General features: G+C 70.7%; 38 protein-coding genes and 1 pseudogene. 14 read left to right on the forward strand and 25 right to left on the reverse strand.

From position 1 onward, the window contains the following. Nucleotides 1–1,030, forward strand: a 1,030-nt coding sequence (locus GWI24_RS06265) for a LacI family DNA-binding transcriptional regulator (protein WP_247615966.1), incomplete at its 5' end; no start/stop codon positions are given. A gap of 409 nt (nucleotides 1,031–1,439) precedes the next feature. Here the strand turns inward: GWI24_RS06265 and prcA are convergent. The 5 genes from prcA to arc form a co-directional block, all read right to left on the reverse strand. Further along, the gene (gene prcA, locus GWI24_RS06270) at nucleotides 1,440–2,207 is read right to left on the reverse strand and encodes a proteasome subunit alpha (protein ID WP_210944907.1); all 768 of its coding nucleotides are present in this window, start codon (nucleotides 2,205–2,207) and stop codon (nucleotides 1,440–1,442) included. A gap of 54 nt (nucleotides 2,208–2,261) precedes the next feature. Next, entirely contained in the window at nucleotides 2,262–3,107 is an 846-nt protein-coding gene (gene prcB, locus GWI24_RS06275; protein WP_210944908.1) for a proteasome subunit beta, read from the reverse strand. Nucleotides 3,108–3,216: 109 nt separating this feature from the next. After that, complete coding sequence (locus GWI24_RS06280; RefSeq protein WP_059148607.1) at nucleotides 3,217–3,435, reverse strand: ubiquitin-like protein Pup; 219 nt, start codon at nucleotides 3,433–3,435, stop codon at nucleotides 3,217–3,219. A 135-nt stretch (nucleotides 3,436–3,570) separates the two neighbouring features. After that, the gene (gene dop / locus GWI24_RS06285) at nucleotides 3,571–5,082 is read right to left on the reverse strand and encodes a depupylase/deamidase Dop (protein ID WP_210944909.1); all 1,512 of its coding nucleotides are present in this window, start codon (nucleotides 5,080–5,082) and stop codon (nucleotides 3,571–3,573) included. A 259-nt stretch (nucleotides 5,083–5,341) separates the two neighbouring features. Next, nucleotides 5,342–7,108, reverse strand: coding sequence for a proteasome ATPase (gene arc, locus GWI24_RS06290; RefSeq protein ID WP_121824000.1), 1,767 nt, complete (start codon nucleotides 7,106–7,108; stop codon nucleotides 5,342–5,344). 224 nt (nucleotides 7,109–7,332) lie between these two features. Between arc and GWI24_RS06295 the strand changes: the two genes are divergently transcribed. Next, complete coding sequence (locus GWI24_RS06295; protein ID WP_210944910.1) at nucleotides 7,333–7,656, forward strand: ferredoxin; 324 nt, start codon at nucleotides 7,333–7,335, stop codon at nucleotides 7,654–7,656. Nucleotides 7,657–7,674: 18 nt separating this feature from the next. Here the strand turns inward: GWI24_RS06295 and GWI24_RS06300 are convergent, their stop codons facing one another. The 3 genes from GWI24_RS06300 to GWI24_RS06310 form a co-directional block, all read right to left on the reverse strand. Further along, nucleotides 7,675–8,271: a hypothetical protein gene (locus GWI24_RS06300; protein ID WP_308343521.1), complete on the reverse strand. Its 597-nt coding sequence runs from the start codon at nucleotides 8,269–8,271 to the stop codon at nucleotides 7,675–7,677. Between the two features lie 175 nt (nucleotides 8,272–8,446). Next, the gene (locus GWI24_RS06305; protein ID WP_210944912.1) at nucleotides 8,447–9,466 is read right to left on the reverse strand and encodes a tRNA (adenine-N1)-methyltransferase; all 1,020 of its coding nucleotides are present in this window, start codon (nucleotides 9,464–9,466) and stop codon (nucleotides 8,447–8,449) included. Between the two features lie 49 nt (nucleotides 9,467–9,515). After that, on the reverse strand, nucleotides 9,516–10,766 hold the full coding sequence (locus GWI24_RS06310; RefSeq protein ID WP_210944937.1) for a site-2 protease family protein: 1,251 nt from the start codon (nucleotides 10,764–10,766) through the stop codon (nucleotides 9,516–9,518). Between the two features lie 84 nt (nucleotides 10,767–10,850). On the opposite strand from GWI24_RS06310, the gene GWI24_RS06315 reads away from it, so the two are divergent. Next, a complete protein-coding gene (locus GWI24_RS06315) occupies nucleotides 10,851–11,783 on the forward strand; it encodes a RecB family exonuclease (RefSeq protein WP_210944936.1) in 933 nt (310 codons plus the stop codon). 80 nt (nucleotides 11,784–11,863) lie between these two features. Further along, complete coding sequence (locus GWI24_RS06320; RefSeq protein ID WP_009719179.1) at nucleotides 11,864–12,535, forward strand: response regulator transcription factor; 672 nt, start codon at nucleotides 11,864–11,866, stop codon at nucleotides 12,533–12,535. A 65-nt stretch (nucleotides 12,536–12,600) separates the two neighbouring features. Here the strand turns inward: GWI24_RS06320 and GWI24_RS06325 are convergent, their stop codons facing one another. The 4 genes from GWI24_RS06325 to metH form a co-directional block, all read right to left on the reverse strand. Further along, complete coding sequence (locus GWI24_RS06325; RefSeq protein ID WP_210944913.1) at nucleotides 12,601–14,196, reverse strand: ABC transporter substrate-binding protein; 1,596 nt, start codon at nucleotides 14,194–14,196, stop codon at nucleotides 12,601–12,603. Between the two features lie 52 nt (nucleotides 14,197–14,248). Next, the gene (locus tag GWI24_RS06330) at nucleotides 14,249–15,847 is read right to left on the reverse strand and encodes an ABC transporter substrate-binding protein (protein ID WP_210944914.1); all 1,599 of its coding nucleotides are present in this window, start codon (nucleotides 15,845–15,847) and stop codon (nucleotides 14,249–14,251) included. A gap of 338 nt (nucleotides 15,848–16,185) precedes the next feature. Next, nucleotides 16,186–16,887 (reverse strand): HAD family phosphatase, encoded by a 702-nt coding sequence (locus GWI24_RS06335; protein WP_210944915.1) that lies wholly within the window; start codon nucleotides 16,885–16,887, stop codon nucleotides 16,186–16,188. Nucleotides 16,888–17,045: 158 nt separating this feature from the next. Beyond that, on the reverse strand, nucleotides 17,046–20,549 hold the full coding sequence (gene metH / locus GWI24_RS06340; RefSeq protein WP_210944916.1) for a methionine synthase: 3,504 nt from the start codon (nucleotides 20,547–20,549) through the stop codon (nucleotides 17,046–17,048). A gap of 237 nt (nucleotides 20,550–20,786) precedes the next feature. Between metH and GWI24_RS06345 the strand changes: the two genes are divergently transcribed. The 6 genes from GWI24_RS06345 (at nucleotide 20,787) to GWI24_RS06370 (ending at nucleotide 27,432) form a co-directional block, all read left to right on the forward strand. Next, nucleotides 20,787–21,551 carry an IclR family transcriptional regulator gene (locus GWI24_RS06345; RefSeq protein WP_210944917.1) on the forward strand — a complete coding sequence of 255 codons (765 nt, stop codon included), beginning with the start codon at nucleotides 20,787–20,789 and terminating at the stop codon, nucleotides 21,549–21,551. A gap of 275 nt (nucleotides 21,552–21,826) precedes the next feature. After that, complete coding sequence (locus tag GWI24_RS06350; RefSeq protein WP_210944918.1) at nucleotides 21,827–22,624, forward strand: MIP/aquaporin family protein; 798 nt, start codon at nucleotides 21,827–21,829, stop codon at nucleotides 22,622–22,624. A gap of 33 nt (nucleotides 22,625–22,657) precedes the next feature. After that, nucleotides 22,658–24,205, forward strand: coding sequence for a glycerol kinase GlpK (gene glpK / locus GWI24_RS06355; protein ID WP_210944919.1), 1,548 nt, complete (start codon nucleotides 22,658–22,660; stop codon nucleotides 24,203–24,205). Between the two features lie 3 nt (nucleotides 24,206–24,208). Next, nucleotides 24,209–25,822, forward strand: a complete 1,614-nt coding sequence (locus GWI24_RS06360; protein WP_210944920.1) for a glycerol-3-phosphate dehydrogenase/oxidase — start codon at nucleotides 24,209–24,211, stop codon at nucleotides 25,820–25,822. A 320-nt stretch (nucleotides 25,823–26,142) separates the two neighbouring features. Beyond that, nucleotides 26,143–26,613: a hypothetical protein gene (locus GWI24_RS06365; protein WP_210944921.1), complete on the forward strand. Its 471-nt coding sequence runs from the start codon at nucleotides 26,143–26,145 to the stop codon at nucleotides 26,611–26,613. A 147-nt stretch (nucleotides 26,614–26,760) separates the two neighbouring features. Next, on the forward strand, nucleotides 26,761–27,432 hold the full coding sequence (locus GWI24_RS06370) for a FadR/GntR family transcriptional regulator (protein WP_044577825.1): 672 nt from the start codon (nucleotides 26,761–26,763) through the stop codon (nucleotides 27,430–27,432). A 275-nt stretch (nucleotides 27,433–27,707) separates the two neighbouring features. Here the strand turns inward: GWI24_RS06370 and GWI24_RS06375 are convergent, their stop codons facing one another. From GWI24_RS06375 to GWI24_RS06405, 7 genes are all read right to left on the reverse strand, one after another. Beyond that, nucleotides 27,708–28,559: an amidohydrolase gene (locus GWI24_RS06375; RefSeq protein WP_210944938.1), complete on the reverse strand. Its 852-nt coding sequence runs from the start codon at nucleotides 28,557–28,559 to the stop codon at nucleotides 27,708–27,710. Nucleotides 28,560–28,583: 24 nt separating this feature from the next. Next, nucleotides 28,584–29,591 (reverse strand): aldo/keto reductase, encoded by a 1,008-nt coding sequence (locus GWI24_RS06380; protein WP_210944922.1) that lies wholly within the window; start codon nucleotides 29,589–29,591, stop codon nucleotides 28,584–28,586. Between the two features lie 16 nt (nucleotides 29,592–29,607). Further along, a complete protein-coding gene (locus GWI24_RS06385) occupies nucleotides 29,608–30,642 on the reverse strand; it encodes an ABC transporter permease (RefSeq protein ID WP_191065113.1) in 1,035 nt (344 codons plus the stop codon). Next, entirely contained in the window at nucleotides 30,639–32,225 is a 1,587-nt protein-coding gene (locus GWI24_RS06390; RefSeq protein WP_210944923.1) for a sugar ABC transporter ATP-binding protein, read from the reverse strand. The genes GWI24_RS06385 and GWI24_RS06390 overlap by 4 nt, the downstream gene beginning before the upstream one ends. Before the next feature lie 2 nt (nucleotides 32,226–32,227). Continuing rightward, nucleotides 32,228–33,262: a sugar ABC transporter substrate-binding protein gene (locus GWI24_RS06395; RefSeq protein ID WP_044577818.1), complete on the reverse strand. Its 1,035-nt coding sequence runs from the start codon at nucleotides 33,260–33,262 to the stop codon at nucleotides 32,228–32,230. A 148-nt stretch (nucleotides 33,263–33,410) separates the two neighbouring features. Then, nucleotides 33,411–34,187: an SDR family NAD(P)-dependent oxidoreductase gene (locus tag GWI24_RS06400; protein ID WP_210944924.1), complete on the reverse strand. Its 777-nt coding sequence runs from the start codon at nucleotides 34,185–34,187 to the stop codon at nucleotides 33,411–33,413. Then, nucleotides 34,184–35,608 carry an enolase C-terminal domain-like protein gene (locus GWI24_RS06405; RefSeq protein ID WP_374103275.1) on the reverse strand — a complete coding sequence of 475 codons (1,425 nt, stop codon included), beginning with the start codon at nucleotides 35,606–35,608 and terminating at the stop codon, nucleotides 34,184–34,186. The genes GWI24_RS06400 and GWI24_RS06405 overlap by 4 nt, the downstream gene beginning before the upstream one ends. 218 nt (nucleotides 35,609–35,826) lie before the next feature. Between GWI24_RS06405 and GWI24_RS06410 the strand changes: the two genes are divergently transcribed. Next, nucleotides 35,827–37,020, forward strand: coding sequence for a PAC2 family protein (locus GWI24_RS06410; RefSeq protein WP_210944926.1), 1,194 nt, complete (start codon nucleotides 35,827–35,829; stop codon nucleotides 37,018–37,020). A 178-nt stretch (nucleotides 37,021–37,198) separates the two neighbouring features. Here the strand turns inward: GWI24_RS06410 and mshC are convergent, their stop codons facing one another. The 4 genes from mshC to GWI24_RS06430 form a co-directional block, all read right to left on the reverse strand. Then, nucleotides 37,199–38,428: a cysteine--1-D-myo-inosityl 2-amino-2-deoxy-alpha-D-glucopyranoside ligase gene (gene mshC / locus GWI24_RS06415; RefSeq protein WP_210944927.1), complete on the reverse strand. Its 1,230-nt coding sequence runs from the start codon at nucleotides 38,426–38,428 to the stop codon at nucleotides 37,199–37,201. A 219-nt stretch (nucleotides 38,429–38,647) separates the two neighbouring features. Then, nucleotides 38,648–39,538, reverse strand: coding sequence for an SCO1664 family protein (locus GWI24_RS06420; protein ID WP_210944928.1), 891 nt, complete (start codon nucleotides 39,536–39,538; stop codon nucleotides 38,648–38,650). Beyond that, nucleotides 39,502–40,092 (reverse strand): DUF3090 domain-containing protein, encoded by a 591-nt coding sequence (locus tag GWI24_RS06425; protein WP_210944929.1) that lies wholly within the window; start codon nucleotides 40,090–40,092, stop codon nucleotides 39,502–39,504. Before GWI24_RS06425 ends, GWI24_RS06420 begins: the two co-directional genes overlap by 37 nt. Nucleotides 40,093–40,215: 123 nt before the next feature. Next, nucleotides 40,216–40,911: a histidine phosphatase family protein gene (locus tag GWI24_RS06430; RefSeq protein WP_210944930.1), complete on the reverse strand. Its 696-nt coding sequence runs from the start codon at nucleotides 40,909–40,911 to the stop codon at nucleotides 40,216–40,218. A 96-nt stretch (nucleotides 40,912–41,007) separates the two neighbouring features. On the opposite strand from GWI24_RS06430, the gene corA reads away from it, so the two are divergent. After that, a complete protein-coding gene (gene corA / locus GWI24_RS06435; RefSeq protein WP_210944931.1) occupies nucleotides 41,008–42,000 on the forward strand; it encodes a magnesium/cobalt transporter CorA in 993 nt (330 codons plus the stop codon). Nucleotides 42,001–42,072: 72 nt separating this feature from the next. On the opposite strand, the gene GWI24_RS06440 is transcribed toward corA, so the two are convergent. Both GWI24_RS06440 and GWI24_RS06445 read right to left on the reverse strand, forming a co-directional pair. After that, nucleotides 42,073–42,879, reverse strand: a complete 807-nt coding sequence (locus GWI24_RS06440; protein ID WP_210944932.1) for a ferritin-like domain-containing protein — start codon at nucleotides 42,877–42,879, stop codon at nucleotides 42,073–42,075. A gap of 354 nt (nucleotides 42,880–43,233) precedes the next feature. Next, nucleotides 43,234–44,283, reverse strand: coding sequence for an LLM class F420-dependent oxidoreductase (locus tag GWI24_RS06445; protein WP_210944933.1), 1,050 nt, complete (start codon nucleotides 44,281–44,283; stop codon nucleotides 43,234–43,236). A 127-nt stretch (nucleotides 44,284–44,410) separates the two neighbouring features. Between GWI24_RS06445 and GWI24_RS06450 the strand changes: the two genes are divergently transcribed. Next, nucleotides 44,411–45,391 (forward strand): aldo/keto reductase, encoded by a 981-nt coding sequence (locus GWI24_RS06450; RefSeq protein ID WP_210944934.1) that lies wholly within the window; start codon nucleotides 44,411–44,413, stop codon nucleotides 45,389–45,391. Next, a pseudogene (locus tag GWI24_RS06455) lies at nucleotides 45,388–45,797 on the forward strand (hypothetical protein); the annotation flags it as partial. The gene GWI24_RS06450 and the pseudogene GWI24_RS06455, both read left to right, overlap by 4 nt.

The following is a 45,797-nucleotide window of genomic DNA, read 5'->3' on the forward strand; positions in this document are numbered from 1 at the left end:
CGGGGCGCCCGCGGGACGGCCCGCGGCGGGACGGGCGACGAGCCGGGACGTGGCGCGCGCGGCGGGCGTGTCCCAGGCGACCGTGTCCCTGGTGCTCGGGGAGAAGTGGCCCGGACGGGTCTCCGAGCGCACCGTGGAGACCGTGCGCGCCGCCGCGCGGGATCTCGGCTACCGCCCCAATCTCGCGGCCCGCAGCCTCCGCCTGGGCCGCACCAGGACCGTGCTGCTGGTGGTGCCCGCCCTCACGACCGAGTTCTTCGCCCGCGTCTACACCGGCGCCGAGCGGGTCGCCGCCGACCACGGCTTCGGGGTGGTGCTCTATCCGTCCCCCGAGGGTGTGGGCCCGGCCCGGGACCCGTTCGACTCGGCGCGCGCCTCCCTGGACGGGGTGATCGCCTCCTCCATGGCGGCCGACGCGCTGGTCGCGGTGCGCGGCGGCGGACTGCCGCTGGTGATGCTCGACAGCGACCCGGACGACCCTGCCGCGACGGCCACGGTGAACCTCGACATCGCGGACGGAGCGCGGCAGGTGGCGGAGCATCTGCTGGGGCTCGGACACCGCCGGGTGGCCCATCTCGCGGCGGCGGTGGGCTCCTGGACCTTCCGGGTCCGCGCCCGGGCACTGGCGGAGGCGGTGGACGGGGTGCCAGGCGCCGCGCTGAGCGCCGAACCGGCGGGGTTGAGCGTCGAGGAGGGCCGCCGGGCCGCCGAGCGCGTCCTGGCCCGCCCCGGGCCCCGGCCGACCGCGCTCGTCTGCGACGACGACATCCTGGCCGCGGGCGCCTGCAAGGCGGCCCGGCGGCTGGGGCTGCGGATCCCGGACGACATCTCGGTGACCGGCTTCGACGATCTGGCCCTGGCCACGGCGGTGGAGCCGGAGCTGACCACGGTCCGGCTGCCGGCGGAGGCGGTGGGCGCGGCCGGTATGCGGGCCCTGATGACGCTCCTGGACGGCGGGACGCCCCAAGACACCATGCTCCCCGTCGACCTGATCCCCCGGGGCTCCACGGCCCCTCCCCCGCCGTCCTGACCCGGCGTCGGGACCACCGCCGTGCACCGTCGCGGGCCGGACCGGCCCCGCGGCCCGCTTCAGGCACGACCGCACGCCGGGGCGCCGCGCCCGACCGGCGACGCCCCGCCCCGGGACACTCCCCGCCGGTCCGCCGGGCGCCCGGCGGACCGGCCGGGCCAGGTGTGCGCCCGCGCGGGGACCAGGTGTGCGCCCGCGCGGGGACCAGGTCGGCCGTGCGGCCCAGTTGAGGCCACCGCGCACCGGGCGCCGCGCCCCACCGGCCACGCCCCGCCGGGCCGGGTTGTGCGCGCCCGCCGCGCACCGGCCGTGAGTGGCCCGCATGTGCCTCTCGCGGCCCCATAACGCCCACCGCCGCCCCGGTGGCCCGGGGCGGCGGTGGCGATGAGACGAAACGGCGGCGGGTGGGTCAGTCCTCGGACTCCGAGGAGGACTCCTCCGAGGACTCGGCCGGCGCCTCCGCGTCGGATCCGCCCTCTCCGGGCTCCAGGAGCCGGGAGAGCTGGCCGCCCAGGACGCGCTTGAACTTGCGCTTCTGGGGGCGGGTGCGGTCCAGGACCGCGACCTCCAGCTGCTCGGCGGTGAGGCTGCGCTCCCCGCCGTTGTTGTCACGGGAGAGCGAGTCGACGGCCAGCTTGAGGGCCTCGGCCAGGGTCATACCGTCCCGGTGGCGCTGGTCGAGGTAGCTGCTGATCTGGTCGGCGTTGCCACCGACGGCGACCGAGCCGTGCTCGTCCACGATGGAGCCGTCGTGCGGAAGCCGGTAGATCTGGTCGTCCTCGGGGCCCTCCCCGACCTCGGCGACGATCAGCTCGACCTCGTACGGCTTCTCGGCGGCGCTGGAGAAGATCGTGCCCAGGGTCTGGGCGTAGACATTCGCCAGCCCGCGGGCCGTGACATCCTCGCGGTCATAGGTATAGCCACGCAGATCGGCGTAACGGACACCGCCGATGCGTAGATTCTCGAATTCGTTGTACTTACCGACCGCCGCGAAGGCGATCCGGTCATAGATCTCGCTGACCTTGTGCAGCGCGCGGGACGGGTTCTCCGCAACGAAGACGATGCCGTCGGCGTACTGCAGCACGACCACGCTGCGGCCGCGCGCGATGCCCTTACGGGCGTATTCCGCGCGGTCGGCCATAGCCTGCTGAGGAGAAACATAGAACGGCGTCGTCACCGGCTGTCCGTCCCTTCTGTCATTGGCGAATGCATTCCGGTTGGACCGTCCTGATCAGAGCAGGGCGGCGCGGGGGCCGTCCGGCTCTTCGAGGCGCCGTTCATGGATGGCGCGGGCGAGTTCGGACACCTCGTCCTCGCTGAACCTCTTGAAACCGTCCTCGGTGAGGGAGGTGACGATCGGATAAATGCGGCGGGCGAGATCCGGCCCTCCGGTGGCCGAATCATCGTCGGCGGCGTCATAGAGCGCCTGGAGCACGGCCGTGGCGGCCTGCTCCTCGGTCGAATCCTCGCGATAGAGCTTCTTGAGCGCGCCCCGGGCGAACATCGAGCCCGAGCCGGTGGCGGCGAAGCCGCGCTCCTCCGAACGCCCCCCGGTCACGTCGTAGGAGAAGATTCGGCCCTTCCCCCGGTCGACGTCCCACCCCGCGAAGAGCGGGACCACGGCAAGGCCCTGCATCGCCATGCCGAGGTTGCCGCGGATCATGGTCGACAGCCTGTTCGCCTTGCCCTCGAGCGAGAGCACGGTGCCCTCGACCTTCTCGAAGTGCTCCAGCTCCAGCTGGAAGAGCTTGACCATCTCCACCGCGATACCGGCGGTCCCCGCGATCCCGACCGCCGAGAACTCATCGGCGGGGAAGACCTTCTCGATGTCACGCTGCGCGATGACATTGCCCATGGTGGCGCGGCGGTCACCGGCGAGCACGACGCCGCCGGAGAAGGTCACCGCCACGATGGTGGTGCCGTGGGGGGCCTCGATGGCGCCCTGCACCGGGGGCAGCGGACGGTTCCCCGGAAGCAGCTCGGGCGAGTGCTCGCCCAGGAAGTCCATGAACGACGAGGAGCCGGGCGTCAGGAAGGCAGCCGGCAGACGCCCTGTGCTACGAGTGTTGGCTTCCACACGTTTCCTTCCACCAGATCTTGAAATGATGCACGGACCATACCCCTGGCCATGGAAGTCATCCGTCCTGCGTCCCCACCGCGGGGACGCAGGACGGAGAAGACGCGCCTTACTGCCCGCCCTTCTGGACGAAAGACCTCACGAAGTCCTCCGCGTTCTCCTCGAGCACGTCGTCGATCTCGTCCAGCACGGAGTCGACGTCGTCCGAGAGCTTCTCCTGCCGCTCCTTGAGGTCCTCCGCGGCCTGTGCGTCCTGCGCCTGCTCCTCGACCTCTTCGGTCGAGCGCGACGCCTTCTGCTGACCGCCGCCGGTGTCCTTGGTCGCCATTTCCCTCACCCCGCTCGGTTCGCCCGCTGATTCGATCGGTCTCAAGATCAGACCCTACAAGCAGGGTCCGACATCGGCCTCCCACTCGCTACAACGCACAGAGGCCACCTCGATGATTCCCGGCCCAAGGGCATTTCAGCCTCCGGACAGCACCCGGACCAGGTCCTCGGCCGTGCGGCAGCGGTCCAGCAACTCCTTGACGTGGTTGCGGGTGCCGCGCAGCGGCTCCAGGGTGGGAACCCGTTGCAGAGAGTCACGGCCCGGCAGGTCGAAGATCACCGAGTCCCAGGAGGCCGCGGCCACGTCGTCCGCGTACTGCTCAAGGCAGCGGCCGCGGAAGTAGGCGCGGGTGTCCTCCGGGGGCTTGTTCTGGGCGCGTGCGATGTCCTGGTCGTCCAGCAGCCGCTTCATCTTGCCGCGGGCCACCAGCCGGTTGTACAGGCCCTTGTCCGGGCGTACGTCGGCGTACTGCAGGTCCACCAGATGGAGCCGGGCCGCGTCCCACTCCAGGGCGTCGCGGCGGCGGTAGCCCTCGAGCAGCTCCCGCTTGGCGATCCAGTCCAGCTCGCCGGACAGGCTCATGGGGTCGCGCTCCAGCCGGTTCAGCACGTCCTCCCAGCGGGCCAGGACGTCCCGGGTCTGCTCGTCGGCGTCCGCCCCGTAGCGGTCCTCGACGTACTTGCGGGCGAGCTCGAAGTACTCCATCTGGAGCTGCACCGCGGTGAGCGTACGGCCGCTGCGCAGCGTGACGAGACGGCGCAGCGTCGGGTCGTGCGAGACCTGGTGCAGGGTGCGCACCGGCTGGTCCACCGCGAGGTCCACGGCGATAAAGCCGTCCTCGATCATCGACAGCACCAGGGCGGTGGTGCCCAGCTTGAGGTACGTCGACAGCTCGGAGAGGTTGGCGTCGCCGATGATCACGTGGAGTCGGCGGTACTTCTCGGCGTCGGCGTGCGGCTCGTCGCGGGTGTTGATGATCGGGCGCTTGAGCGTGGTCTCCAGGCCGACCTCGACCTCGAAGTAGTCCGCCCGCTGGCTGATCTGGAAGCCGTGCTCATGGCCGTCCTGGCCGACGCCGACGCGCCCCGCGCCCGTGACGACCTGGCGGGAGACGAAGAAGGGCGTCAGGTGGCGCACGATGTCCGAGAAGGCGGTCTCCCGCTTCATCAGGTAGTTCTCATGCGTGCCGTAGGAGGCGCCCTTGTTGTCGGTGTTGTTCTTGTAGAGGTGGATGGGCTGGCCGCCGGGCAGCTCGGCGGCGCGCACCGCGGCCTCGGCCATGATGCGCTCGCCGGCCTTGTCCCAGAGCACCGCGTCCCGGGGGTTGGTGACCTCGGGGGCGGAGTACTCGGGGTGGGCATGGTCCACATAGAGCCGCGCGCCATTGGTGAGGATCACATTGGCCAGGCCGATGTCCTCGTCCGTGAGCTGGCTGGTGTCGGCGGACTCGCGTGCGAGGTCGAATCCGCGGGCGTCCCGCAGCGGGTTCTCCTCCTCGAAGTCCCAGCGGGCGCGGCGCGCCCGGTGCATCGCCGCCGCGTAGGCGTTGACGACCTGGGATGAGGTGAGCATGGCATTGGCGTTCGGGTGCCCCGGGACGGAGATCCCGTACTCCGTCTCGATTCCCATTACGCGCCGTACGGTCATGCGGCCCTCCTTGCCCGGCGCCGCCCCCGGCTGGGATCGGCGCTCAAGTACCGCTGCGCTCCCGGTCCATCTGCGGCCCCCGATCCACCGTGCCGCGATACTGCGGTACCGAAGAGCCTAGAACGGCCAAGCGGTGCTGCGGAGATCATTACAGTCATTGCTCCGGTCGGGCTCGTAGGACTCATACGAAGAATGCGGTCCGAAAAGCGCATCCGGCTGCGGATGCCCCGTCCAGGACATCCGCAGCCGGACCGCGGTGTTACAGGTACTGACCGGTGTTCGCCACCGTGTCGATGGAGCGTCCGGTGTCCGCGCCCTGCTTGCCGGTGACCAGGGTGCGGATGTAGACGATCCGCTCGCCCTTCTTACCGGAGATCCGGGCCCAGTCGTCCGGGTTCGTGGTGTTGGGCAGGTCCTCGTTCTCCTTGAACTCGTCCACGCAGGCGGCGAGCAGATGGGAGACGCGAAGGCCCTTCTGGTTGTGGTCCAGGAAATCCTTGATCGCCATCTTCTTGGCGCGGTCCACAATGTTCTGGATCATGGCGCCGGAGTTGAAGTCCTTGAAGTAGAGGACTTCCTTGTCGCCATTGGCGTAGGTGACCTCCAGGAAGCGGTTCTCCTCGGACTCGGTGTACATCTGCTCGACCACCGACTGGATCATCCCGCCGATCGCGGCCTTCGGCGACCCGCCGTGCTCGGAGAGGTCGTCGCCGTGGATCGGCAGGGACTCCGTCAGGTACTTCGAGAAGATGTCCTTGGCGGCCTCGGCGTCCGGACGCTCGATCTTGATCTTCACATCGAGACGGCCGGGGCGCAGGATCGCAGGGTCGATCATGTCCTCGCGGTTGGAGGCACCGATGACGATCACGTTCTCCAGGCCCTCCACACCGTCGATCTCGGAGAGCAGCTGGGGGACGATGGTGTTCTCCACGTCCGAGCTGACCCCGGAGCCACGGGTGCGGAAGAGGGAGTCCATCTCGTCGAAGAAGACGATGACGGGCGTGCCCTCGCTGGCCTTCTCCCGAGCCCGCTGGAAGACCAGCCGGATGTGCCGCTCCGTCTCACCGACGTACTTGTTGAGCAGCTCGGGACCCTTGATGTTGAGGAAGAAGCTCTTCCCCGCGGGCTTGCCGGTCACCTCGGCGACCTTCTTGGCAAGGGAGTTGGCCACGGCCTTGGCGATCAGCGTCTTACCGCAACCGGGCGGGCCGTACAGCAGCACACCCTTGGGCGGCCGCAGTTCGTGCTCCTTGAAGAGGTCGGGGTAGAGATACGGGAGCTCGACCGCGTCGCGGATCAGCTCGATCTGGTTTCCCAGACCGCCGATCTTGTTGTAGTCGATGTCCGGCACCTCTTCGAGGACGAGCTCCTCGACCTCGCTCTTCGGTACCACCTCGTAGACATAGCCGGACCGGGGCTCGAGCAGCAGGGCGTCACCGGGCCGGATGGTGGTGCTCAGCAGCGGCTCCGCCAGCCGCACCACCCGCTCCTCGTCGGTGTGCCCGATCACCAGGGCGCGCTCGCCGTCCTCAAGGACTTCCTTGAGGGTGACGATGTCCCCGGCGCGCTCGAACTCCATGGCCTCGACCACATTGAGCGCCTCGTTGAGCATGACCTCCTGGCCGCGCCTGAGGTCGTCGAGCTCGACGCTTGGGCTGACATTCACCCGGAGTTTACGGCCTCCGGTAAAGATGTCCGCCGTACCGTCCTCGTTCGCCTGCAGAAAGGCTCCGAAACCGGCCGGCGGCTGTGCGAGCCGGTCGACCTCCTCCTTGAGGGCCACGATCTGGTCGCGGGCCTCACGGAGTGTGTTCGCGAGCCGCTCGTTCTGTGCGGAGACTCCCGCCAGATTGGTCTGCAGCTCGACGATCCGCTCTTCGAGAATCCTCGTATGACGCGGAGAGTCGGCGAGCTTGCGGCGCAGGACGGCGATTTCCTGCTCGAGATAGGCAACCTGGCCGGCAGGGTCGTCAGACCCCCGCCCCGGCCGGATGCCGCGGTTGATGTCGTCGTCGTGGGCTGCCACGGTCCTCACCTCCTCCAAGGGGAGCTGGACGCTTCCTGACCCTACCTGGGCCGGTGCGGGTTGAAACCCCTAGATCACAAACCCGGTCGGCGTGTGTCCGATCTTCACCCTTGCGCACTCCCTCACGCCAGGTGAATACCCACCCAACAACATCGGAAAGCGAGCGGTTGTATCGTCGACACGGTCAACACCCGTCAGGGTTGGCGATATTTAGACAATGTTGAATGGCGTATCGAAGGAACAGGAGGGGGCACACTGTGCGGAACGAGGAGCTCGGCGGTCTTGAGGTCTGGATCGACCAGGATCTGTGCACCGGGGACGGCATCTGCGCCCAGTACGCTCCCGAGGTCTTCGAACTCGACATCGACGGTCTAGCTTACGTCAAGAGCGCCGACGATGAGCTGTTGCAGGAGAAGGGCGCGACCACCGCGGTCCCCCTGGCCCTGCTCACCGAGGTCAGGGATTCCGCCAAGGAGTGCCCCGGCGACTGCATCCATGTACGTCGCGTCACGGACCGGGTCGAGGTCTACGGACCCGACGCGGAGTGACACACCGTGAGTAACCGCTCACACACTCCCCGGGACCGGCAGCGCCTTCAGTACGAACTTTCCGTCCCGCCAGTGCCAGTTGACCTTGCGCTGCAGATCCGGACAACACCGCGGGACCTTGGCCGACGAGTATCCCAGCAACGTGGCCGAAACCGTCTTTCCGCGCACCGCGAAATCGCTGATGCTCATCCCTTCCTTCGGATCCACGAAGGTGGCCACCACACGGGGCGCGGCGCCCGCCTGGCCGGTCGGCTGGGAGAGCACATAGACGCCGCTGGGCGGGGTACCGAAAGCGGTCTGGCAGCGCACCACGGCGACGGTCTCGGGCCGTCCGTCCCCGTCCAGGTCCGCAGAGCCCCGGTCGACGACGTCGGGCCGGGCTCGTCCGCAGTTCATCGGATAGTCCGCGGCGCGGGGGTCGGGGGCCTTGGCAGCCGGAAGCCTCCCGGTGCCCGGCGCGGAGGCGGTGGTGGACGTGGTGGACGTGGTGGCCTTGGCGTCCGAGGGCTGGAAGAACGACCCTCCGGCGATGACGGCGGCCACGGCGGCCGCGGTCGCCACCCAGTGCACCGGACGGGGTTGGGTGTGCGCGAGATCCGGGCCCAGAGGCTGCACGCGGGATGACTCCATGTGAGGGGCTGAGGCGGGAGATGACCCGCATCGTGCCACATCTCACAGGGGCGCGGCCACCGCCCTCACACGGGGAATTCGGTGGCCGCGCCGAGTCGTTGTGGCGCCGGTTTCCGTCGGACGGGCCTCAGGTGGCCGCCGGACGGGTCCCGGACGGCCGTCAGGCGTCGCCGGAGGGGGCGTCCTGGCCGCCGGAGGGGCGCCTGTCGCCTCCTGGGGCGTCCGTGGCACCGGTGTCCTTGGCCGTGCCGGTGTCCTTGGCAGCACCGGTGTCCTTGGCAGTGCCGGTGTCCTTGGCGGTGCCCCAGCCCACGTAGTCCTCGCCGTAGGCGCCCTTGGCGGGCCTGCGGCGGCGCATCGGGGGCTCCACACCGTCCGCGAGCCGGCGGGCGGTGAGCAGGAAGCCGGTGTGGCCGATCATGCGGTGGTCGGGCCGTACCGCAAGGCCCTCCACGTGCCAGGTGCGCACCATGGTCTCCCAGGCCGACGGCTCGTTGAAGGTGCCGTGCTCGCGGATGGCCTCCACGGTGCGGGCGAGCTGGGTGGTGGTGGCGACGTACGCGCACAGGATGCCGCCGGGGACGAGCGCCTTGGACACCGGCTCCAGGCACTCCCAGGGGGCGAGCATGTCCAGGATCACGCGGTCCACGTCGGTGTCGCTGAGGTTGTCCTGGAGGTCGCCGACGGTGAGCCGCCAGGCGGGGTGCGGGGCGCCGAAGTAGCGCTCGACGTTCTGGGCGGCGATCTCGGCGAAGTCGGCCCGGCGCTCGTAGGAGTGCAGCATGCCCTGGTCGCCGATGGCCCGCAGCAGGAAGGTCGAGAGCGAGCCGGAGCCGACGCCCGCCTCGACGACACGTGCGCCGGGGAAGATGTCGGCCATCGCCAGGATCTGCCCCGCGTCCTTGGGGTAGACCACGGCGGCACCGCGTGGCATGGACAGGACATAGTCGGGGAGCAGGGGGCGCAGCGCGAGATACGCGACGTTTCCCGTGGTGCGCACGACGGTTCCCTCGGGGGCGCCGATCAGCTCGTCATGGGGGAAGGATCCCTTGTGGGTGTGGAAGTTCTTCCCGGACTCGAGCGTGAAGGTGTAGTGGCGTCCCTTGGGGTCGGTGAGCTGGACCTGGTCCCCGACCTGGAAGGGCCCGCGACGGCGGGCGGCACCGGTCGGTTCGGACATGTGAACAGCCTACCGGGCACTTCGCCGTGCCCTGACCACTCCCGGGGCCTCAGGAGGGGCCCGAGGGGGTCCTGGCCATGGCCGCCACGAAGGCGCGCTCGACATCGGCCGTGGAGAGCACCCCGTAGACCTCGCCGGTCTCCTCGACCACCAGGTACTCGGTGGCGGGGGTGGCGCGCAGGGTGTCCAGCAGCTCCTCGCCGGTGAGCTCGGCGGAGACCCGCATACCGTCCTTGAGATCCTGGGCGAGACCGCTGACCGCGACCCAGGGGCGGCGGTGCTCGGGGACGCCCACGATGGCCGCCTCGCGCACCACGGCGGTCGGGGCGCCGTGGCCGTCCACCACGACCAGGGCCCGGGCCCCGGCCTCGTTCGCCCGGCGCAGCGCCTCGGAGAGCGGGGTGTCGGCCGCCACGGGGACGGCGCGCCGGGTGAGCGTACGGGCGCGCAGGCCCGGCAGCCGCTCCCTCAGCCGGGCCATCCGCAGGCTGTTGCCCGCGCCGGTCCAGATGATCGCGGCGAGTATGGCGGCCAGCAGCGCGTCCGTGAGCGAGTCGACGCTGCCGAAGCTCTTGGGCTCCTCGCCCAGCCCGCCCGCCTGGGTGAGCAGCGGCAGTCCGACCAGCACCGCGACGGCGAGCGCGCGGCCGCTCCAGGCGGCGGCGACGGTGCCGGTCATGGGCCTGCCGCTGATCTTCCAGACGACGGCGCGCAGCATCCGCCCACCGTCCAGCGGCAGTCCGGGCAGCAGGTTGAACGCGGCCACGATGAGGTTGGAGATCATCAGCCCGGCGAGCAGCACCCCGGGCACCGTGCCGGGCTCCACCACCATCATGCCGAGGTAGAACACGCCTGACAGGACCAGGGAGAGCAGCGGGCCGACGAAGGCGAGCACGAACTCCCGGCCGGGGGTCTCGGTCTCCTTCTCGATCTCCGAGACCCCGCCGAAGAACTGCAGCTGGATCCGGCGCACCGGCAGCTTGAAGCGGAGCGCGGCCACGGTGTGGGCGAGCTCGTGCACCAGCACCGAGGCGTAGAAGGCCACCGCGAAGAAGAGCGAGACCAGATAGCGGGCGGCGCCGAGCTCGGGCAGCACCCGGTCGAGCTGGCCGCCGAAGACCCAGGTGATGAGGGCGGCGACCAGGAACCAGCTGGGCGAGACGTACACGGGCACGCCGAAGGGCCGGCCCATGAGAAAGCCGCCGCCCACGTCGCGTGGGCGCGGCTGCTTGCCACCCTCGGGCTCGGTCGCGCGGTCCGATTCCCCGTTGTCGGACTGCCGCTGCCCGCTGTTGTCCACGGTGTCCCCTCGTCGGATGCTCGGTCGCACCCCTCTTTTTGATACGGTCCCCACGATCATGCAGTGCCGGGGGCTCGAACGTCGATGGTATGCGTCCGGCTGTCGGTGGCGGGTCGTAGGGTCTTCGCCATGGGAACCACCACGGGAACCACCACCGGGAAGGCCGAACCCTCCGACGGGCCACCGAAGTCCGGCCCCGCCGCCTCGTTGTCACCCTCACGGGCGGCCGATTTCATGCGGTGCCCGTTGCTGTACCGCTTCCGAGTGATCGACAAACTGCCGGAGAAGCCCAGCGCGGCGGCCACCCGCGGCACGGTGGTCCACGCGGTGCTGGAGCGGCTCTTCGACGCCCCGGCCGCCGACCGCACCGCGCCGCGGGCCCGGTCGATGGTGCCGGGCGAGTGGGAGCGGCTGCTGGCGGCCAAGCCGGAGCTGGCGGAGCTGTTCCAGGAGGAGGACGGCGCTCCGGCGCCGGACCGGCTGGCCGAGTGGCTGACGGGGGCCCAGACGCTGGTGGAGCAGTGGTTCTCGCTGGAGGATCCGACCCGTCTGGAGCCGGCGGAGCGCGAGCTGTTCGTGGAGACGGAGCTCGAGTCCGGGCTGAGGCTCCGTGGAATCATCGACCGGATCGACATCGCTCCCACCGGCGATGTGCGGATCGTGGACTACAAGACGGGCAAGGCCCCCGCGCCGCAGTACGCGGGTGAGGCCCTGTTCCAGATGAAGTTCTACGCCCTGGTGCTGTGGCGGCTGCGCGGGGTGATCCCGCGGCGGCTCCAGCTGGTCTATCTGGGCAGCGGGGATGTGCTGACGTACGACCCGGAGGAGCGGGATCTGCGGGCCGTGGAGCGCAAGGTGCTGGCCCTGTGGGAGGCGATCCGGCTGGCCACGGAGACCGGTGCCTTCGTGCCCCGGCAGACCAGGCTCTGCGGCTGGTGCGACCACCAGGCACACTGTCCGGAATTCGGGGGTACGCCGCCGCCGTATCCGCTGGCGGTGGTCCCGGCTCAGAATTGAGCCTGCCGCGTAGCGCCCCCTGAGGGTGGGGGTGGGAGACGGGCGGGCAGAATGGACGCGGTCTAGGAGAAGGAGTTCCCGTGGCGATCCGCGTCCTACTGGTCGATGATCAACCGCTGCTGCGCACCGGCTTCCGGATGATCCTGGAGGCGGAGCAGGATCTGGCGGTCGTCGGTGAGGCCGGGGACGGTCTGCAGGCCCTCGATCAGGTGCGGGCGCTGCAGCCCGATGTGGTCCTGATGGACATCCGGATGCCGCGGATGGACGGCGTGGAGGCGACCCGTCAGATCACCGGTCCGGGGCGGGACGGCCCGGCCAAGGTGCTGGTGCTGACCACCTTCGACCTGGACGAGTACGTGGTGGAGGCGCTGCGCGCCGGGGCCAGCGGCTTCCTGCTGAAGGACGCGCCCGCCACCGAGCTGGTGCAGGCCATCCGCGTGGTGGCGGCGGGCGAGGCGATGCTGGCGCCCAGCATCACCCGCAGGCTGCTGGACAAGTACGCCGGGCATCTGCCGTCGGGCGAGGAGCCGGTGCCGGACACCCTGCACACGCTGACCGAGCGCGAGGTCGAGGTGCTGAAGCTGGTGGCCCGGGGGCTGTCCAACGCGGAGATCGCCGCCGATCTGTTCGTCAGCGAGACCACGGTCAAGACGCATGTGGGCCATGTGCTCACCAAGCTGGGGCTGCGCGACCGGGTGCAGGCCGCGGTCTACGCCTACGAGAGCGGGCTGGTCCGCCCCGGCGCGCAGTAGGCGTCACCGGGGCGGCTCGGGCGGAACGACGACCGGCCGATCGGCCGGTCGTCCCCGTCGGTCCGTCAGCCGTCGGACGACTTGCCGATCTCCCAGAAGCGGAAGACCGTCGAGGAGTCGAGGGTCCACTGCAGCCCGGTGATGTCGCCCTGAGCCACCGCGTACTGCTTGCCCTGCCACAGCGGAAGCATCGGCACCTCGTCGGCGATGATGTCCTGGATCCGCTGGAAGTCGCCGACCGTGGCCTCGCGGCTGGGCTGCTCGGCGGTGGCGGGGATCAGCTGCGCGGTCAGCCGCGGCGACGTGTAGTGGTTGGCCAGGACATTGCCGGCGCCGAAGAACGGCGCGACGAAGTTGTCCGGGTCCGGGTAGTCGGGCACCCAGCCCTTCACATAGACGCCGTACTTGCCGCCGGCGACGCCCTTCTCGTACGTGGCGACGTCCGCGCTCTTCACATCGACGTCGAACAGCCCGCTGGCGTTGAGCTGCTCGGCGATCCGGCGCAGCCCCGGGACGGTGCCGGGGCCGTAGCGGATCGGGGTGCCCCACAGGGTCAGCTTGACCTTGCCGGTGATCCCCTCGTCCCGCAGCGCCTGCTTGGCCTTCTCGGGCTGCGGGCGGTCGCCGTACTTGTCGTAGAAGGCGGTGTTGTGGCCGGTGATACCGGCCGGGACCACCGAGTACAGCGGTTCGGCGGTGCGCTTGTAGACGTCCCGCACCAGGGTGGAGCGGTCGATGAGGTACGCCATGGCCTTGCGCGCCCCGAGCTTGCCCGCCACCGGGTCCTTCATGTTGAAGACCAGGTGCTGGACCTCGGCGCCGGTGCCCTCGACCACGTTCAGGCTCTTGCCGCCGCCGAGGCTCTGCGCCTGGAGGTCGGCGAGGTCGCGCATGGCCAGCCCGCGGTAGGCGAGGTCCACATCGCCCTTCTGCACGGCGGACTTCAGCCGCGCCTGCGCGCCGTGGAAGAACTTCAGGGTCAGCCCGGAGTTCTTCGGCTTGGCGGGCCCCTGGTAGCGGCCGTTGACGGAGAAGTCCGCCTCGCCCTTGGTGAAGGAGTCCAGCTTGTAGACGCCGGAGCCGACGGCCTTGTGGTCCGTGCGCAGCCTGTCGGCCGGGTACTCCTCGTGGTCCACGATGGAGCCGGCGCCGGAGGCGATCTTCTGGGGGAAGGTCGCGTCGGAGTCCTTCAGATGGAAGACGACGGTCCGCTTGTCCGGGGTGTCGATGCTCCCGATGGAGGTGAGCATGAGCGCCGGGCCGTTGGGGTCATTGATCCGCTTGGTGCGCTCGAAGGAGTACTTGACGTCCTCGGAGGTGAGCGGATGGCCGCTTGTGAACGTCAGGCCGTTCTTCAGCGTGCAGGAGTAGACCCGGCTGGTGTTGTCCTTGAAGGAGCACTTCTCCGCCGCCTCGGGCTGCGGTGTGGTGCTGCCCTTCGGGAAGCTCAGCAGCGACTGGAAGACGTTGTTGAACAGCAGCCAGGAGCCGGGGTCGTAGCCCGACGCCGGGTCGGTGGCGAGCACCTCGTCCGACATCCCCATGACCACGTGCTCGCCGGTGCCCGCCGCGTCCCCGTCCTCACTGCCGCAGCCGGTGAGCAGGGCGGCGGCCAGTCCCGCCCCGAGGGGAGCTGCCAGCCACTGATCACGTTTCCTCAACGGTATTCCTCACACACTCGACGTCTTCGTACCCGACCCCCGTAAGTCGTTGTCAGTCGCCCTTACCGAGCTCCCACAGCTGCAGCATGGTCGAGGAGTCGAAGGCGTACTCGGCGCCCGTCACATTCCCGCGGGCGGCCACGTACGTGTTGCCCTGCCACAGCGGAAGGTAGGGCACATCGCTGGCGACGGCGTTCTGGATGGACTGGTAGTCCTTGTCGGCGAGGCTGCGCTGGGCCTCCTGCCGGGTCTTGGGGATCAGCTCGTCCTGGATGGTGCGGTTGCGGTAGGGCGAGTTGAGGAAGTTGTCCTTGGTGAGGAACGGCGCGGTGTAGCTGTCGGGGTCCGGGAAGTCGGGGAGCCAGCCCATCCCGGAGGCGGAGAACTGGCGCTTGATGAGCGCGGGGCGGTAGTCCCGCCACGGGTAGCCCTTGATCGTGACGGAGAACAGTCCGCTGCCGTTGAGCTGCTTGCGCAGCTCCTTGAACTCCCCGGCCGTCTCCGGGCCGTAGTGGTCGGTGGTGTAGGTCAGGGTCAGCTTCACCGGGGTGTTGATACCGGCCTCGCTCAGCACGCGCCGGGCCTCATCGGGATCCGGGTCGCCGTACTCGTTGTGGAACGAGTTGATGTGCGAGGAGATGCTGGTGGGGATCATCGAGTAGAGGGGCTCGGCGGTCCGCTTGTACACATCGCGCACCAGCGCCTGGCGGTCCACGACATGGGCGATGGCCTGCCGGACCGCCTTGTTCTTCACCGCCGGGTCGGAGGTGTTGAAGACCAGGTAGCGGATGCCCTGGCCGGAGGACTCGAAGAGGCGGACGCCCTTGACCTCGCCCTTGTTGAGCTTGTCGATCTGCTCGGGCGAGAAGCCGCGGTGGACCACGTCGATGTCGCCCTTGACCAGCGCCTTCTCCATGGTCGACGCGGAGTCGTAGAACCGCATCTCCACCTTGTCGGCCTTCGGCTCGACATCGCCCTTGTAGCGGGAGTTCTTGGTGAAGACGACCTTCGTCAGCCGGTTGTCGCGTACCTCGGTCTTGGCGCTGTACGGGCCCGAACCGGTCATCTCGAAGCCGTCGCGCAGCGCGTCGGGCTTGTAGACCTCGCTGTCCAGGATCGCGGCGGCCGGGGTGGTGAGCTTCGACGGGAAGGTCGCGTCCGGCTGCGCGAGGTGGATGACGATCTCGCGGTCGCTGGGAGTTTCGATCTTGTCCACGTTGGACAGCAGGGACTTGGTGCCGTTGGGGTCGTCGATGCGCAGCACCCGCTCGAGGGAGAACTTGACGTCCTTCGAGGTGAGGTCGTGGCCGTTGGAGAACTTCAGGCCACTGCGCAGCGTGCAGCGGTACTGCTCGCTCTGTCTGTCCTGGAAGCCGCATTTCTCGGCCGCGTCGGGTATCGGCTCGGTTCCGGAGCGGGGCAGCCGCATCAGCGTCTGGAAGGCGTTGTGCAGCACGCTCCAGGACGCGAAGTCGTAGGCCAGGGCGGGATCCAGCGGCGCGGGCGCCGCCTTCGACGCCTCTATGCGGTCCGTGCTGCCCAGGACGAGCGTCTTGCCGTCCGAGCCCGAGCCGTCGGTACCACCGCACGCGGCGAGCGTGGAGATCAGGAGGCCGGCCACGGCCGGCAGCACCAGCGACTTGCGCGTCATTGTCGGGAGTCTCCCTGCCATCGATCAACTACTCGCGACGAGATTAGTCCGCGGCGCCGGTGATACTCAGACACAACGAAGTTGAGGCGATATCACGTCCCGATAACGAGCGATCATCGACCGATATCCGGACGTGGCCGCGATTCGTACGCCATGCGACCAATCCGGACACAAGGGCTCACCCAAAACGCACCAGACGGGACGCGCGACAGCCAACCATCGCACCCGTCCACGGCATATGCAGTGATAAACATCACGTTCCGTTGTCGCCAACGGAACGTGAAAAGTCCGCCCGCGCTATTCAGTTTGCAATTTACAGGAATACGCTCGGTGCGCGATCAGTGCACCGTCGTGACCAGAGTGCGCAGGAAATCGAGATCGACTTCTTCGAGCGAGCCGATGACCGTACGCCCCGTCGCGGGCTCGATCGGCACCACGGACGGCACCGCGACCACCCGGCACCCGGCCGCCTCCGCGGCCCGTACGCCCGTGTCGGTGTCCTCGATGACCACGCACCGCCCCGGCTCCGCGGCCAGCCCGGCCGCGGCGAACAGATAGGGGTCCGGATGCGGCTTGGTCCGCTCGACCTCGTCGCCCGCGACCGTCAGGGCGAAGTGCTCCGGGCCGAGCGAGCGCAGGACGCGGTCCATCACCCGCCGGTGGGAGGCGGAGACCAGGGCGGTGGGGATGCCGTGCGCGGCCAGCTCGATGAGCAGCCGGCGGGCGCCGGGCAGCATCGGCACACTGCCGTCGATCAGCTCGGTGAAACGGCTGTTGAGCAGGCCGGTGAGCTCGGCGAGGGCGATCTCGGCGCCGGTGGCCTCGATCAGGAACTGGGCGCTGCGCGACATCGGACCGCCCACCACGACCTGGCGGTACTCCTCGGCGAGGGCGTGCCCGAGCTCGGCGAAGATGGAGACCTCCGCGTCCCACCAGATGCCCTCGGTGTCGACCAGGGTGCCGTCCATGTCGAGCAGAACGGCTTGTAGAGCCGAGCCTTCGGCCGTACGGGTATCGACGGCGGGGATGCTGCTGGTCATCCAAACACCTCCGGATAAGGGGCACGAAGGCCGGCCCCCTTCCGCTGACGGGAAGGCGACCGGCCTCTACCGGATCGACCAGTCTACGTCGCGCCGCGCCGACGCGCCCGTTGGGCACCGAAGGCGGTCACAGAGGCCGCCGAATGGCTACCGCGCGTCTACCGCGCGTTGAAGTACTTCGCCTCCGGGTGGTGGATCACGATGGCGTCCGTGGACTGCTCGGGGTGGAGCTGGAACTCCTCCGAGAGCTTCACCCCGATCCGCTCCGGCCCCAGCAGATCGGCGATCTTCGCGCGGTCCTCCAGGTCGGGGCAGGCGCCATAGCCCAGCGAGAAGCGCGCGCCGCGGTACTTCAGCGCGAACATGTCCGCCATCTCGCTCGGGTCCTCACCGGAGAAGCCCAGCTCGGCGCGGACCCGGGCGTGCCAGTACTCGGCCAGCGCCTCCGCGAGCTGGACGGACAGGCCGTGCAGCTCCAGATAGTCGCGGTAGGAGTCGGCGGCGAACAGCTCGCCGGTGGCCTCGCCGATCTTCGAGCCGACGGTCACCACCTGGAGGCCGACGACATCGGTCTCGCCGGACTCCTCGGGCCGGAAGAAGTCGGCCAGACACAGCCGGCGGCCGCGGCGCTGACGCGGGAAGGTGAAGCGGGTCCGCTCGCTGCCGTCCTCGTTCAGCAGGACCAGGTCGTCGCCCTTGGAGACGCAGGGGAAGTAGCCGTAGACGACGGCCGCCTCGAGCAGGTTCTCGGTGTGCAGCCGGTCCAGCCAGCCGCGCAGCCGCGGGCGCCCCTCGGACTCGACCAGCTCCGCGTAGCTCGGCCCGTCGCCCGTACGGGCCTCCTTGAGCCCCCACTGGCCCTTGAACAGCGCGCCCTCGTCCAGCCAGGAGGCGTAGTCGACCTGCTGGATGCCCTTGACGACGCGAGTGCCCCAGAAGGGCGGGGTGGGCACCGGGTTGTCGGTGGCGACGTCGGAACGCGCGGGGCCCTCCGGCTCCGGGTCGCTCGGCGCCGTGTCCCGCTTGGGCACCCGGCGCTGCTTGAGGGCGGGCAGCTCCGCGCCGGGTACGCCGCGCTTGACGGCGATCAGGGCGTCCATGAGCCGCAGCCCCTCGAAGGCGTCGCGGGCGTAGCGCACCTCGCCCTCGTAGATCTCGTGCAGATCCTGCTCGACATAGGCCCGGGTGAGCGCGGCGCCGCCGAGGATGACGGGGAACCGGGCGGCCAGCTTGCGCTGGTTGAGCTCCTCCAGGTTCTCCTTCATGATCACCGTGGACTTCACCAGCAGCCCGGACATGCCGATCACATCGGCGCCGTGCTCCTCGGCGGCCTCCAGGATCGCGGAGACCGGCTGCTTGATGCCCAGGTTGACCACGTTGTAGCCGTTGTTGGACAGGATGATGTCCACGAGGTTCTTACCGATGTCATGGACGTCGCCGCGGACGGTGGCGAGCACGATGGTGCCCTTGCCCTCGTCGTCCGACTTCTCCATGTGCGGCTCCAGATGGGCGACCGCGGTCTTCATGACCTCGGCGGACTGGAGGACGAACGGCAGCTGCATCTGTCCGGAGCCGAACAGCTCGCCGACCACCTTCATGCCGTCCAGCAGCGTCTCGTTGACGATGTCGAGGGCGGGGCGCTCCTGGAGGGCCTCGTCGAGGTCGGCCTCCAGGCCGTTGCGCTCGCCGTCGATGATGCGGTGCTTGAGGCGCTCCTCCAGGGGCAGCGCGGCCAGCTCCTCGGCCTTGCCCGCCTTGAGGGACTTGGCGGTGGCGCCCTCGAAGAGCCCCATCAGCTTCTGCAGCGGGTCATAGCCCTCGGCGCGGCGGTCGTAGATCAGGTCCAGGGCGGTCTGGACCTGCTCCTCCTCGAACCGGGCGATCGGCAGGATCTTGGAGGCGTGCACGATGGCCGAGTCCAGGCCCGCCTTGACGCACTCGTCGAGGAAGACGGAGTTGAGCACGATGCGGGCGGCCGGGTTGAGGCCGAAGGAGATGTTGGACAGGCCCAGCGTGGTCTGGACGTCCGGGTGGCGGCGCTTGAGCTCGCGGATCGCCTCGATGGTGGCGATGCCGTCCTTACGGGACTCCTCCTGGCCGGTGCAGATGGTGAAGGTCAGGGTGTCGATGAGGATGTCCGACTCGTGGATGCCCCAGTTGCCGGTCAGGTCGGCGATCAGCCGCTCGGCGATCTCCACCTTCTTCTCCGGCGTACGGGCCTGGCCCTCCTCGTCGATGGTCAGCGCGATGAGGGCGGCGCCGTGCTCCTGGGCCAGCCGGGTGACCTTGGCGAACCGCGACTCGGGCCCGTCCCCGTCCTCGTAGTTGACGGAGTTGATGACCGCGCGTCCGCCGAGCTTCTCCAGCCCGGCCTGGATGACGTCGACCTCGGTGGAGTCCAGGACGATGGGGAGAGTGGAGGCGGTGGCGAACCGCCCGGCCAGCTCCTCCATGTCCGCGACGCCGTCCCGGCCGACGTAGTCCACGCACAGGTCGAGCAGATGGGCGCCCTCGCGGATCTGCTCGCGGGCCATCTCCACGCAGTCGTCCCAGCGGGCCTCCAGCATGGCCTCGCGGAACTTCTTGGAGCCGTTGGCGTTGGTGCGCTCGCCGATCGCCAGGTACGAGGTGTCCTGGCGGAACGGCACGGTCTGGTAGAGCGAGGCGGCGCCGGGCTCGGGGCGCGGGGTGCGCTCGGTGGGGGTCAGCTCGCGGACCCGCTCGACGACCTGGCGCAGATGCTCGGGCGTGGTGCCGCAGCAGCCGCCGACCAGGGAGAGCCCGTATTCGCGGACGAAGGTCTCCTGGGCGTCGGCCAGCTCGCCGGGGGTGAGGGGGTAGTGGGCGCCGTCCTTGCCCAGCACCGGGAGGCCGGCGTTGGGCATGCAGGACAGCGGGATCCGGGAGTGGCGGGCGAGATGGCGCAGGTGCTCGCTCATCTCGGCGGGGCCGGTGGCGCAGTTGAGGCCGATCATGTCGATGCCGAGCGGCTCGAGGGCGGTGAGCGCCGCGCCGATCTCGGAGCCGAGCAGCATGGTGCCGGTGGTCTCGACGGTGACCGAGCAGATCACCGGGAGGTTGGCGCCGGTGGCGTCGAGGGCGCGGCGGGCGCCGATGATCGAGGCCTTGGTCTGCAGCAGGTCCTGGGTGGTCTCCACCAGGAGGGCGTCCGCGCCGCCGGCGATCATGCCTTCGGCGTTGGCCTGGTAGGCGTCGCGGAGGGTGGTGTACGGGGCGTGGCCGAGGGTGGGCAGCTTGGTGCCGGGGCCCATGGAGCCCAGCACCCAGCGCTGGCGTCCGTCGGCGCCGAACTCGTCGGCGACCTCACGGGCGATCCGGGCGCCGGCCTCGGAGAGCTCGTGGACGCGGTGGGGGATGTCGTACTCACCGAGCGCCGCGTGGTTGGCGCCGAAGGTGTTGGTCTCGACGCAGTCCACGCCGACGGCGTAGTACGCCTCGTGGACCGAGCGGACGATGTCCGGGCGGGTGATGTTGAGGATCTCGTTGCAGCCCTCGAGCTGCTGGAAGTCGTCGAGACTGGGCTCCTGCGCCTGGAGCATCGTCCCCATCGCGCCGTCGGCGACCACCACGCGGGTGGCCAGCGCTTCGCGGAGCGCGTCGGCTCGGGCGGCGGATGTGGGCGATGGCGTATGAGAGGCCATGGATGTGCTCCCTGGAGTGCGACGGCTGTCGGCTTTGCGCCCTCCCCTGGGGACGGCGCACCACGCCAGGGTAGCTGCCAGTGGTCATTTCACGATGGTCGTTCCATCAGCCGGGATGGGCACGGCCGATCGGCCCCGGCGAATCCGCTGATCGCCGACACACAGCCGCCAGGTACCACCCAGTCGGCATGGACCGATAGTGTTCAGCATTGTCGAACCGCAGTCAGGAGGTTGGCGATGGCCCGGAACATCCAGTCGTTGGAGCGCGCCGCCGCGATGCTACGCCTGCTCGCCGGTGGTGAGCGACGTCTGGGACTGTCCGACATCGCCTCCACCCTGGGGCTGGCCAAGGGCACCGCGCACGGCATATTGCGCACCCTCCAGCAGGAGGGCTTCGTGGAGCAGGACGAGGCGTCCGGCCGCTACCAGCTCGGCGCGGAGCTGCTGCGCCTGGGCAACAGCTATCTGGACGTGCACGAGCTGCGCTCCCGCGCCCTGGTGTGGACCGACGACCTGGCCCGTTCCAGCGGCGAGAGCGTGTACCTGGGCGTGCTGCACCAGCAGGGCGTGCTGATCGTCCACCATGTCTTCCGGCCGGACGACAGCCGCCAGGTGCTGGAGGTCGGCGCGATGCACCCGCTGCACTCCACGGCCCTGGGCAAGGTGCTCTCCGCCTACGACCCGGTCGCGCACAGCGAGGTGACCGAGGTCGACCGTAAGGCGTTCACGCCCCGCACGGTGACCGGGGAGCGCGAGTTCGAGGGCGTGCTGGACCTGACCCGGGCGCGCGGCTGGGGTTGCGACGTGGAGGAGACCTGGGAGGGCGTGGCGTCCGTCGCGGCCCCCATCCACGACCGGCGCCGGCTGCCCGTGGGCGCGGTGGGGATAACGGGCGCGGTCGAGCGGGTGTGCGAGGACGGGGAGCTGCGCTCGGAGCTCGTGGCCGCCGTACGGGACTGCGCGCGCGCCGTCTCCCGGGACCTGGGTGCCCTGCGTTTCTGAATCGTGGCAACGCGTGCGGATCTGCCCCCATGTCCCCGCATGACCTGCTTCATCACGGTTTCACATACGTACGATTTTTCCTTCACACGACCCTTGACGGGGTCTTCGGCGTGAAGAAAACTGCCGTTCATCGGTCGGCATTGTCGAACACCTGACGACAATATTCGCTATGGTGGACTCGCCGCGGGCCGACCAACGCCCTCCCACGAGGGCGCGGACCACCGGAGAGACCCGGGGGTTCGCCTTCCCCTGGACGAAGGACAAAGGAGTCGCGGGTGTCCAGCTCCGACATCTTCATCGGCGAGACCATCGGTACCGCCGTTCTCATTCTGCTCGGCTGCGGTGTCGTCGCCGGCGTTGTCTTGAAGCAATCCAAGGCGTTCGAGGCCGGGTGGGTCGCCATCACCCTCGGGTGGGGCTTCGCCGTGCTCACCGGCGCCTATATCTCCGCACCGCTCTCGGGGGCACATCTCAACCCGGCGGTGACGATCGGCCTCGCCATCGAGGGCGGCGTCGAGTGGAGCAAGGTGCCCATCTACTTCCTCGGGCAGATGCTCGGCGCGGTGATCGGCGCCTCGCTGGTGTGGCTCGCCTACCTCGGCCACTTCCACGCCCATCTCACCGACCGCGAGATCGTCGGCGGCCCGGGCGCCCAGGACACGGCGGCGGCGGACCGGCAGCAGCAGGCCACCGGCGCCGGCCCGGTGCTGGGCGTCTTCTCCACCGGCCCGGAGATCCGGAACGTCGGTCAGAACCTCGCCACCGAGATCATCGCCACGGCCGTGCTGGTGCTCGCCATCCTCACCCAGGGGCTCAACGGCGACGGCAAGGGCCTCGGAGTCATCGGCGTCATGATCACCGCCTTCGTGGTGGTCGGCATCGGCCTCTCGCTCGGCGGCCCGACCGGTTACGCCATCAACCCGGCGCGTGACCTCGGCCCCCGGATCGCCCACGCCCTCCTGCCGCTGCCCAACAAGGGCGGCTCGGACTGGGGCTATGCCTGGATCCCCGTAGTCGGCCCGCTCATCGGCGGCGCCATCGCCGGCGGGATCTACGAGATCGCCTTCGCCTAGTCCACCCCACCACTCGCAGGAGAGCAGCAGATCATGACCGACACCCACACCACCAGCGCCTCGTCCCACGGCCAGGGACCGTTCATCGCGGCCATCGACCAGGGCACCACCTCCAGCCGCTGCATCGTCTTCGACCGCGACGGCCGCATCGTCTCGGTCGACCAGAAGGAGCACGAGCAGATCTTCCCCAAGCCCGGCTGGGTGGAGCACAACGCCACCGAGATCTGGGAGAACGTCAAGGAGGTGGTCGCCGGCGCCATCGCCAAGGCCGAGATCACCGCCGTCGACGTCAAGGCGATCGGCATCACCAATCAGCGCGAGACCACCCTGCTGTGGGACCGGAAGACCGGTGAGCCGGTGCACAACGCCATCGTCTGGCAGGACACCCGCACCGACGCCCTCTGTCGCGAGCTCGGGCGCAACGTCGGCCAGGACCGCTTCCGCCGCGAGACCGGCCTCCCGCTGGCCTCCTACTTCGCCGGTCCCAAGATCCGCTGGCTGCTCGACAACGTCGAGGGGCTGCGCGAGCGGGCCGAGGCGGGCGACATCCTCTTCGGCACCATGGACTCCTGGGTCATCTGGAACCTGACCGGCGGGGTCAACGGCGGCGTGCACGTCACCGACGTCACCAACGCCTCCCGCACCCTCCTGATGAACCTGCACACCCTGGACTGGGACGAGAAGATCCTGACCTCGATGGACATCCCGGCCGCCGTGCTGCCGCGGATACGCTCCTCCGCCGAGATCTACGGGCACACGGCCGAGGGCGTCCTGGCGGGCGTGCCGGTGGCCTCCGCGCTCGGCGACCAGCAGGCGGCCCTGTTCGGCCAGACCTGCTACTCCGAGGGCGAGGCCAAGTCCACCTACGGCACCGGCACCTTCCTGCTGATGAACACCGGCGAGAAGCCGGTCAACTCCTACAACGGGCTGCTGACCACCGTCGGCTACCGGATCGGCGACGAGAAGCCGGTCTACGCCCTGGAGGGCTCGATCGCGGTCACCGGTTCGCTGGTGCAGTGGATGCGGGACCAGATGGGCCTGATCAACAGCGCCGCCGAGATCGAGACCCTCGCGAGCTCGGTCGAGGACAACGGCGGCGCGTACTTCGTGCCCGCCTTCTCGGGCCTGTTCGCCCCGTACTGGCGGTCCGACGCGCGCGGTGTGATCGCGGGCCTGACCCGCTACGTCACCAAGGCGCACATCGCCCGCGCCGTGCTCGAGGCCACCGCCTGGCAGACCCGCGAGATCGTCGACGCGATGACCAAGGACTCCGGGGTCGAGCTCACCTCGCTCAAGGTCGACGGCGGTATGACCTCCAACAACCTCCTGATGCAGACCCTCTCGGACGCCCTGGACGCACCCGTGGTGCGCCCGATGGTCGCCGAGACCACCTGCCTCGGCGCCGCCTACGCCGCCGGTCTCGCCGTCGGCTTCTGGCCGGACACCGACGCCCTGCGCGCGAACTGGCGTCGGGCGGCCGAATGGACCCCCCGAATGGACGCGGACGTCCGCGACCGCGAGTACAAGAGCTGGCTCAAGGCCGTGCAGCGGACCATGGGCTGGATCGAAGACGAGGAGTAATCAATGACCACCCTGCAGAGCGTTCCGTCCTCCCTCGGAACGCACCCGGCTGCCGGTTCGAACCCGAGCCGAGCCGAAACCCGGGAACAGCTCTCCAAGGCGACGTACGACCTCCTGGTGATCGGCGGCGGCATCCTGGGCATCACCACTGCCTGGCACGCCGCGCAGTCCGGGCTGCGGGTGGCGATGGTGGACGCCGGTGACTTCGCCGGCGCCACCTCCTCGGCCTCCTCCAAGCTGCTCCACGGCGGCCTGCGCTACCTCCAGACGGGCGCGGTCAAGCTGGTCGCCGAGAACCACTTCGAGCGGCGCGCGGTCTCCCGTACCGTCGCCCCGCACCTGTCCAACCCCCTCACCTTCTACCTGCCGGTCTACAAGGGCGGTCCGCACGGCGCGGCCAAGCTGGGCGCGGGCGTCTTCGCCTACTCGGCGCTCTCCGCCTTCCGTGACGGCGTGGGCCATGTGATCGGCGCCGAGCGGGCCGCGCGCGACGTCCCCGAGCTGCGCACCGAGGGCCTCAAGGCGGTCGCGGTCTACGGCGACGGCCAGATGAACGACAGCCGCATGGCCCTGATGACGGTCCGGGCGGCCGCGGAGGCGGGCGCCACCGTCCTCAACCACGCCGAGGTCATCGGCCTGCGCAAGAACGACGGCCGGGTCGCAGGCGCCGAGCTCAAGGACCGCACCGACGGCACCGAGTTCGGGGTCAGCGCCCGTCTGGTGCTCAACGCCACCGGCCCCTGGGTGGACCATCTGCGCCGGATGGAGGACCCGAACGCGGCGCCGTCGATCCGGCTGTCCAAGGGCGCGCACCTGGTCCTCAAGCGCACCTCCCCCTGGCGGGCGGCGCTGGCCACCCCGATCGACAAGTACCGCATCACCTTCGCCCTCCCCTGGGAGGACATGCTGCTGCTGGGCACCACGGACGAGGAGTTCGAGGGCGACCCGGCCGATGTCGCGGTCAACGAGGCGGACATCTCCCAGATCCTGGACGAGGCCGCCTTCTCCATCCGCGACCAGCAGCTCTCCCGCGACCTGATCACCTACTCTTTCGCGGGGCTGCGGGTGCTGCCCGGCGGCCCGGGCGACACCGCCAAGGCCAAGCGGGAGACCGTGGTCACCGAGGGCAAGGGCGGGATGCTCTCCATAGCCGGCGGCAAGTGGACCACCTTCCGCCACATCGGCCGCACCGTGATGCGGAAGCTGGCCGAGCTGCCGGGCCGTCCGCTCGCCGACGACATGGAGCCGGTCAAGCTGCTGCCCCGGCACATGCCGCTGCCGGGCCTGGCCAATCCGCACGCCGTCGAGCACCGGCTGCTGGTGGACGGCGGCACCCCCGGCCCGCGTATGGCCGCCGACACCGCCCGCCATCTGGCGACCCACTACGGCTCGCTCTCCTTCGACATCGCCCGGCTGGCCGGCGGCGACCCGGCGCTCGCGGAGCGGATCCACCCGGACGCCCCGGAGATCTGGGCACAGGTCGTCTACGCCCGGGACTACGAGTGGGCGCGCACGGCGGACGACGTCCTGCGCCGCCGCACCACCCTGACCATCCGCGGCCTGGACTCCGAGGACATCCGGAGCCGGGTCGAGGATCTGCTGGCCAAGCGACCCTGACCCCCGCGGGGCCGCCTTCCCAGGTCCGGGCGGCCGGGTGAGAGGAAACGTCTTCTCACCCGGCCGCCCGGACTGCTTATTGCCCCCAAACCGCCTTCGGTGCGCGGCAGCGGCCTTCTCGAGATCCTACGAACTCGCCTCGCATGGAGGGCAGTTGGCGGCCGATCCATCGCGAGCCGCGGACTTACTCGCGCGTTAAAAATCAGCTGAATCGCTCTTGCCTTCTTCAGCGGTGCGCGCATCAATGACATCGCCCGTGGATGACGGGCGGGAACCCCCCACACATCAGCCGCACTTCCCCCACTCCGGAAGGCAATCCCATGAGACGGATCAAGCTCGGGATCAGCACGGCAATGGGAACAGCAGCACTGGCCGCCGGCGCGCTGGCGCTGGCACCGACCGCGACCGCGGTCACCCCCACGACCGCCACCCTGACGGCCGACTGCGGGACGTACGGGTCGGGCCTGGCCAGCCTGACCGCCACGCAGAGCGGGACCTCCGCGACCATCACCCTGTCCTCGGGGGCGATCAAGGCCCCGATCGACGTTCCGGCGGGCTCGGTGAGCTCGACGCTGACGCTCTCGAATAGCGGCGGCGGAACCAAGACCTTCACCGGGAACTCCAACCCGGCGATCCCGACCGGCTCCGATGTGACCACCGGCCCGCTCAAGGGCACGGTGGCCGCGGGCGACGTCCTGGAGGCCAAGTCGCTCAAGCTGGTCATCTTCGGTCTGATCACGGTGAACTGCACCGCCACCTCGCCCCAGTCCCCGGGGCCGTTCACCTTCTGAGCCATCCGATGAACCGGCTCTGAGCCCCCCTTCGGGCCCTCCCGGCAGAAGGTCACACTGGACCGGCGGCGTCCCCGGCAGACGCCGCCGGTTCAAGCACGTCATAATGGACCTGATACATCGGATGTTTGGCCCGGGGAGGTCCACATGGCGGTCACCGACGAGGCGATCGAAAAAATCAAGGGCATGATCGTCTCGGGCGCGCTGCGCCCTGGTGACCGGCTCCCCAAGGAGAGTGAGCTGGCCGCCGATCTGGGGCTGTCGCGCAACTCGCTGCGGGAGGCCGTCCGGGCGCTGTCGCTGATCCGGATCCTCGACGTACGGCAGGGCGACGGCACCTATGTGACCAGCCTCGACCCCCAGCTGCTGCTGGAGGCGCTGAGCTTCGTCGTGGACTTCCACCGCGATGACACGGTGCTGGAGTTCCTGGCGGTGCGGCGGATCCTGGAGCCCGCGGCCACGGCGCTGGCCTCCACCCGGATCAGCGACGCCGAGCTGGACCGGCTCCAGGAGCAGCTGGACGCGCTCGGGCAGGAGCCGTCGGTGGAGGAGCTGGTCGCCTGCGATCTGGAGTTCCACCGCGGCATCGTCCAGTCCTCCGGCAATTCGGTGCTCTGCTCGCTGCTCGACGGGCTCTCCGGGCCCACCACCCGGGCCCGGGTGTGGCGCGGGCTGACGCAGGAGGACGCGGTCAGCCGCACCCTCCATGAGCACCGGGCGATCCTGGCCGCCCTGCGGGACCGCGACGCGGAGGCGGCGCGGTCCTGGGCGACGGTGCACATCGCGAGCGTGGAGCAGTGGCTGCGCTCCACGCTGTGAGACCACCGGGGCTCCGCCCCGGCCCCCGGCCCCGGGTGGAGCCCTGCCTCGCGGCGGAGCCGTGCATCGGGTACGGCGGGGGGTGGGGTGGGGACCTTCCGCTGAGCGGTCCGCAGGCAGTGCCCCGACCTGCCGTCGATCGTCTGCGACGCCGTCGTGGCCGGTCCCACGCGGCGGAGCCGCATATCGACACAGCCGCGGCGGAGCCGCATATCGACACAACCCCGCGCCCCTTCGGGGCTCGTCCGAACCGCGGCCGACCTCCGCCGATCCGCTTAGGTTCCCAGACCGTACGCGCGGGCCGCGTTGCCGCCGAAGACGGCGGCGCGCTCGTCCTCGCCGAGCCGGAGGGTGGCCCGGTCCGCGAGGGCCACCACCTCGTCGTAGGTCGCGGCAAGGACGCACACCGGCCAGTCGGAGCCGAACAGCACCCGGCCGGGCCCGAAGGCGTCCAGCACATGCCAGGCGTACGGGAGCACCTGCTCGGGCTTCCAGCCGTCCCAGTCGGCCTCGGTGACCAGACCGGACAGCTTGCAGTCGACGTTCGGCAGGGCCGCGAGCGCGGCCAGCTGCCACGCCCAGGGGTCGCGCTCACCGCTCGCCACGGGCGGTTTGGCGGCGTGGTCGAGGACGAAGCGCAGCTGCGGCAGCTCGCGGACGGCGTCCAGGGCCGCGGGCAGTTCCCGCGGGGTGACCAGCAGGTCGTAGACCAACCCCGCGTCGGCCACGGCGGCCAGCCCCCGGCGGGCGTCCTCGCGGTCCAGCCACCGCGGATCCGGCTCGTCCTGCACCTGGTGGCGCAGGCCCACCAGCCGGTCGCCGCCGGGCCCGGCGGCCAGCTCAGCGAGCACCTCGCCCACCCCGGGGTCGGTGAGGTCCGCCCAGCCGACGACGCCCGCGATCCGGTCCGACCCGTCGGCCAGGGCCAGGAGTTCCCGGGTCTCCTCGACGGACGAGCTGGACTGGACGACGACGGTGGCGTCGATCCCATGGGCGTCCAGATGCGGGGCGAGATCGTCCGGGGTGAAGGTGCGGCGGATGGGCTCGGCCCATGCGCCGTCCATCCACGGCTGCTCACGGCGGGTCAGGTCCCACAGGTGGTGATGGGCGTCGATACGGCGCGGCAAGGGCACTCGGGCACTCCTCGGGGTTCAGACCGGCAGCGGGATGTCGTCGTCGAGCAGACCGCGCCGGACCAGGGCCTGCCACAGCTCGCCGGGGATGTCGTGGGCGAACAGCTCGGCATTGTCCCGGACTTCGGCCGGGGAGGCGCAGCCGACCACCGCCGCGGCCACCGCGGGGTGGCCGAAGGGGAAGCGCAGCGCGGCGGCCCGCAGCGGCACCTGGAACTCGGCGCACACCTCGGCCAGCCGCCGGGCCCGGGCGAGGAGTTCGGGCGGCGCCTGCTGGTAGTCGTAGCGGGCCCCGGGGGCGGGGTCGGCGAGCAGCCCGGAGTTGTAGACCCCGCCGGCCACCACGGAGGTGCCGCGCCGCTCGCACACCGGCAGCAGATCGTCGAAGGCGGTGCGCTCCAGCAGCGTCCAGCGCCCGGCGCACAGCACGACGTCCACATCGAAGTCGGCGACGAACCGGGCGAGGAGGTCGCTGTGGTTCATGCCGAAACCGATGGCCCGGACGAGCTTCTCCTGCTTCAGCTCGGCCAGCGCCGCGAAAGCCGTCTCATAGACCTCATGGACGTGGTCCTCCGGATCGTGGAGGTAGACGATGTCCACGGCGTCGACCCCGAGCCGCTCCAGGGAGGACTCGAGGCTCGCGCGGATGCCGTCCCGGGTGAAGTCCCACATCCGGACCCGGTCGGGGGTGTCGGCGAACCCGTCCGCCTGGACGGGCTCCCCGGGGGCGCGCGGCCGCAGCCGCCGCCCCACCTTGGTGGAGAGCGTGTACCCGGCGCGGTCGCGCCCTGCCAGCACCCGCCCCAGCCGCTCCTCGGACAGCCCGACGCCGTAGTGCGGCGCGGTGTCCATATAGGTGAGGCCGGTGTCGAACGCCGCCCTTACGGTGTCCAGCGCGCGCTCCTCCGGCACCGCCTCGTAGAGATTGGCCAGCGGCGCGCAGCCCAGGCCCAGGGGTGGTACGCGCACCCCCGAGCGCCCCAGTTCGCGCGGGCCGCTCGGTGCCCGTCCGCCGTCGACCGCCATGGCTTCCTCCCGGCCCTCAGTCCTGCTTCTCGCCGCTGGCGTAGCGGGAGATGATCAGCGCGACGATGATGATCGAGCCGTTGATGAACTGGTTCCACAGGGGCGGCACCCCGCCGAGGGTCATCACATTGACGACCAGCTGCAGCGTCAGCACACCGGTGAGTGCGCCGAAGAGGGTGCCGCGGCCGCCCTTGAGGCTGATCCCGCCGATGACCGCGGCGGCGAACACCTGGAAGATCCAGCCGTTGCCCTGGGTCGCGGCGACCGAGCCGTAGTGGCCCGTGTAGAGGATGCCCGCGAAGGCGGCCAGCAGTCCGCCGACGCTCAGCACGATCCAGGTGATCCGGTCCACCCGGATGCCCGCGGCGCGCGCGGCCTCGGGGTTGCCGCCGATCGCGTACAGCGCGCGTCCGTGCCGCAGATAGCCCAGGGCCAGGCCGCCGAGGGCGTACAGCCCCAGGCAGATCCACACGGCGGCGGGCACGCCCAGCCACTCGGCCTTGCCCAGGTAGCGGAAGGACTCGGGGACGTTGACGATCGACTGGCCCTCGGCGATGCCTACCTGGAGTCCGCGCAGCATGGTGAGCATGCCCAGGGTCGCGATGAAGCCGTTGACGCGCAGCTTGAGCATCAGGAAGCCGTTGGCCGCGCCGATCAGCGCCCCGACCGCCAGGCACAGCGGTATCGCGGTCCACACCGGCAGCAGCCCCAGGCCCTCGAACCGCGCCCCGTGCTCGGGCAGCACGAACCACAGGGCGATCACCGGCGCCACGGCGATGGTCGACTCCAGGGACAGGTCCATCCGCCCGCTGATCAGGATCAGCGCCTCGCCCAGCACCAGCAGCCCCAGCTCGGTGGACTGCTGGACGACACCGATCAGGTTGTCCTCGGTGAGGAAGGCGGGCGAGACGATGAAGCCGATCACCCCGAGAACGAAGATCACGGGGACCAGCGACAGATCGCGCCAGCGCGCGATGTCGATCCGCGGCCGGCCCCCCGCCGGGTCGTCAGCCACCGCCTCGGCGGTCCGCTGCCGTGCGGTATCGGTCATGTCTGCCTTCCTTCTGTGCGGTCTTCGGTGTCCCCCGCCGTGCCGTTGGCGCCCGGCTCCGTGATGCCCTCCATGGCGGCCACGAGCTGCCGGTCGCTCCAGCCGCTGCCGAACTCGGCGACCACCCGACCGTGGAAGAACGCCAGGATCCGGTCGCAGACGCGCAGATCGTCCAGTTCATCGGAGACGATGACCGCGCCGCTCCCCGCCGCCGCCACGTCCCGTACGACGCCGAGCAGCGCGTCCTTGGACTTCACGTCCACCCCGGCGGTCGGGCGGATCGCGACCAGGACGCTGGGCTCACGGGCCAGCGCCCGCGCGATGACGACCTTCTGCTGATTTCCGCCGGACAAACCCGAAACCGGCTGCGAAGGGCCGGAGGTCTTGATGTCCAGGGAGGTGATCATCCGCTGGGCGAAGGCGCGGGTCCGGGAGGGCAGCACCGTGCCGTAGGGCCCGAGCTGGTCGGTGACGGTCAGGGTGGCGTTCTCGGCGACGCTGCGGCCCAGGACCAGGCCCTGGTCGTGCCGGTCCTCCGGGACGTAGCCGATGCCCGCGTCGATGGCGTGCGGCACGCTGCCGGGGCGCACCGGCCGGCCGCGCACCGACAGCCGCCCGCCGGCCGGTTTGCGCAGCCCCACCAGGGTCTCGCCGACCGCCGTGTTGCCGCTGGCCGTGGCCCCGGCCAGGCCCAGCACCTCGCCGGGGCGCACCACCAGGTCCAGCGGGTCGAACTCGCCCTCCAGGGCGAGCCCTTCGGTGCGCAGCACCGGCTCCCCGTCCGGGTCGGCCTCCTTACGGGCGACGGGAGCGCGGACGACGGCCCGGGAGTCGCCCCCGGGCGCCACGCCGTCGTCCCCGGTCATCGCCGCCACCAGCTCCTCCTTGGGGAGGCCGGCGACCGGGGCGGTCAGCACATGGCGGGCGTCGCGGAAGACGGTGACGGTGTCGCAGAGTTCGTAGACCTCCTGCAGATGGTGCGAGATGAACAGGAAGGCGACCCCCTGCCGGCGCAGCTCCAGCAGCTTGGCGAAGAGCCGGTCGATCCCGCCCGCGTCGAGCTGGGCGGTGGGCTCGTCGAGGATGATCAGCCGGGCGCCGAAGGAGAGCGCCCGGGCGATCTCCACGAACTGCCGCTGCTCGACGCTGAGGTCCTTCGCCCGCGCCTGCGGATCAACCTCCACGCCGTATTCGGCCAGCAGCGCGCGGGCGTCCTCGCGCAGGGCACGCCAGCGGATGCGCCCCGCGCCCGGGAAGCGGTTGAGATAGAGATTCTCGGCGACCGTCAGGTCCGGGACCACCATCGACTTCTGGTAGACGCAGGCCACCTTGCGCTGCCAGGCGGCGGTGTCGCCGTAGCCGGGGGCGGACTCGCCCGCGAAGGTCACCTCGCCCTCGTCCGGGCGCTCCATCCCGGTCAGGACGGACACCAGCGTGGACTTGCCCGCCCCGTTGCGCCCGACGAGCGCATGGGCCTCCCCGGGCCGTACCGCCAGCCGGGCGTGGTCCAGGGCGACGGTGGGCCCGAACCGTTTGACGATGCCCTGGGCCCGTACGACGGTGGGCTGTTCGGCCTCGGCCATGGTCACTTCTTCTCGAGCTGGTTGGCCCACAGCTTCTTGTCGTCGACGTTCTCCTTGGTGACCAGCGGCGCCGGGAGCTGGTCCTCCAGGCCGTTCTCGATCTTGACGATCTTGGAGTCGTGGTCGGTCGGGCCGGGTTTGAACGTCTTGCCGTCCAGAGCGGCCTTCGCGTAGTTCAGGGCCCACTGGGCGTAGAGGTCGGCGGGCTGGGAGAGGGTGGCGTCGATCTTCCCGGAGCGGATCGCGTCCAGCTCCTCGGGTATCCCGTCGTTGGAGATAATCGTGATGTGCTTGGCCGAACCGGCGGGCTTCAGCAGCCGCTTCTGCTCCAGCAGCGCGAGCGTGGGCTGCAGAAAGGCGCCGCCCGCCTGCATGTAGATGCCGTTCACGTCCTTGTGCTGGGCCAGCAGGCTCTGCAGCTTGGCGGAGGCCACATCGCCCTTCCAGTCGGTGGGCAGCTCATGCACCTTGATGCCGGGGTACTTCTTCTTCATGCACGAGGCGAACGCCTGCGAGCGGTCCCGGCCGTTGATGGAGCTGAGGTCGCCCTGGAGCTCGGCGATCCGGCCCTTGCCGCCCAGCTTCTCGCCGAGGTACTCGCACGCCTTGGTGCCGTACGCCCGGTTGTCGGCGCGCACCACCATGTAGACCTTGCCGGAGTCGGGCCGGGTGTCCACGCTGACGACGGGGATCTTCTTCTCCTCCAGCTGCTCCAGGGTGGAGGAGATGGCCCCGGTGTCCTGGGGCGCCATGATGACCGCCTTGGCGCCCTGGTCGGTGAAGGCCTGGACGTTGGCGACCAGCTTGCCGATGTCGTTCTGCGAGTTGGACAGCGGGAGCGCGGAGACCGTGCCCTTGTCGATGCCCTTCTCCAGATACTGCTGGTAGGAGTTCCAGAAGTCGGTGTCCGTCCGCGGCATGTCGATGCCGACCTTGCCGCCGCCGGCGCCATTGCTCTCTCGGTTGCAGCCGGTGAGCGCTGCGACGGCCAGCAGCACGGCGCAGGCGGCGGTGCCGGTGGTGCGGAGTCTCGTCATCGAGTCCCGTCCTTGGTCGTTCCTTGGTCGTTCCTGGGTCGAGTCGTGCGGGTGGTGCCGGCCTCGGGCGGAGGCGGTTGTGCGGTTGTGCGGTTGTGCGGTTGTCCCGAGCGGTCGGGCTGCCGTCCCGAGCGGTCGGGCGGTTGTCTCAGGAGGAGGCGGGGCGCAGCCGCAGCCCCTGCATCCCTCCGTCGACGGCCAGCGCGGTGCCGGTGACGGCCGCGGCGGCGGGGCTGGCGAGGTACGCGACGGCGGCGGCCACCTCGTCGGCGGAGACCAGCCGTCCGGTGGGCTGACGCGCCTCCAGGGCGGCGCGCTCGGCCGCCGGGTCGGGGGCCTGGCCGAGCAGCCGGCCGACCCACGGGGTGTCCACGGTGCCGGGGTTGACGCAGTTGACGCGCACCCCTTCGCGGATGTGGTCCGCCGCCATGGCGAGGGTCAGCGACAGCACCGCGCCCTTGCTGGCGCTGTAGGCGGCGCGCTGCGGCAGTCCGGCGGTTGCGGCGATCGAGCAGGTGTGGGTGATGGAGACGGCGCCGGGCCTGTCGGCCGCGGCGGCGCGCAAATGGGGCAGCGCGGCCCGCGCGGTGCGGACCAGGCCCAGCACATTGATGTCCAGCAGCCGGTGCCACTCCTCGTCGGAGTTGTCCTCGACGCTGCCGATCGCGCCGATGCCCGCGTTGCCGACGACGGTGTGCAGGGCGCCGAACTCGGCCACGGCGGCGTCCACCGCGGTCCTGACCCCCTCGTCGGAGGTGACATCGGCCTTGAGCGGCAGCGTGCCGTCCGGGGCGCCCGACGGATCTCGGTCGAGCACGGCGACCCGCGCTCCCCGGTCGCGCAGCGTGGCGGCGACGGCGGCGCCGATGCCGGAGGCGCCGCCCGTGACGAGCGCGGCCAGCCCTTCGAAGTCGCCGGTGGTCACTGGTGGTCCTCCTGAGGCTGTGCGGGTGCGGACGGTGCCGGTACGGGCTGAGCCGATACGGGCCGTGCGAGACGGGTCCGCCATTCGGGCCCGTCCGGATAGCGGTAGGCGGCGATCGACTCTGGGTACATACGGGCGGAGAAGCCCGGCGCGGTCGGAGCCCGGTAGCGGCCCGACTCGACGACCGCGGGATCGGCGAAGTGCTCGTGGAGGTGGTCGACATACTCGATGACCCGGTCCTCCCAGCTGCCCGAGACGGCCACAAAGTCGAACATGGCGAGGTGCTGGACGAGTTCGCACAGCCCGACGCCGCCCGCGTGCGGGCACACCGGAAGTCCGTACTTGGCGGCGAGCAGCAGGATCGTGAGGTTCTCGTTGACCCCGGCGACCCGTGCCGCGTCGATCTGGACGAAGTCCACCGCCTCGGCCTGGAGCAGCTGCTTGAAGACCACGCGGTTGGCGACATGCTCACCGGTGGCCACCTTGACCGGCTGTCCGGCACGGATGGCGGCGTGGGCGAGGACGTCGTCCGGGCTGGTGGGCTCCTCGATCCAGTGCGGGTCGTACGGCGCGAGGGCGCTCATCCAGCGCACCGCCTCCGCCACGTCCCAGCGCTGGTTGGCGTCCACGGCGATGCGCACGTCCGGGCCGACCGCCTCGCGTGCGAGCCGCATCCGTCTGAGGTCCTCGTCCAGATCGGACCCGACCTTGAGCTTGATCTGGCCGAAGCCGTCGGCGACGGCCTCCTGCGCCAGCTTGATCATTTTCTCGTCGGAGTAGCCGAGCCAGCCGGGCGAGGTGGTGTAGGCGGGGTAGCCCCGCTCGCGCAGCCGCGCGGCGCGCTCGGCGCGGCCGGGCTCGGCGGCGCGCAGGATGGCGAGCGCCTCCTCCGGGGTGAGCGCGTCGCTGAGGTAGCGGAAGTCGACCAGCTCGACCAGCTCCTCGGGCGACATCTCGGCGAGGAACTGCCACAGGGGCTTTCCGGCCTGCCGGGCGGCGAGGTCCCAGGCGGCGTTGACCACCGCGCCCGCGGCCATGTGCATGACGCCCTTTTCGGGCCCGAGCCAGCGCAGCTGCGAGTCATGGGTCAGCTCACGGTGCAGGGCGGCGAGATCGGCGGCCGTAAGCGGCGCGGGGCGGCCCACCACATGGGGGCGCAGGGAGCGGATGGCGGCCGCGGTGACATCGTTGCCGCGGCCGATGGTGAAGACGAAGCCGTGTCCCTCGGAGGCCGCCGTCCCCTCCCCCGCGTCCGTGCGCAGCACGACGTAGGCGGCGGAGTAGTCGGGGTCCGGATTCATGGCGTCCGAGCCGTCGAGCTGCTCCGAGGTGGGAAACCGGATGTCATGGACCTCGAGCTCGGTGACGGATGGACGCTGACTCAATGGGGGCTCCCTGAAACGATGCGCGAGAGAGGACATCGGACCTTTCGCGGTGATCCGATGTATAGCGCTGCCCTAAGGGTTCCGTCCAGAGGTGCGTCCGAACTTTCGAAGGACAGATCGGATGAATCTCTTAGTACCCCTGGACAGGGGCTGCGGCCGGATCCCCGGAAAGCCGTAGGCTTGGGTGGCACGCAATGGGAAACTGCAGCTGGAGGCGGCACCATCCGTCCGCCCCGGTCGGAAGGAGGCGCTGGGTGATCGAGCTTGAGGGGGTTCCCGAGCTGATCGACCCGGTCATGATCTGTGCCTTCGAGGGCTGGAACGACGCCGGAGACGCCGCCTCGACCGCGGTCGGGCACCTGGACCGGGAGTGGAAGGGCGAGGTCTTCGCCTCGCTCGACGCGGAGGACTACTACGACTTCCAGGTGAACCGGCCCACCGTGGCCCTGGAGAGCGGCGTGCGCAAGATCACTTGGCCGACGACCCGCCTCTCGGTGGTCCGGGCGGACACCGGGGAGAAGTCCCGGGACCTGGTGCTGGTGCGCGGTATCGAGCCGAGCATGCGCTGGCGGTCGTTCTGCAACGAGATCCTCGGCTACGCCCATGAGTTGGGCGTGGAGATGGTCGTCATCCTCGGCGCGCTGCTCGGCGACACCCCGCACACCCGGCCGGTGCCGGTCAGCGGGGTCACCTCCGACCCGGACCTGGCCCGCAGCCTCGATCTGGAGGAGACCCGCTACGAGGGCCCGACCGGGATCGTCGGCGTCCTCCAGGAGGCGTGCACCCACGCCGGCGTCCCGGCGGTGAGCCTGTGGGCGGCCGTGCCGCACTACGTCTCGCAGCCGCCGAACCCGAAGGCCACCCTGGCGCTGCTGAACCGCCTCGAGGACCTCATCGCGGTGCGCATCCCCCTCGGCGAGCTGACCGAGGACTCGCGGGCCTGGCAGCTGGGCGTGGATCAGCTGGCCGCCGAGGACAGCGAGGTCGCCGAGTACGTCCAGTCGCTGGAGGAGGCGCGGGACACCGCCGAGCTGCCCGAGGCGTCCGGCGAGGCCATCGCCCGCGAGTTCGAGCGCTATCTGCGGCGGCGCGACGGCCAGCCCGGCCCCGCCGGCGGCCACGCGACCGAGAGCGGGGGTCTGGAGGGCGGCACGGGAGGCCCGGGCGCCCCCTATCTGCGCGACCCCTCCACCGGCCATGGGCGGCCGCGCAAGCCGTCCCCCAAGGACGAGATGGCCAAGGACGACGACGCCGAGGACACCGGCGGCGCCGAGGACCAGGCCAAGGACGTGGACGAGGCAAGGGACGTGGGCGACGCCAAGGACGCCGACAGCGCCAAGGAAGCGGACGACGGCCGGGGCACCGAGGGCCAGGACGCCTACCGCCGCGACGAGGGCGGCACGGACCGGGGTGGCAACGGGGACGAGGGATCCGGCTCCGACCGGTAACCACGACCGCCGCACACGGCATACGACCTCGGCACGCACGCCACACCACGCACGCCGCGCACGAGACAGCGAGAAGCCCGCGCCGGGAGGACCCCGGCGCGGGCTCATGCGTTCACCGTCGCGGCGCGGAGCCCCGACGACGCGTCAGCCCCGACGACGCGTCAGCCCCGACGACGCGTCAGAGGGCCACGCCCAGCAGCGCGTCCACGGCGCGCGAGACCAGACCGGGCGCCCCCTCGTCCGTACCGCCGGTGGCCGACTGCGCGGCGGCCCAGCGGTCGACGGCGGCCAGGGCGGCCGGGGAGTCCAGGTCGTCCGCGAGCGCCGCGCGGATCTCCTCCACCAGCGCGTCGGCCGAGGGTCCGTCGGGCCGCGAGACGGCGGCACGCCAGCGGTCGAGGCGCTCCTCGGCCTCCCGCAGCAGCCCGTCCGTCCACTCCCAGTCCGAGCGGTAGTGGTGGGCCAGCAGCGCGAGCCGTATGGCCGCCGGGTCGACGCCGTCGCGGCGCAGCGCCGAGACGAAGACCAGGTTGCCCTTGGACTTGGACATCTTCTCGCCGTCCAGGGCCACCATCCCGGCGTGCACATACGTCTTGGCGAACGGCCGCTCACCGGTGAGGACCTGGGCGTGCGAGGCGCCCATCTCATGGTGCGGGAAGGCGAGATCGGATCCGCCGCCCTGCACATCGAAGCCCATGCCGAGGTGGTCCAGGGCGATGGCCACGCATTCGATGTGCCAGCCGGGGCGGCCGCGGCCGAGCGACCCGCCGTCCCAACTCGGCTCGCCGTCACGGGCGGCCATCCACAGCATCGGGTCGAGGGGGTTCTTCTTGCCCGGGCGCTCCGGGTCGCCGCCGCGCTCGGCGGACAGCAGCCGCATGGCCTCGGCGTCGAGCCGGCTGACCGAGCCGAAGGAGGGGTCGGACTCCACGGAGAAGTAGATGTCGCCTTCGAGTTCATAGGCGGCGCCCAGGTCGCGCAGCCGCTCCACGAGCGGCACGATCCCCGGTATCGCCTCGACGGCGCCGATGTAGTGCTGCGGGGGCAGCATCCGCAGGGCCGTCATGTCCTCGCGGAAGAGGGCGGTCTCACGCTCGGCGAGGGCCGTCCAGTCGTCGCCGTTCTTCTGCGCCCGCTCCAGCAGGGGATCGTCGACATCGGTGACGTTCTGGACGTAGTGCACCTGGCGCTTGGTGTCGAGCCATACGCGCTGAACGAGGTCGAACGCGTTGTAGGTCGCCGCATGACCCATGTGGGTCGCGTCGTACGGGGTGATCCCGCAGACGTAGATGCGCGCGACGGGACCGGGGGTCAGGGTGATCCGTCCCCCGGTCGCGGTGTCGTGAATGCTCAGGTCGCGGCCACTGCCGGGCAGGGCGGGAACCTCAGAAGCGGGCCAGGCATACATGCAATGAGCGTAACCGGATGCAGCGTCCGCATACGAACCGGACCAGTGGTGTTGGCCGGATGGGCGGTCTTGCGCGGACGTCCGCGAACTGCTTGAGCTCCGCGATCCGCGTTCCAGGGACTCCGGGCGGGGTGCGGCGGGCCCCACCCGGCCCCGGAACGGACGGCCCCACGGCCCCGGAACCGGCCGGTCCACCCGGACCGGAGCGGCCCGGCCCGCTCAGACCGGCGGCCAGGGGATGGCGGGCCACTGGCCGCTGGGCTCGGGGTGCTTCCCAGTGCGCAACAGCGCGGCGACACGGGCCCGCAGGGCCTCGATCTCGGCCCCGGTGATCAGCTCCGACAGCCGGGCGCTCAGCGGGCCGCCGTCGGCCAGCTCGCCCGCCAGCCGGCGCAGCACCTCCAGCACATCGTCCGGCAGCGGCTCCCCGGCCCAGCCCCACAGCAGCGTGCGCAGCTTGTCGTCGGCGTTGAAGGTCACTCCGTGATCAATCGCATAGAGCCGGCCACCGGCCGCGGGCAGCAGATGGCCGCCCTTGCGGTCGCCGTTGTTGATCACCGCGTCGAGGACGGCCAGCCGGCGCAGCCGTACGTCGTCGGCGTGGACCAGCAGCGCCGTACGGCCCTCGCCCACCTCGGCGTAGCCCACGGCCTTCCAGCCCGGACCCGGTTCATCGCCGTCGACGAGCGCGAGCAGCTCCGCTCCCCCGGTCTCCTCCGAGCCGTCGCCGTCCGGCCCGCCGTCGGCCCCGGCCGGCCCGCCGGTGGCCGTCTCGACCTCTACCCAGAGCTGGCACATCCCCTGCCCGTACGGCCCGTCGCGCAGCACCGTGGGCGGCACCAGGCCCCAGCCGGTGGCCTCGGAGATCTCGTACGCCGCGACCTCGCGCTGGGCGAGCGTGCCGTCCGGGAAGTCCCACAGCGGCCGCTCCCCGGCCACCGGCTTGTAGACACAAGGGGCGCTGTGGCCCTCGTACTCGACCGTGCAGTACAGCACCGCGTTGGACGCCTCCCGGACCCGGCCGCGCACCGTCAGCTCACCGAGAGCCAGCAACTCGGCCGGGGCCGGGGGCGTCAGGCTCCGCGGCGGTATCCGTTCTGGCGCGGACATACGTGTCCCTCCGGGTCGAGCGGCAGACTGCACAGCGGGCAGGGCGGCCGGCCGGCGTTGACGACCTCCAGGGCGCGCTTGGCGAACGCGCGCGCCTGCGTCCCGGTGAGCCGCACCCGCAGCATGGGCGGGCCGTTCACATCGTCCTGGAGCAGCCGCTCCTCGGCCTCGGCCAGGTCCTCCTCGGACTCGGCCTCCAGCTCGACCAGCGCCTGCGCCTCGACGATCATCCGCTGCTCCTCGCCGTCCCAGGCGAGTGCCATGGTGCCGACCCGGAACTCCTCCTCCACGGGGACTTCCAGCGGTGCGGTGTCGCTGAGTTCGGTCGGTGCGACGGCGGGGACCGGGGCGTTTCCGCCGGTGCGCCGCACCACCTCGTCCAGCAGCTCGTCTATCCGCTCGGCCAACGCGGCGACCTGCGTCTTCTCCAACGCGACACTGGTGGTCCGGCTGCCGGCGGACGCCTGGAGGAAAAAGGTACGGCGACCAGGCAGCCCGACCGTACCGGCGACGAATCGGTCCGGCGGGTCATAGAGGAACACCTGACGGGACAACGTCCTGCTCCATTTGGTTCGACTGCTCGGCTGACTGACTGCTGACCGCTGGGTGTCACGACCGCCCGGTCACGGCTGTCACGGCGCCCTCGCACCGCGGCACCACCCTACTGCGCACAGCGATCACGGTGCTCCCGCGTCGCCGCCCACCGCCGCGTCCCCGCCGCGGTGGCCGGTGTTCTCCTCGCGCGGCGCCAGACCGGCGAAGTCCCCGGTGTCCCCGAGCCGGACGAGGAAGGGGCGGGTCGGGGTGTACCGGATCGCGGTGACCGAGCAGGGCTCGACCGAGATCCGCTGGAACAGATCGAGATGGAGTCCGAGGGCGTCCGCGACCAGCGCCTTGATGATGTCCCCGTGGGAGCACATCAGATAGACCGCGTCGGCGCCGTGCTCCCGCTCGATCCGGGCGTTCCAGTCGCGCACCGCCTCGACCGCGCGCGCGTGCATGGCGCGCATGGACTCGCCACCGGGGAAGGCGGCCGCGGACGGATGCTGCTGGACGATGTTCATCAATGGTTCATCGGCGAGCTCGGCCAGCTTCCGGCCGGACCAGTCGCCGTAGTGGCACTCCCCGATCCGGTCGTCGGGGTGCAGCGGCAGTTCGGGGCGGGCGGCGAGCAGCGGGGCCAGCGTCTCCCGGCAGCGCTGCAGCGGGCTGGTGACGGCGGCGGCGAGCGGCAGTCCGGCCAGTCTGCCGGGCAGCGCCGCGGCCTGGGCCGTACCGCGCTCATCGAGGGCGACACCGGGTGTCCAGCCCGCCAGGACGCCCGCGGTATTGGCGGTGGAACGGCCGTGCCGTACGAGGATCAGCATGGGCATGGCTGCCACCCTACGACCCCTCCGGCGCCGCTCAGCGGGGATGCGCACCGATCCCGCACAGGGCCCCCTGTGCCGATCGGCATCACGCGAGGCACAATGCGCAGCGTGATCGTGGATTGTGCCATCTACCGGGACGGGGCCCGCACCGAGGGACCCGCCGACTTCTCCGACGCCCTGGACGAGGCGCGCGCGAGTGGGGACGCCTTCTTGTGGATCGGGCTGCATGAGCCGACCGAGAAGGAGTTCGAGCTGGTCACCAGCGAGTTCGGACTGCATCCGCTGGCCGTCGAGGACGCCCTGTGCGCCCACCAGAGGCCGAAGCTGGAGGTCTATGACGATTCGCTGTTCCTGGTGCTCAAGCCGGTGCAGTACGACGACAAGGCCGGGACCGTCACCGCGGGTGAGCTGATGGTCTTCGTCGGTGACTCCTTCGTGGTGACCGTAAGGCACGGCGAGGCCAATCCGCTCGGCTCGGTGCGCGACCGCCTGGAGAAGATGCCCGAGGTGCTCCAGCACGGCCCTACGGCGGTGATGTACGCGGTCTCCGACGCGGTCGTGGACCACTACCTGGACGTGGCCGACGCTCTGCACGGGGACCTGGAGGAGCTGGAGACGGAGGTCTTCGCCCCGAACGCGGGCGCCGGGCAGAACACCGCCGGGCGGATCTACGCGTTCAAGCGCGAGGTGATGGAATTCCGCCGCTCGGCCGGGCCGTTGGGGGAGCCGATGGAGCGGCTCACCGGCGCCGGGGTGCCGTTCGTGCACGAGGGCTCCCGGCCGTTCTTCCGCGATGTCAGCGACCATCTGACCCGGGTGAACGAGCATGTGGAGGGGCTGGACCGGCTGCTGTCGGACATCCTCTCCGCCCATCTCGCGCAGATGGGCGTGCGGCAGAACGACGACATGCGGAAGATCTCGGCGTGGGCGGCCATGGCCGCGGTCCCGACGATGATCGCCGGGATCTACGGCATGAACTTCACACACATGCCGGAGCTGAAGCAGCCCTGGGGATATCCGGGGGTGATCGCGCTGATGGCCGGTGTGATCGCGGTGTTGTACCGCTGGTTCAAGCGGCGTGGGTGGCTCTGAGGGCTTGAGGCGGGGGCGGGGCCGGTGCGGTGAGGCCGGTCTGTCGGACGGCCGGCGTGGTGAGTCGGCCGATCAGACGAGCTCGGGAGACTCGGGCACCCCGGAAGCGCTCTCCGCGGGTCCGCCCAGCGCGTTCCGCCGCTCGGGCATCCGCAGTGACACCATGCGCCGCCAGCCGCCCAGCCGCTCGTACGTGTGCAGGGCGTGGATCCCGGCCGCGAGCAGCCCGGACTTGGGCTTCGGCCAGCCGAGAAGGCGTCCCATGCGGGCCATCACGGCCAGGCTGACGTCCCGGTAGACCTCCATCTCGACGAGCGCGCTCTCCCGCAGGGTCCGCTGGATGGTCCGGCCGTATCCGTCGGCGGCCAGGCGCAGCAGCTCCTCGTGGCAGTAGGCGAGGTGGTTGTCCTCGTCGTCGGCGATCATGCGCACCGCGCGGCCGAGGTCGGGGTGGTCGCCGAAGTATCCGCGCAACATCATCATCTGGGCGGAGGCGCGCTGTTCGGTGACCCGGCTGTGGGCGAGGTAGATCACGATGTCGTGCTCGGTGAGCGGCTCGTCGCGGCGCAGCTTGTCATGGGCGAGGCCGATGCCGCGCGCCTCCAGGAGCATCGTGTAGTCGGTCTCGCGCGGCACCTCCATGGGCTCCAGACCGCGCTTGCGGAGCAGGGCGTTGAAGATCCGGCCGTGTTTGTCCTCGTCGGCGCCATGGCGGGCGATCTTGGGCGCGAGGTCGCGGCGGCTCTCGGGCACGAGGGCGGCGATCCGGCCGTTCTCCCAGCCGCCCTGGGCCTCCCCGCTGGCCGCGACGGAGCAGAAGAGCCGGAACGACTCGTCGTTGTCGAGGATCTCCTGGAACACGCTTTTCGCCGAGAGCATCGCCGCCACCTCCGTGCGCTGGTCGTGCGCCGCCGTGCGCTTCCGTGCCGGGATCCGTCCCGGCATCCGCGCGGGGTTTCGGCGCGGAGTCGGTGCAGAGTCGGTGCGGGGTCAGCGCAGGGTCGGCGCAGGAAAAGTCAACGGCCCGGCGGGGCCGGCGGCAACAGCTGGGGCACCCGGCTCGGCCGAACGGGGGACCCCTCCGTACGCCGCGTCCGCGTAACCCCTGGGCGGCGGAGGCGTTGTGCTGGATGACGGCCGTGGCGGGGAAGACCCCCGAGCCCCCACCACGGCCGCAGAACTTTCCAGGCTTCCCGGCGCGGCGCCGGGCCGGCACTGTGCACGTTTCGGGCGTTACGCGAGCCCGGCCCGCTCCAGGGCCTCGACGCCCGCCCGCAGCCCGGCGAGCCGCTCCTGAAGCGTGAAGCCCGCGGGTGTGAGCGACAGGGTGGTGACCCCGGCCCCCGCGTACGCCTGCATGCGGTCGGCGATGCGCTCGACGGGTCCGAGCAGGGCGGTGGAGTCGATCAGCTCGTGGGGGACGGCCGCGGCGGCGCCCTCCTTGTCCCCGGAGAGGTACTTCTCCTGGATCTCGGCGGCCTCCTTCTCGTACCCCATGCGCTGCGCCAGCTTGTTGTAGAAGTTCTGCTTGGCGCTGCCCATACCGCCCACGTAGAGCGCGGTGTACGGGCGGAACTGGTCGGCGAGGGCGCGGACGTCGTCGCCGAGGGCCATGGGGACTGTGGGCACCACGTCGAAGCCCTCGAGGTCCTTGCCCGCCTTCTCGCGGCCCGCGCGCAGCGAGCTGAGGGTGGTCTCCTCGGCGTGCTCGGGATCGTAGAACAGGACCAGGGCACCGTCGGCGATCTCGCCGGTCTGCTCCAGGTTCTTCGGGCCGATGGCCGCGATGTACAGCGGGATGTACTCCCGCACCGGGTGCACAGTGAGCTTGAGGGGCTTGCCGGGGCCGTCGGGCAGCGGCAGGGTCCAGTTCTGGCCCTCGTGGGTCAGCCGCTCGCGCGACATCGCCTTGCGGATGATCTCCACGTACTCGCGGGTGCGGGCGAGCGGCTTGTCGAACCGCACCCCGTACCAGCCCTCGGACACCTGGGGCCCCGAGACGCCGAGGCCGAGGCGGAAGCGGCCACCGGAGAGGGTGTCCAGGGTGGCGGCGGTCATCGCCGTCATTGCGGGGGTGCGGGCCGGGATCTGGAAGATGGCGGAGCCGACGTCGATGCGCTCGGTCTGCGCGGCGACCCACGCGAGCACCGTGGCGGCGTCCGAACCGTAGGCTTCGGCTGCCCAGCAGACGGAATAGCCGAGCCTGTCGGCCTCGCGGGCGACCGCGAGGTTGTCCGCGTCCATTCCGGCGCCCCAGTAGCCGAGGTTGATGCCGAGCCTCATACCGCACCCCTTACTGATCAGTAACGTCGCTGTTCCGGGGACTCTAGCGCGCATGGCCCTGATACGTCAGGGGTGGGTTATCCACAGGCTGCCACGTGGCGCTTTGCGGCCAGTAATCTCGACGTTCATGGAGCTAAGGCACCTCGGCCGCACGGGCCTGCGCGTCTCCCGGCTCGGGCTCGGCACGCTCACTTGGGGGCGGGACACCGACGAACACGACGCCGCGGATCAGCTCAAGGCGTTCTGGGAGGCGGGCGGGACACTTGTCGACACCGCGGATGTGTACGCGGACGGCGGCGCCGAATACCTCCTGGGGCAGCTGCTGGAGGGGTTACTGCCCCGGCGCGATCTCCAGATCGCCACCAAGGCGGGCAGCGTGCCCGACCCCGACCGCCGCTTCGACGCCTCGCGCGGCTATCTGCTGGCCGCGCTGGACGCCTCCCTGGAGCGGCTGGGCACGGACTATGTCGACCTGTGGCAGGTGCACGCCTTCGACCCGTTCACCCCGCTTGAGGAGACCCTGCAGGCGCTCGACATCGCGGTGAGCAGCGGGCGGGCCCGCTATGTGGGGGTGTCCAACTTCAGCGGCTGGCAGCTCGCGAAGGCCGCCACCTGGCAGCTGGCCTCCTCGGGCGCGCACACCCGGCTGGCCAGCACGCAGATGGAGTATTCGCTGCTCCAGCGCGGTGTGGAGCGCGAGGTGCTGCCCGCCGCGCTGGACCTGGGCGTCGGGCTGCTGCCGTCCTCGCCGCTCGGCCGCGGTGTGCTCACCGGCAAGTACCGCCATACGACGCCCGCCGACTCGCGCGGCGCCTCCGAGCTCGCGGCGTTCGTCGAGCCGTATCTGGACGAGGAGGCGAGCCGGATCGTCGAGGCAGTCGCCATAGCAGCCGACGGCCTGGCGACCACCGCGCTCAATGTGGCCCTGGCCTGGGTCCGCGACCGCCCGGGCGTCACCGCCCCGATCGTCGGCGCGCGCAACGCCCAGCAGCTGAGGGCGGCGTTGTCGGCGGAGACCCTTAGTCTTCCGGACGAGATCTGCCAGGCGCTCGACGATGTGTCGGCGCCCGTGCACCGCTATCCCGATCAGGACTGGAGCACGCTGTGAGTACCGACCGCCTCGCCGGCGACGCCGCACCCGCGCCCGAGGAGGCCGACCCGCCGGCGGAGCCGGCAAACCCTGGGGCCCGAGCACCGGGTGCCCCGGGCGACCCGGCTACCGGGACGGACCGGGACGACCGCAGCGAGGCCGACGTCACGGGCGCCCCCGCGGGGGCGGACCGGAACGACGAGGGGGCGGCCGCGGCCGCCGGATCCGCGGAATCCGCGGAATCCGCCGGACGGGGCGGGGCCGACGAGGCAGGGGCTCCCGCCTCCGGAGCGAGCTCCCACGGCGCCCAAGGCACTGGCGGCGAACCGCCCCCGGCAGGCGAGGTGGATGGGCCCGGAACGGGTCAGCAGGCTCCCTCCGCCGGGCAGGGCACATCCGGCCCAGGGGCGGGCCAGGGCTCCGC

Origin of the sequence: Streptomyces sp. MK37H, assembly GCF_018035285.1 — a bacterium.
GTDB lineage: Bacteria > Actinomycetota > Actinomycetes > Streptomycetales > Streptomycetaceae > Streptomyces > Streptomyces endocoffeicus.

What these genes read in the sequence shown, in the direction of transcription:
- GWI24_RS06280 (WP_059148607.1), bottom strand. Translation starts at nt 3,435, where the DNA reads ATGGCGACCAAGGACACCGGCGGCGGTCAGCAGAAGGCGTCGCGCTCG.
- dop (WP_210944909.1), bottom strand. Translation starts at nt 5,082, where the DNA reads ATGACCGTACGGCGCGTAATGGGAATCGAGACGGAGTACGGGATCTCC.
- GWI24_RS06295 (WP_210944910.1), top strand. Translation starts at nt 7,333, where the DNA reads ATGGCGTATCGAAGGAACAGGAGGGGGCACACTGTGCGGAACGAGGAG.
- GWI24_RS06305 (WP_210944912.1), bottom strand. Translation starts at nt 9,466, where the DNA reads ATGTCCGAACCGACCGGTGCCGCCCGCCGTCGCGGGCCCTTCCAGGTC.
- GWI24_RS06315 (WP_210944936.1), top strand. Translation starts at nt 10,851, where the DNA reads ATGGTATGCGTCCGGCTGTCGGTGGCGGGTCGTAGGGTCTTCGCCATG.
- GWI24_RS06330 (WP_210944914.1), bottom strand. Translation starts at nt 15,847, where the DNA reads ATGACGCGCAAGTCGCTGGTGCTGCCGGCCGTGGCCGGCCTCCTGATC.
- GWI24_RS06335 (WP_210944915.1), bottom strand. Translation starts at nt 16,887, where the DNA reads ATGACCAGCAGCATCCCCGCCGTCGATACCCGTACGGCCGAAGGCTCG.
- metH (WP_210944916.1), bottom strand. Translation starts at nt 20,549, where the DNA reads ATGGCCTCTCATACGCCATCGCCCACATCCGCCGCCCGAGCCGACGCG.
- GWI24_RS06345 (WP_210944917.1), top strand. Translation starts at nt 20,787, where the DNA reads ATGGCCCGGAACATCCAGTCGTTGGAGCGCGCCGCCGCGATGCTACGC.
- glpK (WP_210944919.1), top strand. Translation starts at nt 22,658, where the DNA reads ATGACCGACACCCACACCACCAGCGCCTCGTCCCACGGCCAGGGACCG.
- GWI24_RS06360 (WP_210944920.1), top strand. Translation starts at nt 24,209, where the DNA reads ATGACCACCCTGCAGAGCGTTCCGTCCTCCCTCGGAACGCACCCGGCT.
- GWI24_RS06365 (WP_210944921.1), top strand. Translation starts at nt 26,143, where the DNA reads ATGAGACGGATCAAGCTCGGGATCAGCACGGCAATGGGAACAGCAGCA.
- GWI24_RS06370 (WP_044577825.1), top strand. Translation starts at nt 26,761, where the DNA reads ATGGCGGTCACCGACGAGGCGATCGAAAAAATCAAGGGCATGATCGTC.
- GWI24_RS06380 (WP_210944922.1), bottom strand. Translation starts at nt 29,591, where the DNA reads ATGGCGGTCGACGGCGGACGGGCACCGAGCGGCCCGCGCGAACTGGGG.
- GWI24_RS06385 (WP_191065113.1), bottom strand. Translation starts at nt 30,642, where the DNA reads ATGACCGATACCGCACGGCAGCGGACCGCCGAGGCGGTGGCTGACGAC.
- GWI24_RS06390 (WP_210944923.1), bottom strand. Translation starts at nt 32,225, where the DNA reads ATGGCCGAGGCCGAACAGCCCACCGTCGTACGGGCCCAGGGCATCGTC.
- GWI24_RS06395 (WP_044577818.1), bottom strand. Translation starts at nt 33,262, where the DNA reads ATGACGAGACTCCGCACCACCGGCACCGCCGCCTGCGCCGTGCTGCTG.
- GWI24_RS06405 (WP_374103275.1), bottom strand. Translation starts at nt 35,608, where the DNA reads ATGTCCTCTCTCGCGCATCGTTTCAGGGAGCCCCCATTGAGTCAGCGT.
- mshC (WP_210944927.1), bottom strand. Translation starts at nt 38,428, where the DNA reads ATGTATGCCTGGCCCGCTTCTGAGGTTCCCGCCCTGCCCGGCAGTGGC.
- GWI24_RS06420 (WP_210944928.1), bottom strand. Translation starts at nt 39,538, where the DNA reads ATGTCCGCGCCAGAACGGATACCGCCGCGGAGCCTGACGCCCCCGGCC.
- GWI24_RS06430 (WP_210944930.1), bottom strand. Translation starts at nt 40,911, where the DNA reads ATGCCCATGCTGATCCTCGTACGGCACGGCCGTTCCACCGCCAATACC.
- corA (WP_210944931.1), top strand. Translation starts at nt 41,008, where the DNA reads ATGCGCAGCGTGATCGTGGATTGTGCCATCTACCGGGACGGGGCCCGC.
- GWI24_RS06440 (WP_210944932.1), bottom strand. Translation starts at nt 42,879, where the DNA reads ATGCTCTCGGCGAAAAGCGTGTTCCAGGAGATCCTCGACAACGACGAG.
- GWI24_RS06445 (WP_210944933.1), bottom strand. Translation starts at nt 44,283, where the DNA reads ATGAGGCTCGGCATCAACCTCGGCTACTGGGGCGCCGGAATGGACGCG.
- GWI24_RS06450 (WP_210944934.1), top strand. Translation starts at nt 44,411, where the DNA reads ATGGAGCTAAGGCACCTCGGCCGCACGGGCCTGCGCGTCTCCCGGCTC.